This window comes from Tardiphaga sp. P9-11, from assembly GCF_008329525.1.
Classification (GTDB): Bacteria; Pseudomonadota; Alphaproteobacteria; order Rhizobiales; family Xanthobacteraceae; genus Tardiphaga.
Genome location: NZ_NPKQ01000002.1, coordinates 903,179 through 958,296, shown reverse-complemented (window position 1 = coordinate 958,296; position 55,118 = coordinate 903,179). Strand labels below are relative to the sequence as shown.

Annotated in this window: 56 protein-coding genes (2 of these 56 running past the window's edge); 26 read left to right on the top strand and 30 right to left on the bottom strand. The window is 61.9% G+C overall.

Features of this window, described 5'->3' with window-relative positions:
• Positions 1-531, bottom strand: the 5' portion of a protein-coding gene (locus tag CIW50_RS10905; RefSeq protein ID WP_149531230.1) for an SH3 domain-containing protein. Its footprint begins 444 nt before the window's first position; only the first 531 of its 975 coding nucleotides appear in the window; its start codon is at positions 529-531; its stop codon lies off the left edge, out of view.
• 398 nt (positions 532-929) lie between these two features.
• Here CIW50_RS10905 and CIW50_RS10900 point away from each other — a divergent pair, with 398 nt between their 5' ends.
• Positions 930-1,631, top strand: coding sequence for an Ig-like domain-containing protein (locus CIW50_RS10900; RefSeq protein ID WP_149531229.1), 702 nt, complete (start codon positions 930-932; stop codon positions 1,629-1,631).
• A gap of 3 nt (positions 1,632-1,634) precedes the next feature.
• Here CIW50_RS10900 and CIW50_RS10895 read toward each other — a convergent pair whose 3' ends face one another.
• The 4 genes from CIW50_RS10895 to CIW50_RS10880 all read right to left on the bottom strand — a co-directional run bounded on the left by CIW50_RS10895 (position 1,635) and on the right by CIW50_RS10880 (position 4,875).
• Positions 1,635-2,198 (bottom strand): inner membrane-spanning protein YciB, encoded by a 564-nt coding sequence (locus tag CIW50_RS10895; RefSeq protein ID WP_149531228.1) that lies wholly within the window; start codon positions 2,196-2,198, stop codon positions 1,635-1,637.
• Positions 2,199-2,254: 56 nt separating this feature from the next.
• Positions 2,255-2,830 carry a hypothetical protein gene (locus tag CIW50_RS10890; protein ID WP_149531227.1) on the bottom strand — a complete coding sequence of 192 codons (576 nt, stop codon included), beginning with the start codon at positions 2,828-2,830 and terminating at the stop codon, positions 2,255-2,257.
• A gap of 90 nt (positions 2,831-2,920) precedes the next feature.
• A complete protein-coding gene (locus tag CIW50_RS10885; RefSeq protein WP_149531226.1) occupies positions 2,921-3,244 on the bottom strand; it encodes a hypothetical protein in 324 nt (107 codons plus the stop codon).
• Between the two features lie 227 nt (positions 3,245-3,471).
• Positions 3,472-4,875 (bottom strand): carotenoid oxygenase family protein, encoded by a 1,404-nt coding sequence (locus CIW50_RS10880; protein WP_149531225.1) that lies wholly within the window; start codon positions 4,873-4,875, stop codon positions 3,472-3,474.
• A 109-nt stretch (positions 4,876-4,984) separates the two neighbouring features.
• Here CIW50_RS10880 and CIW50_RS10875 point away from each other — a divergent pair, with 109 nt between their 5' ends.
• Positions 4,985-5,719: a TetR/AcrR family transcriptional regulator gene (locus CIW50_RS10875; RefSeq protein WP_149531599.1), complete on the top strand. Its 735-nt coding sequence runs from the start codon at positions 4,985-4,987 to the stop codon at positions 5,717-5,719.
• 51 nt (positions 5,720-5,770) lie between these two features.
• Here the strand turns inward: CIW50_RS10875 and CIW50_RS10870 are convergent, their stop codons facing one another.
• The 3 genes from CIW50_RS10870 to CIW50_RS10860 form a co-directional block, all read right to left on the bottom strand.
• Positions 5,771-6,352 carry an amino acid synthesis family protein gene (locus tag CIW50_RS10870; RefSeq protein ID WP_149531224.1) on the bottom strand — a complete coding sequence of 194 codons (582 nt, stop codon included), beginning with the start codon at positions 6,350-6,352 and terminating at the stop codon, positions 5,771-5,773.
• A 50-nt stretch (positions 6,353-6,402) separates the two neighbouring features.
• On the bottom strand, positions 6,403-7,263 hold the full coding sequence (locus tag CIW50_RS10865) for a fumarylacetoacetate hydrolase family protein (protein WP_149531223.1): 861 nt from the start codon (positions 7,261-7,263) through the stop codon (positions 6,403-6,405).
• Between the two features lie 161 nt (positions 7,264-7,424).
• Positions 7,425-8,126: a GntR family transcriptional regulator gene (locus CIW50_RS10860; protein WP_149531222.1), complete on the bottom strand. Its 702-nt coding sequence runs from the start codon at positions 8,124-8,126 to the stop codon at positions 7,425-7,427.
• Between the two features lie 126 nt (positions 8,127-8,252).
• Between CIW50_RS10860 and CIW50_RS10855 the strand changes: the two genes are divergently transcribed.
• The 3 genes from CIW50_RS10855 (at position 8,253) to CIW50_RS10845 (ending at position 11,272) form a co-directional block, all read left to right on the top strand.
• Complete coding sequence (locus tag CIW50_RS10855) at positions 8,253-9,245, top strand: zinc-dependent alcohol dehydrogenase family protein (RefSeq protein ID WP_149531221.1); 993 nt, start codon at positions 8,253-8,255, stop codon at positions 9,243-9,245.
• Positions 9,246-9,285: 40 nt separating this feature from the next.
• Entirely contained in the window at positions 9,286-10,185 is a 900-nt protein-coding gene (locus CIW50_RS10850) for a VOC family protein (RefSeq protein ID WP_149531220.1), read from the top strand.
• A gap of 166 nt (positions 10,186-10,351) precedes the next feature.
• Positions 10,352-11,272, top strand: coding sequence for a tripartite tricarboxylate transporter substrate binding protein (locus tag CIW50_RS10845; RefSeq protein ID WP_246664217.1), 921 nt, complete (start codon positions 10,352-10,354; stop codon positions 11,270-11,272).
• Between the two features lie 20 nt (positions 11,273-11,292).
• Here the strand turns inward: CIW50_RS10845 and CIW50_RS10840 are convergent, their stop codons facing one another.
• Positions 11,293-11,928 (bottom strand): hypothetical protein, encoded by a 636-nt coding sequence (locus CIW50_RS10840; RefSeq protein WP_149531218.1) that lies wholly within the window; start codon positions 11,926-11,928, stop codon positions 11,293-11,295.
• Positions 11,929-12,076: 148 nt separating this feature from the next.
• Between CIW50_RS10840 and CIW50_RS10835 the strand changes: the two genes are divergently transcribed.
• Positions 12,077-12,745: an SET domain-containing protein gene (locus tag CIW50_RS10835; protein ID WP_149531217.1), complete on the top strand. Its 669-nt coding sequence runs from the start codon at positions 12,077-12,079 to the stop codon at positions 12,743-12,745.
• Here CIW50_RS10835 and CIW50_RS10830 read toward each other — a convergent pair.
• Positions 12,742-13,140, bottom strand: a complete 399-nt coding sequence (locus CIW50_RS10830; protein WP_149531216.1) for a hypothetical protein — start codon at positions 13,138-13,140, stop codon at positions 12,742-12,744. The genes CIW50_RS10835 and CIW50_RS10830 overlap by 4 nt on opposite strands.
• 116 nt (positions 13,141-13,256) lie before the next feature.
• Here CIW50_RS10830 and CIW50_RS10825 point away from each other — a divergent pair, with 116 nt between their 5' ends.
• Both CIW50_RS10825 and CIW50_RS10820 read left to right on the top strand, forming a co-directional pair.
• Entirely contained in the window at positions 13,257-14,075 is an 819-nt protein-coding gene (locus CIW50_RS10825; protein WP_149531215.1) for a helix-turn-helix domain-containing protein, read from the top strand.
• Between the two features lie 63 nt (positions 14,076-14,138).
• Positions 14,139-14,804, top strand: coding sequence for a DsbA family oxidoreductase (locus CIW50_RS10820; RefSeq protein ID WP_149531214.1), 666 nt, complete (start codon positions 14,139-14,141; stop codon positions 14,802-14,804).
• Positions 14,805-14,814: 10 nt separating this feature from the next.
• Here the strand turns inward: CIW50_RS10820 and CIW50_RS10815 are convergent, their stop codons facing one another.
• Positions 14,815-15,759, bottom strand: a complete 945-nt coding sequence (locus CIW50_RS10815; RefSeq protein ID WP_149531213.1) for a JmjC domain-containing protein — start codon at positions 15,757-15,759, stop codon at positions 14,815-14,817.
• A gap of 18 nt (positions 15,760-15,777) precedes the next feature.
• Positions 15,778-16,989 carry a GNAT family N-acetyltransferase gene (locus tag CIW50_RS10810; RefSeq protein WP_502707439.1) on the bottom strand — a complete coding sequence of 404 codons (1,212 nt, stop codon included), beginning with the start codon at positions 16,987-16,989 and terminating at the stop codon, positions 15,778-15,780.
• Positions 16,990-17,300: 311 nt separating this feature from the next.
• Here CIW50_RS10810 and CIW50_RS10805 point away from each other — a divergent pair, with 311 nt between their 5' ends.
• A complete protein-coding gene (locus tag CIW50_RS10805; RefSeq protein WP_149531212.1) occupies positions 17,301-17,537 on the top strand; it encodes a hypothetical protein in 237 nt (78 codons plus the stop codon).
• Positions 17,538-17,710: 173 nt separating this feature from the next.
• Positions 17,711-19,144, top strand: coding sequence for a caspase family protein (locus tag CIW50_RS10800; protein ID WP_149531211.1), 1,434 nt, complete (start codon positions 17,711-17,713; stop codon positions 19,142-19,144).
• 9 nt (positions 19,145-19,153) lie between these two features.
• Here CIW50_RS10800 and CIW50_RS10795 read toward each other — a convergent pair whose 3' ends face one another.
• The gene (locus CIW50_RS10795; RefSeq protein WP_149531210.1) at positions 19,154-19,393 is read right to left on the bottom strand and encodes a PilZ domain-containing protein; all 240 of its coding nucleotides are present in this window, start codon (positions 19,391-19,393) and stop codon (positions 19,154-19,156) included.
• A 259-nt stretch (positions 19,394-19,652) separates the two neighbouring features.
• On the opposite strand from CIW50_RS10795, the gene CIW50_RS10790 reads away from it, so the two are divergent.
• Positions 19,653-19,922, top strand: a complete 270-nt coding sequence (locus CIW50_RS10790; protein WP_149531209.1) for a hypothetical protein — start codon at positions 19,653-19,655, stop codon at positions 19,920-19,922.
• Here CIW50_RS10790 and CIW50_RS10785 read toward each other — a convergent pair whose 3' ends face one another.
• Both CIW50_RS10785 and CIW50_RS10780 read right to left on the bottom strand, forming a co-directional pair.
• Positions 19,923-20,237 (bottom strand): hypothetical protein, encoded by a 315-nt coding sequence (locus tag CIW50_RS10785; protein ID WP_149531208.1) that lies wholly within the window; start codon positions 20,235-20,237, stop codon positions 19,923-19,925.
• 145 nt (positions 20,238-20,382) lie between these two features.
• Entirely contained in the window at positions 20,383-20,592 is a 210-nt protein-coding gene (locus CIW50_RS10780) for a DUF6894 family protein (RefSeq protein ID WP_149531207.1), read from the bottom strand.
• Positions 20,593-20,862: 270 nt separating this feature from the next.
• Here CIW50_RS10780 and CIW50_RS10775 point away from each other — a divergent pair, with 270 nt between their 5' ends.
• From CIW50_RS10775 to CIW50_RS10765, 3 genes are all read left to right on the top strand, one after another.
• Complete coding sequence (locus tag CIW50_RS10775) at positions 20,863-21,180, top strand: hypothetical protein (protein ID WP_149531206.1); 318 nt, start codon at positions 20,863-20,865, stop codon at positions 21,178-21,180.
• Between the two features lie 103 nt (positions 21,181-21,283).
• Positions 21,284-21,721: an acyl-CoA thioesterase gene (locus tag CIW50_RS10770; protein WP_149531205.1), complete on the top strand. Its 438-nt coding sequence runs from the start codon at positions 21,284-21,286 to the stop codon at positions 21,719-21,721.
• Between the two features lie 9 nt (positions 21,722-21,730).
• Positions 21,731-22,117 (top strand): YkvA family protein, encoded by a 387-nt coding sequence (locus tag CIW50_RS10765; RefSeq protein WP_149531204.1) that lies wholly within the window; start codon positions 21,731-21,733, stop codon positions 22,115-22,117.
• A 53-nt stretch (positions 22,118-22,170) separates the two neighbouring features.
• On the opposite strand, the gene CIW50_RS10760 is transcribed toward CIW50_RS10765, so the two are convergent.
• Positions 22,171-22,398, bottom strand: a complete 228-nt coding sequence (locus tag CIW50_RS10760) for a hypothetical protein (protein WP_133246729.1) — start codon at positions 22,396-22,398, stop codon at positions 22,171-22,173.
• Between the two features lie 639 nt (positions 22,399-23,037).
• Between CIW50_RS10760 and CIW50_RS10755 the strand changes: the two genes are divergently transcribed.
• The 3 genes from CIW50_RS10755 to recA all read left to right on the top strand — a co-directional run bounded on the left by CIW50_RS10755 (position 23,038) and on the right by recA (position 25,297).
• Positions 23,038-23,226 (top strand): hypothetical protein, encoded by a 189-nt coding sequence (locus CIW50_RS10755; protein WP_149531203.1) that lies wholly within the window; start codon positions 23,038-23,040, stop codon positions 23,224-23,226.
• Positions 23,227-23,311: 85 nt separating this feature from the next.
• On the top strand, positions 23,312-23,770 hold the full coding sequence (locus CIW50_RS10750; protein WP_149531202.1) for a P63C domain-containing protein: 459 nt from the start codon (positions 23,312-23,314) through the stop codon (positions 23,768-23,770).
• A 426-nt stretch (positions 23,771-24,196) separates the two neighbouring features.
• Positions 24,197-25,297, top strand: coding sequence for a recombinase RecA (gene recA, locus CIW50_RS10745; protein WP_149531201.1), 1,101 nt, complete (start codon positions 24,197-24,199; stop codon positions 25,295-25,297).
• 169 nt (positions 25,298-25,466) lie between these two features.
• On the opposite strand, the gene CIW50_RS10740 is transcribed toward recA, so the two are convergent.
• Genes CIW50_RS10740 through CIW50_RS10720 form a run of 5 tightly spaced genes read right to left on the bottom strand, consistent with a single transcriptional unit; the run spans position 25,467 to position 31,077 of the window.
• Positions 25,467-26,480 carry an ABC transporter ATP-binding protein gene (locus CIW50_RS10740; RefSeq protein WP_149531200.1) on the bottom strand — a complete coding sequence of 338 codons (1,014 nt, stop codon included), beginning with the start codon at positions 26,478-26,480 and terminating at the stop codon, positions 25,467-25,469.
• On the bottom strand, positions 26,477-27,484 hold the full coding sequence (locus CIW50_RS10735) for an ABC transporter ATP-binding protein (RefSeq protein WP_149531199.1): 1,008 nt from the start codon (positions 27,482-27,484) through the stop codon (positions 26,477-26,479). Before CIW50_RS10735 ends, CIW50_RS10740 begins: the two co-directional genes overlap by 4 nt.
• 25 nt (positions 27,485-27,509) lie before the next feature.
• On the bottom strand, positions 27,510-28,448 hold the full coding sequence (locus tag CIW50_RS10730) for an ABC transporter permease (RefSeq protein ID WP_149531198.1): 939 nt from the start codon (positions 28,446-28,448) through the stop codon (positions 27,510-27,512).
• 9 nt (positions 28,449-28,457) lie between these two features.
• Entirely contained in the window at positions 28,458-29,438 is a 981-nt protein-coding gene (locus tag CIW50_RS10725; protein ID WP_149531197.1) for an ABC transporter permease, read from the bottom strand.
• Positions 29,439-29,469: 31 nt separating this feature from the next.
• Positions 29,470-31,077, bottom strand: coding sequence for an ABC transporter substrate-binding protein (locus tag CIW50_RS10720; protein ID WP_149531196.1), 1,608 nt, complete (start codon positions 31,075-31,077; stop codon positions 29,470-29,472).
• Positions 31,078-31,316: 239 nt separating this feature from the next.
• Here CIW50_RS10720 and CIW50_RS10715 point away from each other — a divergent pair, with 239 nt between their 5' ends.
• A complete protein-coding gene (locus CIW50_RS10715) occupies positions 31,317-32,570 on the top strand; it encodes an NAD(P)/FAD-dependent oxidoreductase (protein ID WP_149531195.1) in 1,254 nt (417 codons plus the stop codon).
• A 116-nt stretch (positions 32,571-32,686) separates the two neighbouring features.
• On the top strand, positions 32,687-32,938 hold the full coding sequence (locus CIW50_RS10710) for a DUF6489 family protein (protein WP_068735746.1): 252 nt from the start codon (positions 32,687-32,689) through the stop codon (positions 32,936-32,938).
• 8 nt (positions 32,939-32,946) lie between these two features.
• On the opposite strand, the gene CIW50_RS10705 is transcribed toward CIW50_RS10710, so the two are convergent.
• The 4 genes from CIW50_RS10705 to CIW50_RS10690 all read right to left on the bottom strand — a co-directional run bounded on the left by CIW50_RS10705 (position 32,947) and on the right by CIW50_RS10690 (position 39,899).
• Positions 32,947-33,924, bottom strand: coding sequence for an alpha/beta hydrolase (locus CIW50_RS10705; RefSeq protein WP_149531194.1), 978 nt, complete (start codon positions 33,922-33,924; stop codon positions 32,947-32,949).
• 166 nt (positions 33,925-34,090) lie between these two features.
• Positions 34,091-37,324 carry a bifunctional cytochrome P450/NADPH--P450 reductase gene (locus tag CIW50_RS10700; protein WP_149531193.1) on the bottom strand — a complete coding sequence of 1,078 codons (3,234 nt, stop codon included), beginning with the start codon at positions 37,322-37,324 and terminating at the stop codon, positions 34,091-34,093.
• A gap of 28 nt (positions 37,325-37,352) precedes the next feature.
• A complete protein-coding gene (locus CIW50_RS10695; protein WP_149531192.1) occupies positions 37,353-38,348 on the bottom strand; it encodes an alpha/beta fold hydrolase in 996 nt (331 codons plus the stop codon).
• A gap of 9 nt (positions 38,349-38,357) precedes the next feature.
• Positions 38,358-39,899: a WS/DGAT/MGAT family O-acyltransferase gene (locus CIW50_RS10690; RefSeq protein WP_149531191.1), complete on the bottom strand. Its 1,542-nt coding sequence runs from the start codon at positions 39,897-39,899 to the stop codon at positions 38,358-38,360.
• 499 nt (positions 39,900-40,398) lie between these two features.
• On the opposite strand from CIW50_RS10690, the gene CIW50_RS10685 reads away from it, so the two are divergent.
• A complete protein-coding gene (locus CIW50_RS10685) occupies positions 40,399-40,887 on the top strand; it encodes a phasin family protein (protein ID WP_149531190.1) in 489 nt (162 codons plus the stop codon).
• Between the two features lie 102 nt (positions 40,888-40,989).
• On the opposite strand, the gene CIW50_RS10680 is transcribed toward CIW50_RS10685, so the two are convergent.
• The 4 genes from CIW50_RS10680 to CIW50_RS10665 form a co-directional block, all read right to left on the bottom strand.
• Positions 40,990-41,373, bottom strand: coding sequence for a DUF4399 domain-containing protein (locus CIW50_RS10680; protein ID WP_502707438.1), 384 nt, complete (start codon positions 41,371-41,373; stop codon positions 40,990-40,992).
• A gap of 69 nt (positions 41,374-41,442) precedes the next feature.
• Entirely contained in the window at positions 41,443-42,972 is a 1,530-nt protein-coding gene (locus CIW50_RS10675) for an SUMF1/EgtB/PvdO family nonheme iron enzyme (protein ID WP_149531188.1), read from the bottom strand.
• A gap of 217 nt (positions 42,973-43,189) precedes the next feature.
• A complete protein-coding gene (locus CIW50_RS10670) occupies positions 43,190-44,767 on the bottom strand; it encodes a fatty acid--CoA ligase (RefSeq protein ID WP_149531187.1) in 1,578 nt (525 codons plus the stop codon).
• A 267-nt stretch (positions 44,768-45,034) separates the two neighbouring features.
• Positions 45,035-45,907 carry an SDR family oxidoreductase gene (locus CIW50_RS10665; protein ID WP_149531186.1) on the bottom strand — a complete coding sequence of 291 codons (873 nt, stop codon included), beginning with the start codon at positions 45,905-45,907 and terminating at the stop codon, positions 45,035-45,037.
• Between the two features lie 113 nt (positions 45,908-46,020).
• Here CIW50_RS10665 and CIW50_RS10660 point away from each other — a divergent pair, with 113 nt between their 5' ends.
• From CIW50_RS10660 to ppc, 6 genes are all read left to right on the top strand, one after another.
• Positions 46,021-46,830 (top strand): crotonase/enoyl-CoA hydratase family protein, encoded by an 810-nt coding sequence (locus CIW50_RS10660; RefSeq protein WP_149531185.1) that lies wholly within the window; start codon positions 46,021-46,023, stop codon positions 46,828-46,830.
• Between the two features lie 242 nt (positions 46,831-47,072).
• On the top strand, positions 47,073-48,617 hold the full coding sequence (locus tag CIW50_RS10655; protein WP_149531184.1) for an acyl-CoA synthetase: 1,545 nt from the start codon (positions 47,073-47,075) through the stop codon (positions 48,615-48,617).
• Between the two features lie 22 nt (positions 48,618-48,639).
• Entirely contained in the window at positions 48,640-49,434 is a 795-nt protein-coding gene (locus tag CIW50_RS10650) for a transporter substrate-binding domain-containing protein (RefSeq protein ID WP_149531597.1), read from the top strand.
• A gap of 114 nt (positions 49,435-49,548) precedes the next feature.
• On the top strand, positions 49,549-50,490 hold the full coding sequence (locus CIW50_RS10645; protein WP_349636740.1) for a tripartite tricarboxylate transporter substrate binding protein: 942 nt from the start codon (positions 49,549-49,551) through the stop codon (positions 50,488-50,490).
• A 5-nt stretch (positions 50,491-50,495) separates the two neighbouring features.
• Positions 50,496-51,419 carry an NAD(P)-dependent oxidoreductase gene (locus CIW50_RS10640; RefSeq protein ID WP_246664215.1) on the top strand — a complete coding sequence of 308 codons (924 nt, stop codon included), beginning with the start codon at positions 50,496-50,498 and terminating at the stop codon, positions 51,417-51,419.
• Positions 51,420-51,512: 93 nt separating this feature from the next.
• On the top strand, positions 51,513-54,296 hold the full coding sequence (gene ppc, locus CIW50_RS10635; RefSeq protein ID WP_149531181.1) for a phosphoenolpyruvate carboxylase: 2,784 nt from the start codon (positions 51,513-51,515) through the stop codon (positions 54,294-54,296).
• Between the two features lie 191 nt (positions 54,297-54,487).
• On the opposite strand, the gene CIW50_RS10630 is transcribed toward ppc, so the two are convergent.
• A protein-coding gene (locus CIW50_RS10630; RefSeq protein ID WP_149531180.1) for an SMP-30/gluconolactonase/LRE family protein crosses the window boundary here: on the bottom strand, positions 54,488-55,118 show its 3' portion. The gene runs 485 nt beyond the window's last position; the window shows 631 of its 1,116 coding nt (coding positions 486-1,116); the start codon falls outside the window, past its right edge — the gene reads right to left on this strand; it ends in the stop codon at positions 54,488-54,490.

Below are 55,118 nucleotides of genomic sequence, written 5' to 3'. Positions count from 1 at the left end.
GCCGAGCACCTTCGTCGTCGCCGACGGCCCGGCGCGTACATTCAGGCCGTTCGGATCGCGGTCGTTCGACCATGCGCGGACATCGCAGGGCATCGTGCCGTCCGGCAGCCTGGCGCGCGTCGCCAGTAGCTCTGTGTCAAGCGCTGCGTATTCCGCATCGCTGCGGGCAGCGCTGAGGACACGCGGGCCGGTGCTGCCAAGCGCAGGATCGCGCGGGCGCAGCTCGGCGGACAGTGTAGTCAGCTTGCCGTCGCTGCGCGCGAGTTTTGCGACCAGCATCTCACCGGCATCGAATGCGCTTGCCGCTGTCTTTGGATCGTTGGCGCCAGCTGGATAGACCGCAATATATCCGACCGGAGCCTGCGGATCGGACATGTCGACATGAAACGCCTGGCCGGCCATGCGGTCCGGCGGCACGAAGCCACGGGCGCTCGCAAACCATTCCGGTGTCTCTGGCGGCGGCGTCAGCGATTGCGCAAATACGGTGCCGGTGGTGATGAGGCCGGCGATCAGGATGGCGATTCGGGTCATGGTTTTGTGTCGCGGCATCAGCGATTTGGTTCGACAAAACGCGACTCAGGCCTGCAGCAGATCAGCCGAATTCTGGCCTTTGCGCGAGACTCGATTCTCCGGTGACCCGCAAGGATGTAGACGAAAAAGAAAAGCGGTGACGACTCAGGCGGCACTGTTCCAATAGCGATCAGACCGCAGACGAATTCGAGGCCGCACCATGCTGGATGCCCTGAAGCTGAATGTGACGGTGGTGACGTTGTTGGCCGCGGCCAGCGCAGTCAACGGGATCATGTTTTACCAGTATCTCTGACAAATTATTCGCATCGGCACGCGGCCTCTTCGCGTCCTGCTTTTGTGTTGAACCTTTTCGCCGGCCGCGCGCCTCATCCCAGGGGCTGCTAACCGGAGCGTAATAGGTGAACAATTTTCATCTGGTCGTCGTCACTGCATGTGCGCTTGCAAGTCCGGCTGCGGCCCGCGCCCAATCCATCGTCCACTCCGAATTGACCCGGACCACGCTGGCGTCATCGATCGATGCGATCGGCCGCACGACGCTCACGGCCTCCGTGACGAGCGAGCGCGGTGGCGGCGTTCCCGGCGGGATCGTCCGCTTTGTCGATGAGACTACGCTCACCGTGCTCGGCTGGGTCGACGTGTCCCATCCATCGCTGGTCGTGGAGCGACTGCCGCCCGGTCCACATCGCTTCCGCGCGAATTATATGGGCACGTCGAATTATCTGCCTGTCGTCGTGCAGCCGAGCCAGTCGGCAGTGGTGGTCGAGATCATACGGGGCACGCCAGCCGTGGCGGTGTCGTCCTCGGATAATCCCAGCGTGCCCGGAGCGGTCGTGACGCTGACCGCCGCGATTGCCAGCAGGGATGGCGTGCCGAAAGGCGCGGTAACGTTTCGCGATGGTGAGCAGGTTCTCGCGGCCCATGTCGGGCTCGACCGCGCCGGTAGGGCGTCATTCACCACCTCGGAGCTGGCGGACGGGGCGCGCTGGATCACGGCCGAGTATGAGGGCGACACGACCCATGCGCCGGTCACGTCGCCACGGCTGACGCTGGATGTCGGTGTGGCGCATCTGCGAAGTTCACAGCTACGCGTCGATGACTAGGCGTCAGGTCTGCAATGCAGCGGCCGCAGCGCGAAGCTTGCGCGTGACGATCACGCGGAACACGACATACTGGATCGCGAAAGCCAGTATCTTGGCGCCGATGGCCACGACCGACACATAGAACGCCCACAGCTTCATATCGCCTGTCATGGCCACTGCAATGACGCCTGCGCCGAGCACAAACATCAGCGCAGCCCAGGCATAGCCAGCGGCAGTCACATATTCAGGAACTGTGTCGCTGACGATGGGTGGCATGTAACGCAGCATCCAGCCCTTGCGCAGCATGATGGCGCCGATGGCAAAATGCCCGATGCTGGGCTTGGCCAGCACGAAGCGCGGATCCTTGGTGAGGAGCGTCGCGCCGCCGAGCACGACCACCAGCGCGAGGCTGGCATAGGTCATCACATCGAGCTTCTGGCCCTTGATGCGCGCATAGATGAATTGGGCCACGGCGCCCGCAATCGCTACGCAGGTTGCCAGCACGATGTCGCCGGTGACGATATAGAGCACCAGAAAGACGATGGTGGAGAAGAAATCCTGGCCGAGTTTGGCGAATACGTCCTTCATCACAGTGCTCCCTGGGCAGTCGAGATGTTCAGGCAAAAATTTGCAGGCGAAGTGAATCAGAACTTCAGCGGTTCAGCCGGTTTCGCTGTACCATATTTCGCGCGACGATATTGTGGGTACCATTTCGTGAAGGCAACGGCCGAATTGCGCGCAGCAAAGGCCACCGCGAAACCGATCCACAGCGGCAGCGACGGCATGTAGATCGTCAGCATGTCCGCGATCAGCATCAGCACGAAGGCGCCGGTCCAGGCCCAGGTGATGATGTAGTTCGCCTTCATGAAGCCCGGCAGCTTCGATGTCTCTACATCCACGTGCTCACGGGCATATTGCAGCGTGAAGGGAAAACGGAACGTCAGCGACAGCAGCGCGATGGCAAGCACGCCGCCATCGACGGCGAGGCGCACAGCGATCGGGCTCCAGTTGCCATCGACCAGTGTGATGTAGCAGCCCAGCGCACTGAAGATCAGCACAGAGCCTGCCGCCAGCATCTTCAGCGAGCCACCGCGGATGACGTCCCAGGCGACGATACCGAGCGACAGTGCCGCTGCGGCGAACAGGCTGATCGCGATCGACGTCACCATCATCAGCATGGCGAAAGCACCGAACGGAGCAATGATGAGAAAGGACGCCATGGCGTTTCCAGTTCGGGCTGTCTTGACGTTTTAAAGGTGCGTTGCGGGCCGGCTTATGAAGCCGTTGCGTCGTTGCGCATCATTCTGCGATCAAATGTCTTGTTGTGAGAGCGGGCAGTCATTGCTGACCGGCGTTAAAACGTCGTGAGAAGCCGAGGCGGCCGCACCGGATGGTTCGATGCCGACGAGCGTGGTCCCGGTCACAACCAGCACGAGAGCCAGGCTGCCCCAGCTTGCTGTCCGGGTCATCATGTCCGGTCTGCGATGTGCGGTTCGTGCGAGAACGAACTGTGTCGCAGCGCCAGCGATGGCGACGGCAGTCGCGATCAGCACGTCTCCTGCGACCGCAAAGGTCGTGAAGAAGGCAATGGTGGAAAGGAAGCCTATGGCCAGCTTGGCGAGGACGTTGATCATGGCGTGGTTCCGCGAGCTTGTTGTCGAATGAGACTTTTATCGTTGTGCTTCAGGAGGCGGTGGCAGCCGCGTTGATCATGAGAAAAGGCGCCATACTGTCTTCCGGTCGCTCCATCTTTACGATGTCAAGATATCTTCTAGGCATTGCCAACGAGCTCGTCAACAAAAATCTTTACACTGTCAAAATTGTGTGAGGGTCTGATTTTTAGCTTATTTGAAACAGAGCTTTACGAGGCATCGACCCAGTTGCCGTGAAATCCTGCCGGTACCCGGTGACTGAGCTGGACGAGAGCAATAGGCCCCGCAGCGACATTGGTGGCATTGAACACCGCCAGATCGCTGCGGTTCTGCCGGGCGCGCCAGACCACGGCGAATAGCCAGCCATCGCCTTCGGCCGCATCCTTGCCGCGCGCGACGAAGACGGGTTCGGAGATACTGTCGCCGAGCGGCAGCATATATTGGCCGAGCCTGATGCCGTCGCGCCCCACATGGGTGATTCCGGAGAAGGCCTTGCTGGCGCCCGGTGCCGGATTATCGCAGGCGTACCAGCCTTGCGTGCTGACGAGGCCGGAGTGGCGCTCGTCGATGCGCGGGAATTCGCCGGTGACGTCGTCGAGATAAGTGCGCGTGAAGCGATCAGTATTGGCTGACAGATCGAAGGTCCAGCGACAAAGTCGTGCATTGGACTTCGCAGGATCGGTCGGGGAGCCGTCGGGATGCGTGAACAGCGGCGCTTCCTCGGACTGCATGACGTCGGCGATGATGCGTTCGCCATCTTCCCATGCATTCATCACATGGAAGACGTAGCAAGCCTCGGCGTGAAACCACTTGATATCATCCGCACTGCCGCCGCGCTTCATCACGCCGACGTAAGAACCCTTGTCCGGCTCCCAAGCGTAGGGCGGGCGGCCTGATCGCGCGCGATCAATGCTGCCGGTAATGGGCAGGATCGGAAACAGCAGGTGGTTCTCCGTGACAATGAAGTCATGCACCATGCTGGCATAGGGCGCATCGAAACGTTCGAAACGCGTCACGATACCCGATGAATCGATCGCGCCGAATGAGATCGTCGGACTGAAGATTCCCCGGGCATTATAGCCGAAGAAGGTCATTTCACCGGTGACAGGATCGATCTTCGGATGCGCGGTGAACGGCCCGCCGATGCGCCCGTTATAGTTCTGATAGCCGAGCGTCTTCAGCGTGCGCGGCTCGATCTCGGTCGGTGCATGGCCTTCCTCGAGCGCGAGCAGGCGGCCGGCATGAAAGACGATGTTGGTATTGGCCGCGCCAGAGTCATTTCCGAGTGAAGCGGGGGCATCCGGCAGCTTCTGCCCGAAGCCGCGATAGAGCGCGCGGCCGGCATCGTGTTCGGCCAGGAATTTCGGCGTGCGAATCCAGCGATTGCGATAGCTCGCGCGGCCATTCTCGATATGAAAGGCATGCAGCATGCCGTCGCCGACAAACCAGTGCGAGCCTTTCGTCTCAAATTGCGGATTGGGGCCGTTGCGATAGAGCGTGCCGTTGAGCTCGCGAGGCAATTCGCCGACGACTGTCAGGAACGGCGCGTCGCACTCCATTGGGATCGGCGCCAGATTGTCATGAGCAGCCTCGATCGGGTCCAGCAGCGCCATCGTCGTCTCCCATGCTGTTATCTTTACGTTGTCTAGATTGCTAGATGCGCGCGGCCGGTCGGTCAAGCAAAATCTTTACAGTGTAAAAATGGCGACCTATAACATGACCATGACGAAGCAGACCAAGACCGCAAAACCGCGCGCCGTGCCGCAAGACCGCCGCAAGAAGGTCGCAGGAAATTCGCAAGCCAAGGCCGCGGCCAAAAAATCCGCTGGCGCCGAATCTCCCTATCATCACGGGGACTTGCATGGTGCGCTGCTGAAAGCCGCGGAAATCGTGCTGGAGCGCGATGGACTATCTGGCCTGACGCTCCGCGCCGTCGCCCGCGAAGCCGGCGTCTCGCATGCGGCTCCGACGCATCACTTCGGTGATCTCACTGGTCTCGTCAGCGAACTCGCCGCGATCGGCTTTCGCAACTTCAACGCCACGATGACTGCGGCTGGTGCGAGCGGCGCGACGCCACTCGAAAGCGCGCTCGCCCGTGCCAAGGCGTATCTCGCTTATGCGCGTGCGCAGCCCGGCATGTATCAATTGATGTTCCGCACCGAGCGGCTCGACATGAGCCGGCCGAATCTGCGCGAGGCAGCCAATGCATCCTTCGCCGGTCTTGCCAGTGTGGTCGGTGCGAACCATCCGGGCAATGTCGCCACCGATGCGCTGACTATCGAGCAGGCTGCACAGATTGCGCGGACGTGGTCGCTGGTGCATGGTTTCACCATGCTGACCCTTGATGGCCGGCTCACCGACATCCTGCGCCGTTTGCCTGATGGCACCGATGCAGAGAAACTGTTCGTCGAGATGCTGAAGATCACCGTCGCCAGGGCGATGGAAAAGCCGAACTAGCGAAACTCTTTGCGAAGCGCCGGCGTCGTGTGCAGGCGTTGTTTGAGGTCGCTATCGCTGTCCGTCATGCACCGAGATATCGGACGCGGCCAGCCCGCCAATACGTGCATGCGGTCTTCCGCCGGTGGCCATCACCAGGCCGAAGGCGATCTCGTCGCGGCGCGGGCCATCCCAGACAGTCATTTCAGCAGTGCTGAAATGACTGCGGACATAGGCCGCTTCGATATGGCCGAGCGGGACCATCAGCCGTGTGCCGATGCCGCCAACGGTCTTCGCAGCCGGCACGATGGCCTTGGGCTGGCCGAGAACCTCGCGCATCGCCCAGCCGCCGGCTTCGTGCCACACCGCCGCATGTTCGAGCTCGCCATCTTCACCGACGATCATGCCCTTACCGTAGGCTTCGATCTTGTCCTTGCCGCCAAGCGCCTGAACGAGTTCAGCCGCAAGTATGCGTCCAAGTTCGCGTAGTTCGGCCTGGAATGCCATCAGGTCCGGCTCGTAGCGACCAGCAAAAGGATTGCGGATAATCGCCAGTACCGTGCCGACGCGAAGCGGTTGTGCCAGGCGCGGCCCGCGTTCGTGCCAGATCGTCTCGACGGAAATCTGGGTCTTGCGAATGTCATAGGATGTCATGGCTGGCCCAGTCCCTATTGTGCGAGCGTTGTGAGGAAGCCGTCCACTGACTACTCGTCGATGACGGGATTGCTGAGGATGCCGAGTTTCTCGATCTCGACTTCGACGACGTCGCCGGCCTTCAGGAAGATTGGAGGCTTGCGCGTAAAGCCGACGCCGGCAGGCGTTCCCGTTGCAATGACGTCACCCGGGACGAGGTCGAAGATTTCCGACGCATAGTTGATCAGCCGGGGAATCGAGAAGATCAAAAAGGATGTGTCCGAGGATTGGACGATGTCACCATTCACGCGGGTTTCGAGCTTGAGCTTGGTGGGATCGCTGACTTCATCGGTCGTCACCAGCCAGGGCCCGAATGGGCCGGTGCCGACGAAATTCTTGCCGGCCGCGATCTGCTGCGCATGTCGCTGATAATCGCGGACGCTGACATCGTTGTAGATCGAATAGCCGGCGATGTGGTTCATCGCCTCGCTTTCGGGAATATGGCGGCCGCCTTTACCGATCACGACGGCGAGTTCACCTTCCCAGTCCAGGTGCGTGGAGACTTTCGGCCGGATCACCGGCTGGTTGTGGCCAACCTGTGAGCGCCAGACCCGCAGAAAGATCGGCGGGAATTCGGTGATCTGACGGTCCATGCCGTGGGCGACCGCCTCCTTGTGATGGTCGAGATAGTTGCGCACCGCGCAGACGATCTTTTCGGGGCGGGGGATCACCGGCAGGTAGTCGATGTCCGAGAGCTTCAGGTCCGGCTTGTGTCCGTCAACGATCTGGTCGCGCTTGGCGAAGTCGGGGCTGGCGATGAAACCGGCGAGCGTCGGATAGTGCGGGAGCGCCTTGCCGAGATCGATGATCGCGTCGTTGACGACGGCTCCCCAGCTCTCGCGCTGCTGATGGCTGAAAGACAAGAGCTTCATGATGAGGCCTTTCTGTTTAATCTCGGATATCAAAATTTCGTAAGTGGATTATATTTTCGAAAATAACGTCTGGCAATAGGGCTGGCGGGCCCTGTGGTGGCTTTCCACGTGGGTTGGTGGGCACGCCGTCTGTTTCTTCGCCGCTGGCCGGCGATCCCGTCTCAGGATTCCGTCAGCAGATGAGACGCGTATTTCACGACATTGTCGGAGGTGCTGCGGATGTGCCGGTCGATCAGGGATGTGGCCAGTGCCGTATCGCGGGCAATCGCGGCCTGCATGATGGCGCGATGCTCGCCGACCTTGTCGCGTGGTTGCGGGCGAAACATGGCGGACAGGTTTCGATAGCGTTCGGCGCGCTCGAACAGCGAAGCCCGAATGCCGAGCAACGTCGGGGAGCGCCCGCACGACACTAGCGCCTCGTGAAACTGGCGGTGAGCGATCTGCCATTCCGGATTCTCGACGTGATTACCGGGAAGCCTTTCCTCGATGCGTCCCAGCCTGTGCAGGGTCGACATAACCGCTATTTCCCAGTCATCTCCGCCATCTGTGATGGAGCGGCTGAGCAATTCGATCTCGATCAGGATCCGGGTCTGGGTGATGTCGATCAGGTCGTCGCTCGTAACGGGCGCCACGCGAAAGCCACGTTGCTCCTCGGCAATGACCAGGCCGTCTGCCGTCAGCGACGTCAGCGCCTCGCGCAAGGTCGTGAAGCTTGCGCCGAAAGCGAGCTTCAAGGCATCGAATTTCAGCGGTTCGCCAGGCTTGAGGCGGCAGGCCACGATATCCTGACGCAGCCTGTGCGTGATATCGACCGCGAGGGTCTTGCCGAATTCTTTGCGCGATTTGACGGCCGAAGCAGTCATGGAATGGACCTCGGATTCTGCCGACTGATGGCGCCGGCTGGTTGCAGAATGCCGGCGCAGGACCGCTATTGCAATAATTTTCGTAATAGGACATATTTTCGAAAATATCTTCTGCAGGGTGGATTCATGAAGGCTGTGCTGGTTCATCGTCCGGGTGGTCCCGACGCGCTCGATTATGTCGACGTCGCCATTCCGGCTCCGGGCCCGAAAGAGGTGCAGATCAAGGCTGAGGCTTTTGGCGTCGGCCAGCCGGACGCCTTGATCCGGCGCGGCGTTTACAAGTGGATGCCGCCGCTGCCGGCCAATCCGGGAAATGATGTCGCCGGGCGCATCTCTGCGATCGGTCACGGTGTTGTCGGCATCTCGGTCGGGCAGAAGGTTTTGCTGAGCGCCCGCGATCTGTCACAGCGCGGCGGCTGTTACGCCGAATATGTGGTGGCGCCGGCCGATGCCATTCATCTGTTGCCTGATGCCGTCGATTTGCAGGACGCCGTGTGCCTTGCGAACTATCAAGTCGCCTGGGCGCTGCTGCATGAATGCGGTGGGCGTAATCCCACAGGCAGTGTGCTTGTGATTGGTGCTGCTGGAGGCGTCGGCACGTCGATCGTGCAATTGGCGAAGCTGGCAGGCATGACGGTGATCGGTACGGTCAGCACCCCCGAAAAAGCCCGGTTCGCCAAATCCAATGGCGCCGACCACGTGATCTTCTATCGTGACGAGGACGTCGTCGCGCGGACGCGCGAATTGACCGCGGGGAGCGGCGTCGGCCTCGTGCTCGACCATGTTTGCGGCCCCGAATTCGTGTCCTATCTCGGCGTACTCGGCAAATGGGGAACGCTGGTTTCCTACAATGCCTTTGCGGGGCTTCCGGAAGAGAATCTGATGGGAGAGATGCGCAAGTATCTCGACGTCTGTCCGGCTGTACGCTGCTTCTCCTTTCATATCTACGATCATGACCGCGATGCGCGCCGCGCCATCATGGGGCAATTGATCTCGCTGCTCGGCCGTGGGGAGATCAAGCCCGCTATCTCCGCGCGGCTAAAATTATCCGAGGTCCGGCAGGCGCATACGCTGCTGGAGTCCGGAGGAGCGCTCGGCAAGATCATCATGACCCCGTAGGCGGACGGCTATCGGTCTGGAACGAGATACGGAGGACCACATGATCAAGGTAAAACGCATCAGGCATGTGACGTTTGTTACGCCTGATATCGACAGGCAGATCGACTACTATCAAACGGTGGTCGGGCTAGGCGTGGTGACGCGTGACGCCAGTCGCGCATGGCTGGCCACCGACTCGGACGAACTCGCCGTCGTCCTGCAGCGTGGCGATCAGGTGGCCTGTCGGCGATTGACCTTCGAAGTGGCGCCCGATCTGGATTTCGCCGACCTGGTGGCAACACTGTCGCGCGCTGGAATTGCGGCCGAGATCCAGTCCGATCCGCTTCCTGGCGTGTCCCGTTCGGTGCTGTTCCGCGACTTCGAGGAAATGGAGATCGAACTGCTTGCGGGGCCGACATTCGCTGTCGCGGAGCAGCCTGTCGGCGGCATTGCAGCCGACCGCCTCGGTCATATCGCGCTCTACACGCAATATCCGCTGAAGGCGTCGAAATTTTATGGTGACGTGCTGAATTTCCGGGTGTCGGACTGGATCGAGGACGCCTTCGTCTTCATGCGGTGTGGTTTCGATCATCACTCCGTCAATTTCGCGCGGGGCCCGGGTCGGCGATTGCATCACGCGGCCTTCGAGCTCCGTGATGCCTCGCACATGCATCGCGCCTGCGACCTGCTCGGGCGCAAGAAGATGCAGATCCTGTGGGGACCGGTGCGTCATGGCCCGGGCCACAATGTCGCGATCTATCACCGCGACCCCGATGGCCATCTCATCGAATTGTTCTTCGATCTCGATCAGATGATCGATGAAGATCTCGGCTATTTCGAACCACGCCCATGGCACCGGGATCGTCCGCAGCGCCCCAAGGTCTGGGTAGGTCTCCCCCGAGATATCTGGGGGCCGGCTCCATCGCCGGAGCTCGCGGAGTTCAAACGCAAGGCGACATGACATCGCTGCCGACAAAGTCGCCGCCATGAAGCGACAGATCGGCGCCTCGGCGACCAGTGCTGAAGAAATAAAACGGGAGGAAATAATGAGCCAGCTGTCGAAATCTATTCGGGGCAGAGTTCTCGCATGCCTCGCGGTGTCTATATTTATAATCTCGTCGATAGACGTGCCTGACGCCTCGGCGCAAGCCTACCCAAATCGTGTCATTCGGATCGTGCACGGTTTCGCATCGGGTGGAGCGGCGGACACGCTCTCCCGCGTCGTTGCCGACGGGCTGGCGAAACAGCTCAACGAGACCGTCATCGTCGAAGCGAAGCCTGGTGCAGGCGGCAATCTCGCATCGGACGCGGTCGCCAAGGCTGCGCCTGACGGATACACGCTCGGCCTTGTGACCGGGGGCCATGCGATTTCGGCGGGGCTTTACAAGTCGCTGCCCTATCAACCCGTCGATAGTTTCGAGATGATCTCCACGATCGTCTATTACGCGCTCGTCGTCGCTACCCGCAGCGACTATGAAGCAAAGACGCTGGGAGAGCTCATCGCACTCGCAAAGGCCAAACCGGGATCGTTGAGTTTCGGATCGGTCGGCTTCGGCAGCACGCATCATCTTGCTGGCGAATTGTTGAAAGCGGCAGCCGGCATCGACGTGCTGCACGTACCCTATCGCGGCGACTCCCAGGCGATCACCGCGCTGCTCGCGGGCGATGTGCCCCTGATCGTTGGCACCAGTGTGCTTGTTGCGCCGCAGATCGAGAGTGGTGCGGTGCGCGGCCTTGCCGTTACATCGTCGACCCGAAGTGCCTTGCTGCCGAACGTTCCATCGGCCGGCGAGGCAGGTCTGAAGGGGTTCGATGTCAGGACGTGGGCCGGGTTGCTGGCGCCGAAGGGCACTCCGCCGGGGATCATCGCCCAACTCAACGCGGCCGTTCTGAAGTCTCTCGCCGACCCGGGGATCAGGGCGCGACTGGAAGCAGCGATCGGTGGTGAGGTGCGGGGAAGCACGCCGCCGGAAATGCGCGAATTGGTCACGTCGGAAATCGCGCGATGGACGGCGGTGATCGACGCGGCGAAAATACCGAAGCTCTGATCGCGCGATCGATTTGAACCCTACCGGGCGAGGTCCGGGATATTGCGCGATGCCATCGCCAGTGCCGTGGCGCGGCCATCGGTGCCGATCACGCTGACCTTGGCCGTCTTGCAATCGAAGCCGCGGGCGAGTTCGTCGGCGGCCTTGCGGGCCATCTCGTTGGCCTCAGGATTGGCTGCTACGTCGATATAGGCGACGTGGCAGACGGCGCCCGGTGGCAGCCGTGTTACCACCAGCATCTGTTTGGATTTTGGCCGACCATTCTTCTCGGGATCGTCGTTGTCGGCGATGTGCCAGCGCTGGATCATCGCGAATGGCTTGCCGGCGCTGGTGCGCCATTCGATGGTGCTGGTGGTGGAATTGAACGGGCCGAAGCCTTGCGATGCCGCCGGCTCCTTGTCAGCGGCGCTGGTGCTGCGTCCGACCGTGATGGTCTCGCGCAGGTCGTTTTCGTTCTTCACCACCACGAGACCGGCGGGGCCGCGGCAGGTTCGCTCGGCGGCGTAATCATCGCCGTCGAGTTTGAGGCTGGACACTTTGCGGCAGTCCTTGTCGGCAGCCGATGTGTAGACGCTGCCGATACTGTCGGCTGCGGCGAGCGACGTCGCGCCGAGCAGGGTCGTCAGGGCGGCAGCGAGGGCAGACAGGCGGGGCATTTCAGGGCATCCAGCACAGGAAAGATGCAGCTTTGACGCTCACAAGCTGGGGAAGGTTCAACGGAAGCGGCTGACAGGGCTTATTGAATCGCGCTAGACAGCTTGGTCAGCCTTCATTTTGTCTCCAGCAGCGTCAGTTCCTCATCCCATGCCCGCCTCGACTTCCGCCAAGCCATATCGCATCGGCCGTTCCAAAACCGGTCTCGGTCTTTTCGCCACCCAGCCGATCAAGAAGGGCGTCAAGATCGTCCAATACTTCGGACCCCTGCTGGATTCGAAGAACGAGAAGCACGACGCGATCGAGAACAAGTACCTGTTCCAGATCAGCAAGCGCTGGACCGTCGACGGTTCGATCCGCAAGAACATCGCGCGCTATATCAACCACGCCTGCAAGCCGAACGCCGAGTCCGACGTCAACGCGGCGAAGAAGAAGATCATCATCCGCTCGATTAAGAAGATCGAGCCGGGCGAAGAGATCAACTACGATTACGGCACGGAGTATTTCAAGGAATACCTGAAGCCGATCGGCTGCAAGTGCGACGCCTGCGAGAAGAAGCGCAAGAGGAAGCGCGCTGAGGCCCGTGCCGAGAAACTGAAGGCCAAGGAAAAGGCCGAGCGCAAGGCGCTGAAGAAGGAAGAAAAGGCGAAAGCCAAGAGGGCCAAGGCCAAAGCGAAGAAAGCCAAGGCGTCGGGAAAAGCCAAAACGACCAAGGCCGCCGCGAAGAAGACTTCCGCAGCGACCAAGGCCAAGTCGGTTAAGTCTAAAGCCAAGTCCGGTAAAGCCAAGACCGGCAAGGCCAGGAGCAAGGCGGCTTAAGCCGCCTGCGCGGCTGCGCTTCGGCGCAGCCCGATATATTGCAGCTCCGCGAACACGCCGACTGCGATCGCCTGCGCGGCCACGAAGATCAGGCCGAGCAGGTTCGGCGTCACCGCGCCCGAGAACAGCAGGCCGATGCTGCCCAATGTCCACAGCGCATTGCCGATGATGATGACCAGCACCAGCAGCTTCGGCATGGTCGCGCGGGTGCCGAGCCAGCCGACCAGCGCCGCATAGGCAATCAGGAACAGGCCGGATTCCAGCAGCAGTGTTTCGGGCAGATGCAGCAGCGGTGCCAGCATCGCTGCGGCAAAGGTCAGCAGTAGCGCCATGGCGCCCGAGACGACAGCGTCGATCTGGATGGCGCGGCGGAGCAGGAGAGAGGGATTGATCATGGTCGATGTCCTTCGGTTGGTCGTTGTCGATGCGCCGAAGATGACCGAGGCGCAGAGCCAAATCGATTACCTCTGAGGTCATGGAAGCTACGAAATTCGCATGTTAGCTTTTCGCCATGAGCACACAGCTAGCAGCATCCTCCGCGACATCCCGGCCCGCCGGGATCGGCCATCATCTGCGTGAATGGCGGCAGCGCCGCCGCCTGAGCCAGCTCGATCTTGCCGGCGATGCCGAGATCTCCACGCGGCATCTGAGCTTCCTCGAGACCGGCCGCGCCGCGCCCTCGCGCGAGATGGTGATGCGGCTGGCGGAGCGGCTCGACGTGCCGCTGCGCGAGCGCAATGTTTTGCTGGTGGCCGCCGGTTTCGCGCCGGCCTTTCCGCAGCGGGCGCTGGATGATCCCGCGCTGGTCTCGGCGCGTCAGGCCATCGACCTCGTGCTGAAGGCCCATGAGCCCAATCCGGCGCTGGCGGTCGATCGGCACTGGAATCTGGTTGCCGCCAATCGCATGGTGATGCCGCTGCTGGAAGGTATCGCGCCTGAATTGCTCGGGCAGCCCTTCAACGTGCTGCGGCTGAGCTTTCATCCAGAGGCGCTGGCATCGCGCACGGTCAATCTTGGTGAATGGTGCGCGCATCTGCTGGAGCGACTGCACCGGCAATGCGAGGCGACGGCCGATCCGGAACTGATCAAACTGTATCAGGAATTGAAGACCTATCCGGTCCCGGCGCGGTCGGCGCCGATCGCGGCCGATAGCGTCGTGGTGCCGTTCCGGATGAGGCTGGGCGACGACGTGCTGAGCTTTATGTCGACGACCATGACCTTCGGTACGCCGCTGGATATCACTTTGTCGGAAATCGCCATCGAGACGTTCTTTCCGGCCGATGAAATCACGGCGAACAGGCTGCGGGAGATCGCCGCGAGAGGGAACTAGCGGTCTTGCCCGCGGCGCCCTCGGAGCCTATCTCTGGGCGGAACAAAGACAGGGAGCCCGCCCATGAGCACCATCAAGCCGCTTCAAATCGATATCGTCTCCGACGTCGTGTGCCCGTGGTGCTATATCGGCAAGCGCCGCATCGAGAATGCGCTGGCGCTGGCCTCCGACGTGCCGGTGCATGTCAATTGGCGGCCGTTCTTCCTCAATCCGTGGATCCCGCGCGAGGGCATCGATCGCTCGACCTATCTCGAAACCAAATTCGGTTCGGTGGAAGCCTATAAAGGCATTGCCGGCCGTGTGGTCGATGCCGCCGAGCAGGAGGGGTTGACCTACCGGCCAGACAGCGTGAAGCGCCAGCCCAACACCATCGATTGCCACCGGCTGATCCATTGGGCCGAAGCCTCCGGCAAGTCGGCCGAGGTCAAGCAGCGTCTGATGGAATTGTATTTCCGCGATGGCGGCGATCTCACCCAGAGCGAGACGCTGGTGCAGGCTGCGGCCGATGTCGGTCTCGATGCGGATGAGATCCGCAAGCGCCTCGCCACTGATGAAGACGTCGAACTGATTTCCGGTAACGCCAAGGAAGCCGCCGACAAGGGTATCTCCGGCGTACCGACTTTCGTCTTCGCCGGCAAATATGCCGTATCCGGCGCGCAGGATGCTGAGAAGCTCGCGCGTGCGATCCGTCAGGTCTCGGCGGAAGTGAACGCGGAAGCGGCGGAGTAAGGGCGCGCGCCTACGCGTCCTTCAGATAATAATTCGCCTTCTTGCCGAGTGCGATGCGGCGCAGCACTTTGCGCATCGCCAGCGAGCTGCGCAGCGGTTTGATCGCCGTGGTCACGGTACGATAGAAGGCGAGCTTCAGCGTATCCAGCACCGGCTGCCGTCCCGGCGGCTTCTGCGGGAGGCCGACGCCGCGTAGCATCGAGTTGAAGAAGTGCAGGTCGTTGAGGCGGCGTACTTCCCGGGTCTTCCAGGTAATCGCCATCGAGATCGAGAACGACCCGGCGGTGCGTACCCAGTGCGGCCACTGATAGGGCACGTAGCAGCCATCACCATCGAACATGTGAAACTCGACCGCGCGAGGCGCGAAGCTGTCGTCGAATTTGAGATTGCGATGTTTGGTCATCGAGCGCTCGATCTCGTCGTCGGACACGATGGCGCGGTCCTTGTTGTCATAGATCGTGAAGAACTTCTCGCCGTGAATCTGGACGAAGAAATTATCCTCGCTGTCGAGATGGAACGGCGTGGTCGAATTCGGTGAGGAAACGAACAGGAAGCCTTCGAGCTGTTCGAAGCCGGCATCGAGCAGGCTGTTGAAGCCGCGGGCGCGCGCCACCGACAGCAGCGTGTCTTCGAGCAACTGGCGATATTCGGGGGAGTTCTCGATCCGCTTCAGCACCATCCAGGCGCCGGCGGTCTCGATGCGCCTGACGACTTCGACCGGATCGAGGTCGACCGACGGGATCGCGTCAGGGTCCTGGCTGATCGCAACCTTGCCTGAATTGTATTCGATGAGATCGCGCGGCAGTTCGGATGCGAGCTGCGCAATGCGCGGCAGCGTCAGCAGCGGATGACCGGCGAGCTTGTGCCTAATCGCGAACGGCTTCAGCGGAAAATCGTTCTTGAGTGATTGATTGGCCGCCGAGATCACCGGCGCGACGTCAGTTGCAGCGTTCATGGTTGAACCCCTGGATATCTAGCGGAGGCGGTTGCGGATAGAGCGGGCCACGCGCCGCAACGGCTCGCGGATCGTGCGACGCAAGGTGAGTGCGCCGTGAATGAGCGAGACAAGCGGGTCGTGCTTGCGGAGCGGAATCAGGACGTTGCCGATCGCGAGGCGGCCGCGCCAGATTGGGTCGATCATCGGGTGGCCGGCATTGGCGGTGGAGTCGGCGCAGGCGATCGCCGGATCGGCACAGAGATGCCGCGTCACATCGAGCGTGAGTTGCACGCCGGGCGACAGTTTGGCGAAGCGCTCGTCGACGCCGAGCTTGAAATAGAAGGCGCGATCGAGATGCCGGAGCAGCACACCGGAGGCGACCGGCGTGTCGCCGGCACGCAAAGTGACGATCTCGCATTGGCCGCGTTCGGCGAGCGCCCTGGTGGCGCTACGGATGAAGGCACTGTCTCCGGCATCCTGCATCAGGGCCGTGCCGCGCTTGCCCTTCCATCCGCTCGCTTCCAGCGTCAGGAACGTGTCAATGGTCGCAGCGATTTCCGCCGGCGTGCGCGCGATATGGAAGGTCACATCGCCATGTTCGGCGAGACGATTGCGCTGGCGGCGCAGTTCTTTCAGCTTCTTCGCGCCGAGCGCATCGCGCAGCAGATCGTCGGCATCGCGCGTGGCATCGAGACAGGCGCGGGCGTGGGATTGCAGGATGCGCGGTGCGAGATCCTGCATGGCCAGCGATTGGCGGATCGCCTGCATCGCTGCGCCGTCGAGCGAGACGTTCTCGAGAATCAGCGCATGCGCGCCGGCCTTGCGGGCCTGCTCCATCAGGCGCGTGACGGCATCAGGGGCCATGTCGCGATCGAGCAGCGGCGTGGAGAGCGTGCCATAGGGATCGGCGCTCACCAGTGCGGGGAGAGGCAGGCGATAGGCGCGACGCGCGGTGATCACCGGCAGTAGTCCGATCAACCGAGGCGTTCCGGCGTCGCTCATCCAGGCGCTGAGTGCGGCGACATCGGTGCGGCCGCGCGCTGATGCATTTACGGCCAGTTCCCAGTCGGCGAGGTAATAGCCGTTCGGCTCGACGGCCAGCTGCGCGAGAGCACGCCATGGCTCGGGCGGGATTGCTGCGAGCGGCGCAAGCGCATCGGGCACGGACGCTGGGCGGTTCGCCGCGGTCATCCCGGCGCCCGTTGCTCTGCTGCCATACGTGCCGGCTGGGTTTGCAATGTCGACCACGTCCCCGATCCCCGTCGCAAGGAGGCGGCGCAGGCCGCTTCTCCATTGCTGTCTGTGGAGACTAGGAGAAACATTCCAAGATCCGGTTTTTCCGGACGCGAAATTTGACGGGAATGTGTAACGGATCGTTCACCAAACGGTCGCTGAAAAGCCTGTGTTTTCAGCGGATGTGGGCTGGTCGGGGTGCCGGTTCCGGAGTTTTGCGCGGTTATGCGGCGATGCTCACCTGCGGTCGATGGTCGCGGTCTGGCCATGTTGAGGCTGGAAAACTGCCCGTGCATCGGGCTATCAAGGCGCCGGAGGGACCCATAATGAGAGCATTGGTATTGGCGATCGCGGCACTGGCGCTTCTGGCTGCGCCGGCGAACGCACAGATGGGCGGGGGCAAGCGCGGCGCCGACCATGCGCCTGCGCCCGAAAAGCCCAAGATCGACGAGAAGGCCTACAAGGCCGCCCTGGAGCGGGTTCCTACGCCGAAGGAAAAATACGATCCGTGGGGCGGCGTCGCGCCAGCTCCCGCGGCTGCAACGGCCGCGAAGAAAAAGTAGTATTCCGACAGCCCGGCTCCTGCGCGGTTCCCATGAACCGCGCCTGCGTTCATCGCGACCAAATTGGGCAGCGGCAGGCCGTCGCATTGTTGGCGAGCGGCCATCCTGATGTCATTTGAATCAGGCGGGGAATGATCCGTCGCGCGAGCCGGCCTGGCCGGGGAGATTGTTCGATGGTTCGTCCGGTCATACACAACACGACTATTCGTAATGCCATCGCCGCTGCCGCCGTGATGCTCGGCTCCCAGAGCGCAGTTCTTCTCGGCTCAACAGCCGCTTTGGCCGAAAGCCGTGTGGCGCTGGTGATCGGGCAGTCTTCCTACCGCGCCGTCGCGCCGCTGCCCAATCCCGTCAATGACGCCAAGGCCATGGCGCAGATGCTCGGCGATGCTGGCTTCGAGGTACAGTCGGCCACGGACCTGTCTCAGAACGATCTGCGCGGCAGGATCGCCGCCTTTGCCGCGACGGTATCCGCCAAGGGGCCGGATACGGTGGCGCTGGTGTTCTATGCCGGCCACGGTCTGCAGATCGATGGCGAGAATTATCTGGTGCCGGTCGATATCGATCCGAAGCGCGAGGCTGACATCCCGCTGCAGGCGGTGCGGCTCAACGATATCCTGAACACGCTGACATCCGTGCCGAGCAAGAGCCGCATCATCCTGCTCGACGCCTGCCGCAACAATCCGTTCCCCGCGATCAGCAAGACCACCGGCCGCGGTCTCGCCCAGATCGACGTGAAGTTCGGCACGCCCGGCACGCTGCTGTCATTCTCCACCTCGCCCGGTGCCGAAGCCGAAGACGGCAAGGACGGCAACAGCCCCTACACGACAGCGCTCCTGAAGGCCGGTCGCGAACCGGGCCTGTCGATCGAGGATGCGTTCAAGCGCGTACGGCTGTCGGTCAATCAGGCCACCGAAGGCCGGCAGACGCCATGGGAGAGTTCATCGCTGGTCAATGACTTCCGTTTCTTTGGCGGCGATGCTGGCGCCAAGCCGGCCGTGACCAGGAAGACCGTCGATCAATGGCGCAAGGAGCTACAGGGCAAGCCGGTGCAGGACGCCAACAACCTGATCGTCTCGGATGGTTCGGTTGAAGCCTATGAGGCCTTTGTCGGCCTCTATGCCGAGCCCCCGCTGGGCCCGCAGGCGAAAGACTGGCTCGACCGTCACTACAAAATGGTGGCGTGGAACAATGCCGTCATCACCAACACTGCGCCGTCCTATCGCGACTTCCTGGCGAAATATCCCGACAGCGACCTGACCTCCACTGCGCAGAAGCTCGAAGAGCGCACGCTCAACAAGCCGGTACCGGTTGCTGCCGGCGGAACGGCAGGTGCAACCAATGTCGCGCTCGCCGCGCCGACATGCCCCTGCGGAGCGCCGCCGGCAGCAGCACCGGCCTCGAAGAAGGCGGAAAAGAGCGAGCCTGCGAAGAAGCGCGCCGACAAGCCATCACAGCGACGCAGCCGTGAGATTGTGGAAGAAGAGATCGTTATTCGCCGTGCTCCGCCACCAGTCTATTACGAGCCGGCGCCGCGCGTCTATTACGGCGGCGGGGGCTATGGCGGTTACGGCGGCGGCAACTATGGCGGCCGAGGGCGCTACTGACGGGCGCGTTTACTCGAACGCCACGCCAAGCTGGCGGTCGTTATTCCATACCGAGCGGCAGCGGCGGATGAACTGATCCGCCTCGATCACCAGCATGAAATTCTGCGGCACGCCAATCGGGCTTGCGATATCCACGCGCGCGCCCGAGGCCGAGAGGTTGCGGACGGTGCAATCAACGCCGCCGCCGCCGAAGGCCAGCGTGCCGCGCTTCAGAACCCGGTGCCGTGGAGCCGTTCGTTTCTCGATCATGGTCGTCGTCCGTATCGTCTGCACGGACCATGTCTAGCACCGCGCTCTTGCTGGCCGATGAAGCCGATCCCCGAGATTCGGACCCGCCTGTTCATCCTTCATCAATATCTGACGGGGGACGATCGGGAACAGGGCCGATATGGCACATGTCCGGACGTTTCGACCTGCCTGAGACAGGACGGGGTGCCCTGCGTCAGGTGCTTGGCGGGCCCGAACGGCCAGTGATATAACGCTCCCGAATTCACGGAGCTTTGGTGCCATGAAACTATTGAGCGTTGTTGCAGTGCTTGCGCTTCTGACCGGACCGGCCGCTGCGCAGATGATGAACCTGATGCCGGAGGTGAAGAGCAAGTCGGCTGAGGAGAAGGAGCAGGACGCGATCACCGAGAAGGCGTATCGCGAGTCGCTGCGCAAGATTCCCGATACCAAGGCGGCGTCCGATCCGTGGGGCAATGTGCGTAGCGATGCGCCGAAAGCCGCAGCGCCCGCCAAACAGCCGCGCACCAAGACCGGCAACGCCGCGAACTAATCAGGTGGAGACCGCGGTGTCGGTAGCCGGTATCGGCCGATAACGCTGCGGAAAGTCTTCGGGCCATGGCTGGAAGTGCTGGCCGGCCAAGGCCGCGAGAAACAGGCCGGCGGCGTCCGCATAGCGCGCCCCGTCGGGCAATCCCATCGGCGCGGACCAGTCCGTCGGCAGCACGTCTGGTTCATCGCGTAGCGGAAAGGCCGAGCCCCACCACCAACCGGGCGCAGGCGAGCGCTCGTTTTCGCCAATGGCGATCCAGCGCGCATATTCCTTGATCGCGCGTTCGAACTGAAATTTTGCAGCGGGATGAATCATCGGCGTCTGGCTCCCCGGCTAACTGCGTCACGTCATCCGGCAGGCTGACAACAAAAACTGCGGCGCGCAATCGACCTGGTACGCGTCTATTGCCTGCGACATTTTGGCGGGTGCTGATTGCTTGAGAGCCTCACCGCTTACGGCTCTAGTTGCTCCAGGACAGCGGTACTTCGAACAATCCGCCGCTGTCTTCGTTCTCGATGACGATCGCGCCTTTCACGACGCCGATGCTGCGCATCATCTCCACTGCAAGCTCACGTGCGTGCAGCATCGCTTCCTGATCGTCGCTGAAGCTCGTCCCTTCATCGTCGAGGAACGTGTTTTCGGCGATGATATGAAAGAAAAATCGAGGCACGGGAAACGACCACATCTGGCGCGCGCGTAAATGGCTTGCAGCACCTGAGGTTGCTTCAAGACGATAGTACCGCTAAACTAACTTATTCCGCGCGTCGACAGAAATATGCAAAATTTGCGGCAAATGAGCGGTTTTTTTGGCGCAGTCAGCTTCGTGCCAAATTCCGCTTTCGGCGCCATGGTCCACCTCGGGGTGCCATTGCCCGCGCGTCATCGAAAGCGTCGATGACATCGGGCGTCATCCGGCCGTGGTTTCATATAGGGCGCGCTCATGTTGTCAGCCGATATCGTATTTGTATGTGCTCTGGCCGTGATGATCGGGGGCAACCTCTATGGCGAGCCGCGGATCGCAGGTGAGCGCATCGCGATGCAGTGGGGCCTCGACGGCCAGCCGACATGGGATGCGCCGAAGCGGATCGCGCTGTGGGGCATGGTGATCTTCATGCTGACGGTGCGCCTGATCATCTGGACGGCGATGACATTCGCGCCGGAGAAGGTCCACGGCGCCAATCTCGGACTCATGTTGGCGTCGGTGATCATCGCAGCATCGCACATTTTCATCGTGCTGAAGGCGATCAAGCGGACCTGAGTTGCAGCATGACTCTCCACGCGGCGGCTGGCCTTGCTGCACAGGAGAGGCTAGGGGAGCACAAGGGCGGAGAACGAAGCCGCCGCAAATAAGCGAGGGGCACATGTCACGCGACCGGTTCTGGTTCTTTCACCCGTTTCGGGTGCGCTATTCCGAGATCGACGGTCAGGGCGTCGTCTTCAACGCGCACTATCTCACTTACTTCGACACCACCATCACCGAGTATTTTCGTGCGCTCGGCTATGACCAGTTTGCCGACGCCAAAGCGAGTGGCGTCGACTTTCACGTCGTCAAATCAGTGATCGAATACAAGGCGCCGATCCCGTTCGATCAGGAGCTCGACGTCGCCGCACGCGTGGCGCGGATCGGCAACTCAAGTCTGGTGTTCGAGCTCGCTATCTTTCCACGCGCGGGCGATCATCCGTTTGCGACCGGCGAGATCGTCTGGGTCAATACCGACCAGAGCACCCATCGCCCGGTGCCGGTCGCGCAAGCAATTCGCGATCTGATCGCCACGCGCGAAACGCATCTCGCAGGATAGATCGAAGCCATGTACCGCCCCGGTCAATGGAAGCAATGGGCGCGGGCGATCAAGCGTGATGCCCATGCGGTCTATCTCGCCGGGCGTGATCCGCGTGTGTCATGGTGCGCGAAAGCACTGGCGCTTGCGGTGGCCGCTTACGCGCTGTCGCCGATCGACCTGATTCCGGATTTCATTCCGCTGCTTGGTTATCTCGACGATCTCATCATCGTCCCGCTCGGCATCGCGCTGGTCCTGCGCATGATCCCGCCGGAGATCATGGCCGAGCATCGCGCGGCGGCGGAGGCCGCCATGCAGCGGCCGGTGAGTATGGCTGCGGCTGGTGTGATTGCGGTCGTCTGGGCGCTCTCGCTCGCGCTCGTGGGCTGGATCGCATACCGACACTTTGTGCGTTAGGTCGGTTGCGAGGGTGGCGCGCGACGCTCTTCTCGAACCAAAGTCGCCGGGTGCTAGGCCGTGCCTTCGTCCAGATCGTAGAACTCGGTCAGGCGCAGGCTGAGCTCCATCAGCCGGTCGCGAAACGGCGTCTGTGACGCGTCGGAATAGCTCACGATGATCCGCCAGCTGTCGTCCAGCGCATAGATGATCAGGGTCATGTTCTTGGGCCAGGGCCCGGCGTCGCGGGACGCTTCCCGAATGATCTTCTGAAGCTCGGCGGCGGTTTTCTTCGGTTTCAACGTCAGGCTTCCTATTTAGAAGCGTTCTAACATGTATGGCGGGATCGTCCATCCCTTGCCATCCCTTGCGCGCGGCGGACTATCATCCCAGACAGCAAGCGCGGCATGAGGTGTGTGCGGGTCGCAAGCCGGCGCTCAAGGAGTGCTCGACGCAGCGCATATCCACCAGATGGTGCCGGCCGAAATCGAGACGCAGCGTCAGTGGTTCCTCCGCGGACCAACGGCTCGCTGTGAGCATGGGAAACCGGATCTCGCGCAATGCGCCAAGTGCCGTGGACCGCAGTCGCCAAAGGCGTGACGCTCGCGCCGCCATCGGCTACAATAGCGGGATGACGAAAACAAAATCATGGCAGTCAAAGCTACTCGATGAACCGAGAATGGGCTTCGTCGAAGAACATGGCTTTCGACCTCAGATTGTCGCGCGCCCACGCCGGCGCCAGCCGGAGGCCCCTGTCCCGGAGCCAATCAAGTACGACCCGTTGTTGAAGATCGTGAACGAACCGCGGATCGGATTCGATACGATCCATCTGACGTCGCGAAGCCGAGTGTAAGACGAAGGAGGCGGCCCACGGAGGCGGTATAAACGCTGTGAACGAAAGAGCCGTAAGTACGATCACAAGCAAAGATGGCGAGCGTCGGATGCTCATCGTCCGTCGTGACGACGGGCTATTCCGATTTGTTGAGGAAGTGCTTTACCGCGACGACGAGTTTATCAAGGAGCCGATTTGGGGGCCTAAACGAGATAGAGCTGGTCTGTATGAGACCGCAGAGGAAGCGAAAGCCGTCGCCAAAGTAGAATGCCAGTGGTTCGCTGACGAAGTTGATTGAGCCAAACTAGGCCACTGCCATTTTCAAACTAGGCCACTAGGGTCGGAAACAGGCCAGTACCCAGGATTTCCGCCAGCGCGATGCACTGGCCAAAATTCTTGAAAGGTTCGTTGCAAAGGAATTGCGCCCATGGGTCAAAACGTTCCCTGCCGAATTCTACAAACAGATATTCCGACTTAATGGCTGGGCTTACGTCGAAAATGCCGGACGCCCCGGCGTGATCGGCCATTGGACCAATAACATCATCTACAAACGTTTGGCTCCCGGCGTTTGGGATGAGCTAAAGCGCCTCACCCCAAAAACACCGAGTGGCGCTTATAAGAACAAGCTATTTCAACGGCTCACTGAGGATGTTGGCCATCCAAAGCTGCGCGAGCATATGAGCGCAGTTTTGATGCTGATGAAATACTCTCCGCACTGGCGCGTATTCATGGATCGGCTTGATAGGGAATTTCCGCAATGGGGGACCAATTTCCTGCTGCCGTTCCCAGAAGACTATTCGCCGCCAAACCTACCGCCGCCACCGAACTTTATTGACGGCTGAAATGAAAGAGGCCGCCCACTGAGGCGGCCTTATCCCTATCAATGAAGGGTGGGGCCTGGGTCAGCCAGGGCCGTCAATATGATCCCAGTGAATACCCCGGCGGAATAGATCGCCATTACAGCCCCAACCGATTTGAAGCGCTGGCTAAAAACCCACAACAGGCATCCAGCGACGGTCGCGAACGGGCTAACAACTAAAAACAAGACAATCAGGAAATCTGTTCGGGCCATCTGTAAACGGTAAATCAGGCCACTGCCTTTTTCAAACTAGGCCACTGCGGTCGGAAACAGGCCAGTACCGAAATTCCCAAAAGAACATATTGCGAACATAGAACAGATAGGGTACATTGATTTCAGCCCGAGCAGCGCCGTCGTTTTGGCGCTTGTCTTTTGTCTCTGTCGCGAATCCCTTCATAAGGAGCTAATCATGGCTGCCACTCCGACTGCCCTGCGTATCGTTGAAGGATCCTCCATGGACAAGACCAAGGCCCTGTCGGCCGCGCTCTCCCAGATCGAGCGCCAGTTCGGCAAGGGCTCGGTGATGAAGCTGGGCAAGAATGACCGTTCGATGGATATCGAGGTCATCTCGTCGGGCTCGCTCGGGCTTGATATCGCGCTCGGCGTCGGCGGTTTGCCGAAGGGCCGGGTGATCGAGATTTACGGACCGGAATCGTCGGGCAAGACCACCCTGGCGCTGCATTGCGTGGCCGAGGCCCAGAAGAAGGGCGGCATCTGTGCTTTCATCGACGCCGAACACGCGCTCGACCCGGTCTATGCCCGCAAGCTGGGCGTCAATGTCGATGAACTCCTGATCTCGCAGCCGGATCACGGCGAACAGGCGCTGGAAATCGCCGATACGCTGGTGCGCTCCGGCGCGGTGGACGTGCTGATCGTCGACTCCGTCGCAGCTCTCGTGCCGCGTGCCGAACTCGAAGGCGAAATGGGCGATTCGCTGCCCGGCCTGCAGGCCCGTCTGATGAGCCAGGCGCTGCGCAAGCTGACCGCCTCGATCAACAAGTCCAATACGATGGTGATCTTCATCAACCAGATCCGCATGAAGATCGGTGTGATGTATGGCTCGCCGGAAACCACCACCGGCGGCAATGCGCTGAAATTCTACGCTTCGGTTCGTCTCGACATCCGCCGCATCGGTGCGATCAAGGAGCGCGACGAAGTCGTGGGTAACTCGACTCGCGTCAAGGTCGTGAAGAACAAGCTGGCGCCGCCGTTCAAGCAGGTCGAATTCGACATCATGTATGGCGAAGGCGTTTCCAAGATGGGCGAAATTCTCGATCTCGGCGTGAAAGCGGGAATCGTCGAGAAGTCCGGCGCCTGGTTCTCCTATGACAGCCAGCGCCTCGGTCAGGGTCGCGAGAATTCCAAGGCCTTCCTCAAGGCTAATCCGGACATGACCGCCAGGATCGAAGCCTCGATCCGGCAGAATTCCGGACTGATCGCCGAACAGATTCTGGCCGGTCCCGTCGAGCGCGATGAAGATCATGACGGCGAGGAGCCGGTCGAAGAATAAGACGATCCGATCCGGAGGGCGGTCGACGCTGATCCGGATCGATATCGCAGCTGACACTGTCAGCTGATGTGTTTCGCGGTGGGTGCTGTGGGGGTCTGTTGCCGATACCCTGCGGTGCCTGCCGCGTTGTCGTTTGAGTATACCCTGATCTGAGTGCGCCTGACCGCAACTACCGCCGTGCGGCCGGGACGGGCCCGGCCGGTGGTGCGATCAGTTTGTTGACCGCATGACAGGCGACGCCGTCGACCAGATCCGGCACCACCTTGCGACAGAGATCGAACACTTCCGGGCAGCGCGGATGAAACGTGCAACCGGAGGGCGGATCGATCGGATTCGGAATCTCGCCGGAGACCGCAATCCGCGCGCGGCCTGACATGGCGAGATCCGGCACGGCGCCCAGCAGCATGCGCGTATAGGGCATCCGCGGCGCGCGGAAGAGTTCGCGACCTTCCGCAATCTCCACGATGCGGCCGAGATACATCACGCCAATCCGGTCGGCCATGTGCCTGACCACAGCAAGGTTGTGGCTGATGAACAGATAGGTCAGGCCGAATTTGTCCTGCAGTTCGCGCATCAGGTTGAGAATCTGCGCCTGCACCGAGACATCCAGCGCCGAGGTCGGCTCGTCGCAGACGATGAACTCAGCCTCCGATGCGAGTGCGCGGGCAATCGCGATACGCTGGCGCTGGCCGCCGGAGAACTGATGCGGATACTTCTGCCCGTCGTCGGGATGCAGACCCACCAGCGTCAGCAATTCGCCGACGCGGGCGCGGATGTCGCGCTCGCCCTGAATGAGATCGAAAGCGCGGATCGGCTCCGCAATGATGGCATCGACGCGCAGCCGCGGATTGAGGCTCGCATAGGGGTCCTGAAAGATCATCTGGATCCGCTTGCGCAGCAGCTTTCGCGCGCCCGCCTGTCTGGGGTCGCTCATCGACACGCCGTCGATGATCACGTCGCCCGATGTCGGCGGCAGCAGCCCGACCACCATCCGCGCCACCGTGCTCTTGCCCGAGCCGGATTCGCCGACCAGCGCAAAGGTCTCGCCGCGCTTGATCTCGAAGGAGACACCGTCGACGGCTTTGAGAAACTCCATCGGGCTGCGCTCGATGACGCGGTTGAGCCAGGGCTTCGAGACATCGAAGGCGCGTTTGAGATTGCGGGCCTGCACCAGCGCCGTCATGCCACGCTCTCCGCATGGGCGTGGTCATGGGAATGGCGGGGGTCATAGAGATGACAGGCGACTTGTTGCGCGCCCACAGCGATCGGCTCCGGTCGCTCCACGCGGCACCGGTCGAACGCAAAACTGCAGCGCGGATTGAACGCGCAGCCCTGCGGGATGGCCGAGAGACGCGGCATCGATCCGGGAATCTGCACCAGCCGCTGCGAAGCGTCGCCGGTCAGTGTCGGAATCGCGCCCATCAATCCCTTAGCATAGGGATGCAGTGGGTTCTGCACCACGTCGCGCACCGGGCCGATCTCGGCGATGCGCCCGGAATACATCACGGCCACGCGGTCGGACGTCTCGGCGATCACGCCCATGTCATGGGTCACCAGCATCACGGCGGTGCCATGATCGCGGCCGAGCCGCTTGATCAGCGCGATGATCTGCGCCTGCACGGAAACATCGAGCGCGGTGGTCGGCTCGTCGGCGATGATCAGTTCGGGTTCGGCCGCGATCGCCAGCGCGATCACCACGCGCTGTCGCATGCCGCCGGAAAACTCATGCGGATAGGCGTCGATGCGCTTGTCCGGCGCGGGAATGCCGACCTCGGCGAGCAGATCCACCGCGCGCTTGCGCGCCTGCGTCTCGTTCATGTTGAGATGGGTGCGGATGGTCTCCACCAGTTGGTCGCCAATCCGATACAGCGGATTGAGGCTGGTCAGCGGATCCTGAAAGATCATGGCGATGCGCTTGCCGCGAATGCGGCGCATCTCCTCCGCCGGCAGGTTGTCGATGCGCAGGCCCGACAACAGGATCTCGCCGCCCGCGATCCGTCCGGGCGGATCGATCAGCCCAATGGCCGCAAGTCCGGTCACCGATTTGCCGGCGCCGGATTCGCCGACCACGCCCAGCACCTCGCCCTTGGCGATATCGAAGGACACGCCATCGATGGCGCGGAGCACGCCGCGCCTGCTGGCGAATTCGACGCGCAGGTCGCGCACGGAGAGAACGGGAACGCTCATGTCGGGCACTGTGTGAGGTGAGCCATCATTGCAGCTTCGGGTTCAGCGCATCGCGCAGCCAGTCGCCGAGCAGGTTGATGGACAGGATCAGCGAGGCCAGCGCGAGTCCGGGAAAGGCGATGACCCACCATTCGCCGGAGAACAGATAGTTGTTGCCGATGCGGATCAGCGTGCCCAGCGACGGCATGGTATCGGGCATGCCCGAGCCCAAAAACGACAATGTTGCCTCGGTGATGATCGCGAGCGCCAGATTGATGGTGGCTATCACCAGGATCGGCCCCATCGTGTTGGGCAGTACATGGCGGATCATGATCACGCGCGCGGGCAGGCCGATCAGCTGCGCCGCGGCGACATAGTCTTTGTTCTTCTCCACCATCACCGAGCCGCGCACGGTGCGGGCATATTGCACCCAGAAACTCAGCCCGATGGCGACCACCAGCACGATCAGCGTGGTCGAGGCATCCAGGTGATTGCCGAGCGCCGACTTCACCACGCCGTCGATCAACAGCGCGATCAGGATGGCCGGAAAGGTGAGCTGCACATCGGCGATGCGCATGATCAGGCTGTCGACGGCGCCGCCGATATAGCCTGCGATCAGGCCGAGCCCGATGCCGAGCACCGCCGCAAAACTGACGCCGAGCACGCCGACCACCAGCGAGATCCGCATGCCGTAGAGGATCGCCGAATAGATATCGCGACCCTGTTCGTCGGTGCCGAGCAGAAACGGCTTCTGGCCTTCCGCCGTCCACAGCGGCGCGATGCGCGAATTGATCAGTTCGAGCTGCGCCGGGTCGAACGGATTCTGGACCACCAGCACAGGCGCGAACAGCGCCATCATCAGCAGCAAGAACACGATCGCGGCGGCGACTATGGTGAGCCTGGAACGGCGGAACGAATAGAAGATGTCGCTGTCGATCGCGCGGGCGAGGAGGGATGGTGTGCGGGGGATGGGTGCGTCGGTCATGTCATACCCTCATGCCGGCCGGTTGATCGTCGCGCGCAGGCGCGGATCGACGATGGTGTAAAGGATGTCGACGATCAGGTTGATGGTGACGAAGATCAGCGACACCACCAGCAGATAGGCCGCCATGATCGGGATATCGACATTCTGCACCGCCTGCACGAACAAGAGCCCCATGCCCGGCCACTGGAACACCGTCTCGGTGATGATGGCGAAGGCGATGACCGAGCCGAATTGTAGCCCGGCCACGGTGATGACGGGCACCAGCGTGTTCTTCAGCGCATGGCCGAAATGGATCGCGCGGGTGGTCAGCCCGCGGGCTCGTGCGAAGCGGATATAGTCGGTGCGCAGCACTTCCAGCATCTCGGCGCGGACGAGGCGCATAATCAGCGTCATCTGGAACAGGCCGAGCGTCACCGACGGCATGATCAGCGCCTTCAGGCCGGAGATTGTCAGAAGGCCGGTGGTCCACCAGCCGAATTTCACGACATCGCCGCGCCCGAAGGAGGGCAGCCAGCCGAGCGTCACCGCGAAGAGATAGATCAAGAGAATGCCGATCAGGAAGGTCGGCAGCGAGATGCCGATCAGCGACACCGCCTGCAGCACCTTGGCGAAGAACGAATCCTTCCGCAGCGCCGAATAGATCCCCATCAGGATGCCGAACACCATGGCGATCACGGTCGCGCAGGTGGCAAGCTCCAGCGTTGCCGGCATGCGTTCCTTCAGCAGCGCCGAGACCGGCTGACGAAACTGGTAGGAGACGCCGAACTTGAACTGCACGGCATTGATGAAGTAGCGCGCGAATTGCACGGGGACGGGGTCGTCGAGGCCGAGCGATGCGCGCACCTCGGCGCGCTGCGCCGGCGTGGTGTCGATGGCTACCATCTGGTTCACCGGATCGCCGGCAAAGCGGAACATGGTGAAGGCGATGATGCCGACGGCGATCATCACACCAATGGACTGCAAGGCGCGGCGCAGAATGAAAGCGAGCATGCGTGACCTTCGCTTTCCGCTTGGGTGCCGCCTAGTCCTGCTTCACCGCCCAGTATGGCAGTACCTGATTGTCCGGGCGCTGCACGATCTTCACCTTCTTGGAGACGCCCCAGGCCAGCGCTTGCTGATGCAGCGGGATATAGGCCCAGTCCTTGGCGGCGATCTCATAGGCCTGTTTGATGAGCTGGTCGCGCTTGGCGGTGTCAGTCTCCTGCAGCACTTGATCCGTCAACGCGTCGAACTGCTTGTTGCAATAGCCGCCGAGATTGGTGGCGCCGCGCGGGCTGTTCGGATCGTCGCGGCAGCCCATGATGTCATGCATCACATTGTGCGAATCCTGCGTGCCCGGTGTCCAGCCGAGCAGATAGAATGAGGTGTTGAAGCCGCCGGTCTTGAACACCTTGGCAAAATACAGCGCCTTCGGCTGCGCGTTCAGGATCACCTTCACTCCGATACGTGCGAGCATGCCAACCACGGCCTGACAGATCGCGGCGTCGTTGACATAGCGATCATTCGGGCAATCCATGCCGACTTCGAAGCCGTCGGGATAGCCGGCATCGGCCAGCAATTTCTTGGCGCCGTCGGCGTCGTATTTCGGCCGCGTGAAGTCGCCGGAGAGCTTGAACAGCGGCGGCGCGATCATCAAAGCGGATGGTGTCGACAGGCCGCGCATGACGCGGCTCTTGATCAGTTCGATGTCGATGGCCTTGTAGAAGGCCTCGCGGACGCGGATGTCCTTGAACGGGTTCTTGCCCTTGATGTTCGAGAACAGCAGCTCGTCGCGAATCTGGTCCATGCCGAGGAAGATGGTGCGCAGCTCGGGGCCGGCCATCACGGCGGCATTGGCTGATCCATTGACGCGGGCGATGTCCTGCACCGGAACCGGCTCGATGATGTCGACTTCGCCGGACAGTAGCGCTGCGACGCGGGTGGCGTCGGAGGCGATCGGGGTGAAGATGATCTCCTTGAGATTATGCTCGGGCTTGCCCCACCAGTTCGGGTTGATCTTGAAGACGGTCTTCACGCCGGGCTGATGGCTTTCGATGGTGAAGGGGCCCGTGCCATTCGCATTCAGCGACGCGAAGCTTGGCGAGGTCGCTGCGGCAGGCGTCGGCGCGTTGGCATTGTTCGCCTCCGCCCATTTCTTGTCCATGATGTACCAGACGTCCCATTGCGACGTCAGGATGGGATTGGGCTTGGTCAGCACGAAATCGACGGTGTAGTCGTCGATCTTGAGCACCTTGGCATCGGCCGGAATGACCGTCGTGAAGTCGGAGCCCTTGGCGCGTACGCGGTCGGCGGAAAACACCACGTCGTCGGCGGTGAAGGGGTCGCCATTGTGGAATTTGGCACCCTTGCGCAGATGGAAGCGCCAGCGCGTCGGCTCCGGTGTTTCCCAGCTCTCGGCGAGCGCCGGAATGATCTGCAGATCCTTGCCGCGCCCGACGAGGCCTTCATAGACTTGGCCGTGATGGGCGATCGTCGTGGTCTCGCGCAGCGTATAGGGATCGAGCGATTTCAGGTCGCCCTGATTGGCATAGCGCAGCGTTTGTGCGGAGGCGGGCAGTATAGGGGCAGAAACTGTGGCGAAGGCGATCAACGATGCTGCGGCGGCAATGAACGTCTGGCGGATCGACATACTAGGCTTCTCCATTGCAACACGACGCGGCTGTCTGACAGTTCAGCGACCGCCACATTGTTGGCAGAGATTGCACGTCACGCAAGCAGCATTTGTCAGCTATGCGCTGCACAATGAAGTGGCTGGCGCAATCCTTGCTAGGATCGGGCATAAGCAATTCCACGCATTGCGCGCGTGCATCATTCGGTCACGACAAAGCGCTAACAGGACCGCCAGAACGGTAGACTTTCGGAGCAGAGATGGCGGAACTCAAGGCTGATGTGCTTGTGCTTGGCGCAGGTATGGTCGGTGTGTCGGCAGCGCTGCATCTGCAGGCGCGCGGCCGCAACGTGGTGCTGGTCGACCGGCATGAGAAGGCTGGCGAGGAAACGAGCTATGGCAATGCCGGGCTGATTCAGTGCTGCTCGGTTTTCCCCTATATGCTGCCGCGCGACCTCACCAAGCTGTTTAAGTATGCGCTGAACCGCGCGCCCGAGGTGCATTATCATCTCAACGCACTGCCTGGCATGCTGCCGTGGATCGTCAGATATTTCCTGAACTCGTCGCCTGAGGGAGCACTCCGCAGTGCAATGGCGGCGCTGCCGCTGATCCAGCGCAGCCTGATCGAGCACGAGGCCCTGATCGCGGAGGCCGGCGTGCCGGAGCTTCTGCGCCGGATGGGATGGATCAACGCGTTTCGCTCCGAGGCTACGCTTGAGAAAGGCATCGTGGATCTCGAACGCCATCGCGCCTATGGCGTGCCGGGCGACGTTCTGGATGCCGCCGGCATTGCGGAGCAGGAGCCGAACCTGTCCACCGATTTTGCCGGTGCCATCCACTGGACATCACCGGGCTTCGTGCCCGATCCCGGCGGCCTCGCAAAAGCCTATGCCGCACTGTTGATCCGCAAGGGCGGCCGTTTCATTGCCGCCGACGCCCGGACGCTGGAACAGAGCGACGGCAAATGGCGCGTGGCTGGGCCGAACGGGGCGCTGGTCGCGCGCGATGTCGTCGTTGCGCTCGGGCCATGGTCGGATCAGGTGTTTCGGCCGCTCGGCTACAACATCCCGCTCAAGAGCAAGCGCGGTTATCACATCCATCTGGCGCCATCCGGCAATGCGGTATTGCGCCATCCGGTTCTCGATGCCGATCGCGGCTATCTGCTGGCACCGATGAATCGCGGCATCCGGCTGACCACTGGCGCCGAATTCGCGCTCCGCGATGCGCCGCCGACGCCGGCGCAGATCGAGCGGGCGCTGCCTATCGCACGGCAGACCTTTCCGCTCGGCAATCCCGTCGAGGCAAAGCCCTGGATGGGCGCGCGGCCATGCCTGCCGGACATGCTGCCGGTGATCGGCAGCGCACCGCGCCATAAAGGCCTGTGGTTCGACTTCGGCCACCAGCATCACGGCTTCACGCTGGGGCCGGTGACCGGCCGTCTGATTGCGGACATGGTGACGGGCGTCACGCCGTTCACCGATCCCAAAGCCTTCGCGGCTGAGCGTTTCGGCTGACATCTCGCAACTGCAATGTAGATGTCACATCGCTTGCATCGGGCAGGCGTCAGCGGCGATACTGCCGTTGCGTCGCCATGTTCACGTGAGCGGCCGGTTTGCCTCAGGAGCTGATAATGAAAGTGATCGTCACCGTGGACTGCACGCCGCTCGAGGCGCGCGAATTCCTGGGGCTGCCTGATGTGCAGCCGATGCAGTCGGCGATGATGGATCAGATGCAGAAGAAGATGATGGACAACATCGACAAGTTCTCGCCGGAGTCGATCATGCAAAGCTGGTTCTCGTTCGACCCGAAGATGGGCGAGCGCTTTCAGGAAATGTTCGCCAACATGGCGGGCCTTGGTGTGAAGCCGAAGGACAAGAAGTAGGCGCGCGCTCAGCCCGCGCGGCGCGCGTTGGCCTGCAGCGGTTGCTGCAGCTTCGCCCCGTGCGCATGCCGGGAGATGGCGTCGATCACCAGGGACCACATCGAGATCGGCAGGGCGTGGCCCATCCGGTCGACCATCATCAGCTTGGCGCCGGGAATGGAGGCTGCCGTATCGCGGCCCGCGGCCGGATGCACCAGAGGATCGATCTTGCCGTGGATCACCAGCGTTGGCGCGGTGACCGTGGCAAGCCTCTCTTTACGACTGCCCGAAGCGAGGATGGCGCGGAGCTGCCGACCGACGCCGGCCGGGCTCAGGCCACGCGCATAGGTCCGCTCGGCGCGGTCGAGATCCCTGGCTTCGTCATCGGGGAAGCTGCCAACGCGCAGGAACAGCCAGGTCTGCTTGAAGCGTTCGAGGAACGCCTCATAGCCCGACGGCTGTGGCTTCAGCAGGAGCAAAGACACCGCGCGGCTCGGCTGCGGCAGGCGCGGATTGCCCGTGGTCGACATGATCGAGGTCAGCGAGCGAAGGCGCTCGGGATAGGTGATCGCCATCTCCTGCGCGATCATGCCGCCCATCGAGGCGCCGACCACATGCGCAGAGCGGATGCGCAGGACATCGAGCAGCGCCACCACGTCGGTGGCCATGTCGCTGAGCTTGTAGGGGGCCGAGACGGGCGTACCGAGGAAGCGCAGCTTGGCCAGCTCGAACAAAGTGAACGGCTTGCCGCCGGCCATCTTGGAGGACAGGCCGATGTCGCGGTTGTCGAAACGGATCACGCGAAAGCCATTGCTGGCCAATTCGCGGCAGAAGTCGTCGTCCCAGTGAATCATCTGGGCACCGAGGCCCATGATCATCACCATCGGTTCCGCGTCCGAGTAGCCGAACACATCGAAACAGATATCGATCCCGTTCGCGCGCGCCAGCTGTGGCGGCTCGTACGGGACATCAATCGTTTCGGGGGATCGGGCGGAACGTGGGCTCATGTCAAACATATGACACGGAAAGTGCCTGTGAAAAAGTGACAACCGCGTCATGCGCCAAACAAATCGTCGCAGCGATTAATGAGAGATTGCGCGCACGGCAATTGTGACAGTGCGCGCAGTCTTTTGTGACAGCGATTGTGACAATGGAACTGGTATCAACCTCTCGCTAGCTCCCGGCCCAGACGTCGAGAACATAGCGATTGCGTGTGCCGAGATCGTCGATCCAGGTCAGCGCTGCAGCCTCATCGCCGCCACTGCGCTCGCGCTGGATCGCCATCAGCGCCGCTTTCACGTCCGGCTCCATCTTGCCGCCGTCGCCGCAGACATAAGTAATGGCGCCCTGCTGGATCAGATCCCAGACGCGGTCCTTCTGCTGGGTGATGAGGTGCTGCACATAGGTCTTCGGCGCATCGCCGCGCGAGAAGGCGGTGTGTAGTTCACAGATACCATCGGCGGCGAACCCCTTCAGCTCCTCGGCATAGAGAAAGTCCTGATCGGGATGGCGGCAGCCGAAGAACAGCAGCGCAGGGCCAAGCGTAGCACCTTGCGCCTTGAGCGCGGCGCGTTCCTGCAGGAAGCCGCGGAACGGCGCGAGGCCCGTGCCCGGTCCGATCATGATGAGCGGCACAAGGGGATCGGCGGGCAGACGGAAGCCGGCCTTGGTCTCGCGTATGATCGCATGCACGGTATCGCCGGCGCGGCGGCCGCTCAGATAGTTGGAGCAGACGCCGCGATAGATCCCGCGACCGGAATGCGCGGGGCCCTGAACGACGGCTGTGGTGACGCTGCAGCGTGCCGTCTCACCCTGCGGTGACGACGAGATCGAGTAATAGCGCGGCGCGAGCAGCGACAGCATTTCCAGATAGGCATGGAACGGCAATTCGCAGGCGGGGTGTTCTTCCAGCAGGTCGAACACCGATTTGCGTTTGGCGAGGATGTCACTGCGATAGCGCTCGCTTGCGGCGGGATCGTCGCCGATATAACCGAGCAGTTTCGGCCTGGTCATCGGGCAGCGGGTGTTCTCCGCCATGATCTGGATCTGCTTGCGGGTGGCGACTGCCTGCAGCTCGACGAACTCCGTCAGCAGCCGTCCGACCGAGACAACGTCGCCGACCGGCAGTTGCGCGCGGCGGCCTGCGGCGACCTGCAGCCGGATCTGGTCGTCCGGCAGAAAGCCGAAACGCCGCGCGACGGCGTCGACCAAAGCGGGATCGTTGCGCGGCACCACACTGAGATGATCGCCGACGCGGTAGCTGGTCCCGGCAGGCAGCTCGATCTCGATATGACGCGTTGAGCGATCCGACGCACCGTTCTGCAGTTCGCGATTGCCCAGCACCTTCATCGGGACCACGCCGCCGAGTGCAACGACGGTGTTCACTGCGCTCGGCGCCACTGGCTCGATCTGATAGAGCGGCGCGTCGTCGGCGCTGCGCTCGAAACCGGTATCGAGGCCGAACTCCTTCACGGCAAGCGGACGCAGTTTCGCAAACCAGTCCTCGAACTGGCCGTCGAGATCGTCGCGCGCATCGCCTTCGCCGCGCACATAGGCGTTGGTGGCGCCATGCGCGCGCAATTGGTCGTCGATAATGCGGGGTATCGACTGATAGGTCGCCAGCCAGTCGCTGTTGCCGCAGCCGAACACGGCGTAGCGCACTTTGGCAAAGGCGTCCTTGGGTAGGTCGGTGCCCAGCCAGTTGACGAATTGCGTGGCGTTGTCGGGCGCTGCGCCGTTGTAGGAAGCACAGAAGATCAACACGCCGCCCTCGGTCGGCAGCTTGCCGACAAAGTCGTCGAGCGGCGCGAGCTTGGTTGCGAAACCGTTGACTTCGGCCAGATCCGCAACGCGGGTTGCCAGTTCTTCGGCAGTGCCGAGATTGGAACCATAGAGCACCAACAGCGGCGTGTTGTGGCTGGGCCGCGCACGGCCCGTGGCCACGGGCGCGCGTGGCGCAGCAGCCGAGGTAGCCGCGTTTGTGCGGCCTGCATACGCGCCGCGCTCGTGATCATGGCGCGGGCGCACCTTGATCTTGAAACCATCGGGCTTGATGGTCAGCGTTTCTTTCAGCACCATCTGGTAGCGCTTGTGATCGGTCATCTTGAAGCGCTGCAGGATCATGCCGAGCGCCAGCGCCGCCTCGTGCATGGCAAAGCCGCGGCCGATACAGGCGCGCTGGCCGTTACCGAACGGTTTCCAGGCGTTGATCGGCCGCGCCGCTTCGGCCTCCTTCGAGAAATTCTCGGGGTCGAACGCGTCGGGATTGGGTCCCCAGACCGAGGGATCGCGATGTAGCGCCAGCACCAGGATGGTGACGAAGGTGCCCTTGCGCAGCTTGTACTTGCCGCCGCCGATGGTTTCGTCCTGCACTGGCGCAATGCCATAGGCCGGTGCCGGCGGCCACAGCCGCAGCGACTCCTTCAGGATCTGTGTGATGTAATGAAGCTGCGTGACCTGCTGATAGGTCGGCTTGGCATCGACGTCAGGACCGAAGACGCGGTCGACTTCCTCATAGGCCTTCTTCAGCACGTCGGGGTGCTTCAGCATCGCGTAGATCGCGCATGACAGTAGGCCTGAGGTGGTCTCGTGGCCGGCGATCAGGAAGGTGTTGATCTGGTAGCGGATATTGACGTCATCGAGCTGTTCGCCGGTGGCGCGGTCGACACCCGTCATCATCGCTGCCAGCATGTCCTTCTTGCCGTCCGCTGCCTCTGCCGCCTTGCGGCGCTCGGCAATGATCTCGTCAACCATCGAATTCATGAAGGCGACGTCGCCGGCGAGATCGCGGCGGCGCTTCTGCATCCAGAGACTTTCCAGCGGCAGACCGCGGGTCATCATGATGGTTTCAAGCGAACGCACCAGCGATTCCACGAACGGGTGATAGTCGCTCCGGTAGAACGAATTGAAGCGATAGTCGAAACCGCACAGGCCGATCGTATCCAGGGTCAGCGCCGTCATGTCATGGACGACGTCGATTTCCTCGTCGGTGTTGAGGCGTTCCCATTTCTTCACCAGCTGCTCGGCGATATCCACCATGCTGGGGTGATAGGACTGCATCGCGCGGTTGCCGAACGGCTGCAGCAGGATGTTGTGTGCCTTGGTCCAGTTCGGCTCCCTGGTATCCGCCGTAAACAGTCCGTCGCCGCCGACGGCGCGCACCCGGCGCAGCGCGCCGCGCACGGCCTTGTCGAACCGTTTCTCGTCGCTGAGCTCGTCGACGAGATCATGGCCGCCGACGATCACGATGGGTGAGCCCATCATGTCCAGCCAGAAGATCGGCCCGAGCTCCTTGGCTAGCCGCGCCAGATCCTGCACTGGCGCATTGGCATCCAGCGACAGCATGTTGCCCACCACCGGTTTCTTCGGCGGATGCGGGATCGGGGCGAGTTTGTTGGTGGACGTCATTTCGAGAGTCTTTCCTGCCCGTATGTGCTTATCCGAACCGCCGGCGCCGCCAGTCGATCAGCACCTGGCTGACCTCGTCGGGCTTCTCCTGCTGGGTCCAGTGGCCACTGTCCTTCACCAGATATTTCTCCAGGTCGGAAATGATGTTTTCCATGCCGTCCGCGGAGGAGGGCGGCAGCACCGCGTCGTTCTCCGCCATGATCATTAGCGATGGCACGCGCACGGTGTGATCGAGCCCCTCGGCGCGGGCCCAGTTGCCGCTCATGTTGCGATACCAGTTGATGCCGCCGGTGAAGCCGGATTCCTTGAAGGCGTCGACGAAGATTTTCTTTTCCTCGTCGGAGAGAATCTTCTGGCGCGGGTCCTTCGCGGGATCGTAAGCAGCAACCATCTGCGGGAACGCGAGATTGGTCTTCGACGACGCGCCGATGCCGCCGACGGGCGCTTCGCCGACATTGGCGTGCTTGCGCGGCATCGGCTTGCGCATGAAGAAGTCGAAGGCCTTGTCGACATTATCGCCGAAGATGCGATCCGGCTCGTGTGCGGGATCCTGAAACTGGACGATATACATCGTCTCGCCGAAGCGCTTCTTGTAGATCAGCAAGGGATCGACCGGTGCGCGGTCGGTGTGCGGCGTATTCACGCCGACCACGCCGGCGACACGGTCGCGATGCCGCAGCGGCATCTGCCAGACGATGAAGCCGCCCCAGTCGTGACCGACGAAGATCGCCTTGTCGATCTTGAGGTGATCGAGCAGCGCGACGAGGTCGCCGGTGAGATGTTCGATGCTGTAGTCCTCGACGGCGTCGGGGCGCGACGTCGCGCCATAGCCGCGCTGGTCCGGCGCGATCACGCGGATGCCGGCGGCAGCCAGTGCCTTGATCTGATGCCGCCAGGAGAACGCCATTTCCGGCCAGCCGTGGCACAACACTATCGGTGGTGTGTCGCTCATGGGGCCGGCATCGTAGTATCCCATGCGAATGCCATTCAGCTTAGCGAACTGCAACGGGGGCATTTCAATCATGGTTATTCCCTAGCTGGCGGTCTTGAGAACGTCGGGCGGCGCAAACGCCGCCTGCAGCAGCGCGAATTCGTCCGGCATCATGTCGGCGAGCACCTGCACATGCGGGATGATGTTGGCGCCGGCAATGAAGCCGAAATCGAGCTGGTCGCGATAGCTCTGCACGGTGATGTTCAGCGCCAGACCATGGGTGGCGATGGACACCGGAAAGATGTGCAGCAGCTCGGCGCCGGCCGCATAGAGCGTCTGCCGCGGGCCCGGCACGTTGGACACGGTGATGTTCGCCGCCGGCGGCAACACGTCGGACAGGTTGGTGCGGCTGTAGAGCAGCGCCAGGATCTGCACCATGATCGGTGCGCCCAGCATGGAGATGTTGGAGACCTGCGGCATCAATGCGCGCAGCGGATGCGACATCTCCTTGGACTTGGTGGACTGCGCGATGATCGCTTCCAGCCGCTCCTTGGGATCCTCGATATTGCTGGCGATCGAGCAGATCATGCCAAACACCTGATTGTTGGAATCGGTGTTGCCTTCCTCGCGCAGCGAGATCGGCACCGCGGCAGTCAGGGACTTGGCGGGCAGGGCGCCTTTTTCCTTGAGATAGCGTCGGACAACGCCTGATGAGAGCGCCAGCACCACGTCATTGAGTTTGCCGCCCGCCTGTTTGGCCACGGCCTTGGCCGCCGACAGCGGCACCGACACGCCGGCAAAGCTGCGTTCCGAAGAGATGGTTTTGTTGAGCAGCGTCGGCGGCGACAGCATGCTGTTGAGACTGTCGCGCGATTTCGGATCGGCAATCTTCGCCATCACGTCGGACGCGCTCTTCACCATGGTCGGGATCGAGCCGGCGAATTTCACCGCGCTCTCGATCTGGAACATGGCGTTGTCGAACAGGATCGAGCCGATATCGCTCTTGCCGGAGCGCGGCAGTTCGATGCCTTTTCCTGCGCCCTCCAGCGGCTGCCGCCACAGTTGCTGATAGGAATCGATGAAAGACGCGGCGATATCGCGCGGCTCCTGCCGCAGCTTCGCACGCACTTCCGGTTTCTCGATCTCGCGGGGGATCGGCGTCACGTCATAGATCATGCTGGTGAGGGCCGCGCCGGCGCCGCCATCGATGCAGGCATGGTGCATCTTGGAATACAAGCCGATCTCGTTGTCCTTCATGCCCTCGAAAACATAGAACTCCCACAGCGGCCGGGCGCGGTTCAGCAGCTTCGCATGCATCCAGCCGACGATGCGTTCCAGCGTGGCGCGGTCATGCGGTGCTGGCAGGCTGCCGCGAAAGATGTGGCGGTCGATGTCGAACTGGTCGTCCTCGACCCAGGAGGGGTGGTCGATATCCAGCGGGGCCTTTTCCAGCCGTGCCTTGAGGATCGGCGCCACATGCAGGCGCGAGGCGATCATCGCCTTGAAGTCCTCGAAGAAGTCGCCCTTGTAGTCGTCCGGCAGGCGAAAGATCGCCATGCTGCCGACATGCATCGGCATCTCCGGCGTTTCCAGATACAGAAACGACGCGTCCATTGAGGACAGCTTCCTGCCGGCTTCCGCCATGATACGTCCCTCCCTCGAACATCACTTTAACGTCGCTTGGCGCCTTTGCGGCGCTCTACCGATGAGTGTGCCTGTTCGCGGAGCGAATATGCAATGGCAAAGAAGTGAGGGAATTAGGCGGATAGGATCGACCCGGAATCCTCCGGAGAAGGCTGACTTGCAAAGCTATGCCCGTAGATTGAGCTGACGATTTTTTGGCTGCCTGTTTAGATATCCCTACGCAGGCGAGCGGAAGACTAAATTATAAAGCTAAATAAGGGGGTATCGGGTCATTTGGATTCCCGATCGTTGCGGTAGCCCGTTAATGCATCTTCGGTTGCTCAGTAATTCACCACATCACGAATTCGTGATATTGCAATGCACCATGAATGTTGCGGTGCATTATTTACTATGTCATAGAAGTTGTACCCCGGGCCCACAACGGCGGGACGGGGTGAGCCGAGCCTGCGTACAAGCAAGAGCTTTGCAAAGGCGGCGCAACCCGAGGATGGAGACGAACATGACGATCGAAACCGAAACCAATTCCGTGCTGAACAACGTCAAGCAGGCTTTCGCGCCCGTCACCGAGGCGTTCACCAAGCTGCAGAACATGGAAGTGCCCGAAGCCACCCGTGACTTCGTCAAGCGCGCTGCTGGAACTGCCAAGGACAAGGCTGCTGAGTTTCAGGGCAATTCCGAGAAGGTGACCTCGGCCATCGAGACCGCCGTGTCGAACTCGGTCTCCGAGGCGACCAAGATCAGCCGCAACGTTCAGGACGCGTTCTATGCGGACGTCCAGTCGTTCTTCGCTGGTATCGACAAGCTCGCTTCGGCGAAATCGCTGAGCGAAGCCTTCCAGGTGCAGACCGATCTCGTCCGCGCCCACGGCGAAGTGCTGACTTCACGCGCCAAGGCTTCGACCGAATATCTCGGCAAGCTGGTGTCGGAAGGCGCCAAGACCGCGCAGGACAATATCTCGAAGGCAACGTCCTTCGCCAAGACCGCCTGATCCACGCGCGATCAAGCGACATGAATTCGAAAGGCCCGCGCAAGCGGGCCTTTTTTGTCGTTATGGCAGATCAGGCCGTGCGTCCCGGCGTCGAAGACATGCTCACTTGATTGTCACGGTAATCTTGTTCGAGACGATTGGCGGGTTGAAGGGATAGTGAGCGCCGTCTCCCAGAACGAGCTGGAGCGTATGTTTGCCTGGGGCCAATTCGATGCGTGCTTCGGTCTGGCCGGCTCCGAAATGGAGGTGCGACTTGTCCTGCGGGATCGGTTCCTTGGGATCGAGCGGATCGTTCACATCGATCAGCAAATGATGATGGCCGCTGTTCTGGAAATTATCGCCTGCATGAGTGACGCCCATATTGCGCAAACCGAAACGACACCAGAACCCGCCTTTGATCACCGCTTTGTCTTGCGGCCACACGAAATAGAGAACTGCGTCTTTCGGCGCGGGCCTTTCTTGCGCATGGATCGTAGCGGGCGCCATTGACAGCATTGCCGACAATACGATGAGCCCGGTGATCCTCATGACGCATCCTTTCCTTCGGGGGCGATCTCAGGATGAAATGGCAATCCGGAAACCGTGGGTCGGATATCGTACGTTGGTGTCGTAGCTATCGCGGCTTGCGGGCCGGACGTAACGCGTATCGTTTTTCCAGGAGCCGGATCGAATGACGTGCGAGAAGCAGTCGTTCTCGACCCAGGGCGATCCATTCTGCGGGGCTCCCTGATAATTCTTGTGCCAGCAATCCTCTGTCCATTGATGGACGCCACCACCCATATCGTAGAGTCCGAACGGATTTGGTTTCAGGCTGCCGGACTTGAGCGGCTGTTCGGCTGCGACGGCGTCCGCGCAGTTCTTGCAATTGGCTATGCCGGGCTGGAACTGGTCGCCCCACCAGTATTTCGTTTGCGTGCCGCCACGCGCGGCATACTCCCATTCAGCTTCGCTCGGGAGCCGGAAGGCTTTTTGTGTTTCCTTCGCGAGCCATGCGACAAATTGCTTGGCATCGCTCCAGCTCACATCCGTGACCGGAATGTCGTCCCGCCCTGTCACCAGGAACGCGCAGGCATTCGCGGCAGCGCACGCGTTCCACTCGCGAACCGAGACCGGATACTTGCCGATGGCGAAGGGCTTGATCGTGACCTGGTGTATCGGCTTTTCCGTTATGTCGTCATTGCTGCCCATCGCGAAGGTCCCGCCGGGGAGGGGGACCATGGCGGGCTCGATGACCGGCATTGGCTTTGGTGGTGCCGGTGGCGGCGCAGGCGTTACCGCCGGAGCAGGTTCAGGCCGGGCCTGCTTGGCGGCGGGCGCTGATCGGGGGCTTGTATTCCCTGTCTCTTGCGGAGGCGCCGCGGGAGCTGACGCCTGCTGGCCAATTTCACTGCGCGGATAAGTCCTCATGTACCAGACGCTGGCGCCTGCAATAGCCAGCAAGATCACGCAGAACGAAACGATCAGAACATGCTCACGCTGCTTCCGCGCCTTGTTGAAGGCCGCGGGATCGGGAAGCACCCGGTAAACTCTCACCGGGTCGGTAATGTTCTTGATCTTGCGGTCACCAAGCGACTGATAGCCGCAGACAAGTTTGTGCTTGATCTGTTCGTAGACGCCGCCAGAGATGTACACTTGGCCGGGGTCGGCAATTCCCTCCAGGCGCGCAGCAACATTGACGCCATCGCCGAAGACATCGTCAGGCTCGATGATCACGTCTCCCAGATTGACGCCGATGCGATATTCGATCCAGGAGTTCCTTGGCAGCGCTGCGTTGCGTCCGATCATGCTTTGCTGGATGACGATGCCGCATCGAACGGCTTCGACCGGACTATCGAATATCGCAATGAACCCGTCGCCAGTTTTTTTGACGAGTTTACCGTCGTGCTCGGTAATGCTGGGTTCGATGAGGTCGCGCTCGATGCGCCTGACGCGCGCATGCGTCCCTTCCTCGTCGAGCTCCATGAGGCGGCTATATCCGCAGATGTCTCCCACGACGATCGCCGCGAGGCGGCGCGGCGTTCCGACGCGCGGGGTGGCGGGGTCCTTGCCCCTGCCTGAACTGATGTCACGAATCTCGCCGCGCATGACTTCGCGCCTCTACAACGGACACACGAGGTTTAGTTGCCGTTCGGCTGCTGGCCTTCGTGACGCTACGCTCAACGTCTACGTCAGACAATTCCCCCAAATCGCTAATCGGACGGAGCCCGGAGGCACGCGCGGTAGCGAGATGACGAAGTCTCTCGCGTTCGCTGTATCGATATACCCGGGGGTGCCAATGGGGGATTCGGCTGCGGCAAGGTTCTCAATTCACCTGCCGCTCTTTCCCGACCCAATACGGATCGCGCAACTGCCGCCGCAGGATCTTCCCCGACGCATTTCTTGGCAGCGCCGTGATGAAGTCGATCGTCTTCGGCGCCTTGAATCCCGCGATGCGCTCGCGCGTGAACTTCATCAGGTCGGTTGCGCTGAGCTCCTTGCCTGGTTTCAGCGCCACCACGGCCTTCACTGCTTCGCCCCATGTATCATCGGGAATGCCGATGACGGCGACCTCCGCCACATCCGGATGATCGCAGATCGCACTCTCGACTTCGGCGGGATAGATGTTCTCGCCGCCGGAGATGATCATGTCCTTGATGCGGTCGTGGATGTAGAGAAAGCCGTCACTGTCGAGATAGCCGGCGTCGCCGGTGCGTAGCCAGTTGTCGCGATCGAGCGTGCGCGCAGTTGCATCCGGCAGGTTCCAGTAGCCCACCATATTGGATGCCGAGCGCGTTGCGATCTCGCCGACTTCACCTGTTGGCAGCGGCTTGCCGTCGGCATCGAGAATGGCGATCTCGATGCCCGGCAGTGCCTTGCCGGCTGAACGCATGCAGTCGCGGCCCTCGATATGATCCTCGGGCGCCAGCACCACGATGGTGCCGGTGGTTTCAGTCATGCCATACATCTGCACGAAGCCGCAGCCGAACACGCTGATGCATTCCTTGAGCAATGCAGCCGGGATCGGCGACGCGCCATACATAATGTATTTCAGGCGCGCGAAATCCATCTCCCGCGCGCGCGGCTGCCGCACGATGAACTGCATGGCTGCCGGCACCAGGAACAGTTTGCTGATGCCGTAGTCGCGGAAGAAATCCAGCACCTTGTTTGGGTCGAACTCCCTGGCGATCACGTTCTTGGCGCCGTGATAGAGGCCGAACACCGCCCAGCCGACGCCGCCGATGTGAAATACAGGCATCGCCACCAGCGAAACGTCATCGGCGGTCCAGACATTCCAGTCGGGGTTCTCGTCGGTGCCGCCGATGCGCAACAGCGACAGGAAATTCTGGTGCGACAGCATCGCGCCCTTGGGCTTGCCTGTGGTGCCCGACGTGTAAAGCTGGATCGCGACATCGTCCTTGGTGGTGGGGAGGTTCGGGGCGCGCTCGCTCTGCGCGTCGCGCCAGGCAGTAAAGTCCTGCCACTCTGGTGCACCGCCTTCCGTGGTCATGACGATGCGCACGCCCGGCATTTGCGGCTTGAGGCTGCGCACCAGATCGACGAATTCCGGTCCGACGAACAGCACCTGTGCCTTCGCGTCGTCAACGATGAACGCGATTTCCGGTCCGGCGAGCCGCCAGTTCACCGGCGCCATCACCACCTTGGCCTTCACGGCGCCGATCAGGAGTTCGATGAAGAGGTCGCTGTTCTTGCCGAGATAGGCAATGCGCTCGTTCGGCTTGACACCGAGCGCCATCAGCCCGTTGGCGACGCGATTGGCATTGCGATCGAGTGACTTGTAGCTGGTGTCGCGGCCCTCGAACACCAGCGCTATTGAATCGCCGCGCGTCTGTGCTTGGACGCGAATGACATCGGCCAGTGTGGCCGCTTCCGCAACGGACATGTGTCTCCCTCCCGCAGTTTATTAGTTGCGGAGAGTGTGCGGGCGTCCGGGAGAGCTGACAAGATGAGAAAGGTTTTGCAGTGCGGTGGGATGAGCACCTTCGTGTGGGACGTACTCGCGCGGTCGCTCACGACAAACTCCGTCACACCGGGGCTTGCCCCGGCCATCCACGCCTTTCTTCACTTTATGGCTATGGCCAAGACGTGGATGACCGGGACAAGCCCGGCCATGACGAACATTGGCAGTAGTGCTTGAGCGCGCAGCGCGTTACCCCCGCTGCGCCTTGTCCTTCTCGTTCTGCGCCTTGATGCTGTCGCGCGCCTGGATCCACTCGGCATCGGACCAATCGCGCAGCTGATAGAAGTTGCCGCCCATGGCGAGCGCCTGTGCGCCGTCCATGGCGATGGTCTCGCCACTGATCCAGTCGCAGCCGCCGGAGATCAGGAACACTGCGAGGTTCTGCAGCTCTTCCATCTTGCCGACGCGGCCCATCGGGTTCTGCGCGCGGGTGCGCGCACCGGCTTCGTCGCCGGGCTTGATGCGCTTGCTCATGCCTTCGGTCGGAATTTCACCGGGTGCAATCGTGTTGAGGCGGATGCCGTAGCGGCCCCATTCGGTGGCCAGCGACATGGTCATGGCGTGGATCGCCGATTTGCTCATGGCGGATGGCACCACATAGGGGCTGCCGTTCCGCACCCAGGTCACGGTGATCGACACGACATTGCCCGGCACCTTGTCGGCGATCCAGCGGCGACCGACGGCGTGGGTCATGTAGAACGTGCCGTGCATCACCGTATTGGCGACCGCGTCGAAACCGCGCGCCGAGAGGTCCTGTGTCCGCGAGATGAAATTTCCGGCGGCGTTGTTGATCAGGTCGGTGAGGGGGCCATCGGCCCAGATACCCTCGATCATGGCGTCGACCGCCGCGGAGTCGCGGATGTCGACGCCGTGGCTGGTGACCTTGCCGCCGAATTCCGCCATCAGCTCGGTTGCGGTCTCGTCGCATACAGCCTTGCGGCGACCGCAGATGTGCACTTCGGCGCCGAGCTCGAGAAATTTCGCCGCCATCGATTTGCCAAGACCGGTGCCACCGCCGGTGACGAGGATTTTTCGGCCTGCGAGGAGCTGCTGATTGAACATGGGAGGGTCCTGCTTTAAGAGGATGCGGACGGGTTAATTAGTTGATTGACTAAACCCGATACCGCTTGCGTGTAAAGCGGGAAGAAAAAACAAGTCTAGGAAGGAAACCTCCCATGGAAGACCGCATCTCTGTGTCCATGACGGACGGCGTTGCCGATGTTCGGCTGGTCCGCGCGGACAAGATGAATGCGCTGGATGCGGCGATGTTCGCGGCATTGGTCGATACCGCCGATCGTCTCAGCCGCGAGAAGGGGCTGCGTGCGGTCGTGCTGTCCGGCGAGGGCCGGGCGTTCTGCGCCGGCCTTGACATGGGACGATTCGCCGCGATGAACGATAATGGCGGCGACGGTATCGGCGGCGCGCAGAAGCGCGACCTCGCGCTGCGCACCCATGGTCTTTGCAATCATTCCCAGCAGGCGGTGTGGGGCTGGCGCCAATTGCCGGTGCCGGTCATCGCAGCAGTCCACGGCGTCGCCTTCGGCGGCGGCTTCCAGGTCGCGCTCGGTGCTGATATGCGCTTTCTCGCGCCGGACACGCGGATGTCGGTGATGGAAATCAAATGGGGCCTGGTGCCCGATATGGCCGGCACGCCGATCCTCGCCAGTCTCGTACGCGATGACATCCTGCGCGATCTCACTTACACCGGCCGCATCTTCTCGGCGCAGGAAGCTCTGAGCTACGGCCTTGCCACGCGGATCTGCGACGATCCGCGCGCTGCCGCGCTCGAGACCGCACGCGAGATCGCCGGCAAGAGTCCCGATGCAATCCGCGCCGCCAAGCGCATGCTCAATAATCTCGCCATCGATCCCGGTCCTGCGCTGCTCGCCGAATCCGTCGAGCAGATGAAACTGATGGGTGGACCAAACCAGACCGAAGCCGTGCGCGCGAATATCGAGAAGCGCGCGCCGAGATTTGTGGACTGAAAAACTTCGTCCTCATCCTGAGAGTCTGACCGAAAATGCGGTTCGTAGAGTCAGCCACACAGTACATCGTCATGCTCGGCGAATGCCGGGTATCCACGTCTTGGCCAGGTTCTAAGACGTGGACGGCCGGGACAAGCCCGGCCATGACGGAGCTTTGATTGCTTCGTCGCCGAGAGGCTCCTTGTAATGACGGCTGAGAGGCCTCGTTAAAACTAAAAACAACAACACCCGGAAACGTATCCATGTCGATAAGCTCTCTCTCCCAAGGCGTCATGTCAGGCGATCGCCGCCGCGGCTTTGCCGAACTGACCGAACGTGCCAGCCGCATCGCCGGCGGTCTGTCGCGGCTCGGCGTCAAGCAGGGCGACAGCGTCAGCATCCTGATGCGCAACGACATCGCATTTATCGAAGCCGCCTATGCGGTGGCGCAGCTCGGCGCCTACGGCGTGCCGGTGAACTGGCACTTCAAACCGGAGGAGATCACCTATGTCATCAAGGACTCCGGCAGCAACATTCTGATCGCCCATGCCGATATGCTGCATCAACTGCGCGATGCGATCCCGCAAGGTATCGTGTCGCTGAGCGTGCCGACGCCGCCGGAGATTGTTGCCAATTACAAGATCGATCCCGCACGGCTCGGCACCCCCGATAGTGCCATCGATCTGGAATCCTGGCTGACGGAACAGGCGCCCTATGACGGCCCCGCGCTGCCGCAGCCGCACAACATGATCTACACATCGGGCACCACCGGCCATCCGAAGGGAGTGCGCCGCTTCGCGCCGACGGCAGAGCAGGCCGCGTCCGCAGACCAGATGCGCGCGCGCGTCTATGGTCTCAAGCCCGGTGCCCGCGCTCTGCTGCCTGGACCGCTTTATCACTCGGCGCCGAATGCCTTCGCGCTGCGCGCCGGGCGTCTCGGCGGCACGCTGGTGCTGATGCCGCGCTTCGATCCCGAAGAGTTTCTGCGTGTCGTTCAGGACGAGAAGATTGACACCATCTTCATGGTGCCGACCATGTTCATCCGCCTGATGAAGTTGCCGGAGGATGTCCGCAAGAAATACGACATGTCGTCGCTGCGCCATATTATCCACGCCGCTGCGCCGTGCCCGGCCGATGTGAAGACCGCGATGATCGACTGGTGGGGCCCGGTGATCTACGAATTCTACGGCTCGACGGAATCCGGCGCGGTGACCTTCGCCAATTCCGAGGACGCGCTGAAGAAGCCCGGCACCGTCGGCAAGATCGCGCCCGGCGCTGAATTGCGTTTCCTGGGTGACGACGGCCAGATCCTGCCACAAGGTGAGATCGGCGAGATCTATTCGCGCATATCAGGCAATCCGGATTTCACCTATCACAACAAGCCCGAGAAGCGCGCCGAGATCGACCGCGACGGTTTCATCACCTCGGGCGATGTCGGCTATCTCGATGCCGACGGTTATGTCTTCATTTGCGATCGCAAGCGCGACATGGTGATCTCCGGCGGCGTCAACATCTATCCCGCCGAAATCGAATCCGCGCTGCATGCGCTCCCCGGTGTGCATGATTGCGCGGTGTTCGGCATTCCCGACGAGGAATTCGGCGAGTCGCTGATGGCGGTGATCGAGCCGCAGCCTGGCGTGGTGCTCGACCTTGCGACGGTGCGCGCGGACCTCAAGAAGGCGCTGGCAGATTACAAGGTACCGAAGCAGATGGAGATCCAGAGCAATCTGCCGCGGGAAGACTCCGGCAAGATCTTCAAGCGGAGACTGCGTGATCCCTATTGGGCCAAGGCTGGGCGGACGATCTAGGAGGACGATGATGCGCGTGGCAATGATTGGAAACAAACTTGCCGCGCAGATCGCGGTGATCGCTCTTCTGGCTGCAGCGTTTGCCAGTCCTGCAGTTGCCGTCGATCTCGAGCCGAGGCAGATCCTTGCGCCAACAGGCAAGTTGCGCGTTGGTCTCTATCCGGGAACACCGACGTCTATTCTCGTATCGCAAACCGAAGGCCCGCGTGGCGTCGGCTACGATCTCGGCAAGGAGCTGGCGCGGCAATTGGGCGTGCCCTATGAGCCGGTGGTGTTTTCGAAGAACGCCGAGGTTCTCGAAGCGGTGAAGACGGGCGCCGTCGATGCCGCCTTCACCAATGCGTCGGCCGCACGCGCCAAGGACATGGATTTCGGTCCGGCCTATCTCGAAAGCGACCTCGGCTATCTCGTTAATAAGGATTCCAAGGTAGTCCGGCCGGAGGACGTCGATGTCAAAGGTGTCCATGTCGGCGTCACCGCCGGTAGTTCATCCGATGCGGTGCTATCGCGCGACCTGAAGAATGCCGAGGTCGTCCGCGTGCCCGCCATCAGGCTCGCGCCCGGGATGCTGGCAGCCGGCAGCATTGATGTGTTTGCCACCAACAAGGCGACTCTGTTCGAACTCGCAGAGCAGGCGCCGGGCGCGAAGGTGCTGGATGGTCGCTGGGGCGTCGAACGGCATGCCGTCGCGATCCCCAAGGGGCGCGATCAGGGGATGGCATTTGTCCGCAAATTCACCGAGGATGTGAAGGCGCAGGGACTGGTCGATGCGGCCATCGCACGTTCCGGATTGCGCGCTGCGACCGCAGCCAAGTAGCACTATCAAGTAGCAACGACACGAGATTGTTGCGCGATATTACAAGAGGGACGACCATCCATGCCCGTGTCTTTGCCTGTTTCCTTGCGTGGGCCCATGAAACTGGCCGTCGCCATGGCGGCTGCGCTGTCTTTCACCAGCCCGTCGCTGCACGCCCAGACGTTTCCCAGCAAACAGGTGACGATCCTCGTACCTTATGCGGCCGGTGGCGCCGTTGATGTGCTGGCGCGCACCTTTGCGCAGTCGCTGTCGAAGACCTGGGGCCAGCAGCCCGTGGTGGACAACCGTCCAGGCGCCGGTGGCATCATCGCCTCGCAGGCCCTCGCGAAGTCGCCGCCCGATGGCTATACGCTGATCCTCGTGGCGTCGGGTCATCCGCTGAACCAGTTCTTCTACCCGAAGCTGCCCTACGACACGTTCAAGGATTTCACCGCGATCAGCGAAGTCGCCTATTCGCCGCTGGCCATCGTGGTGTCGAAAGACAATCCGGCGAAGAACCTACAGGAGCTGCTGGCGCAGGCGAAAGCCAAGCCGGACTCGCTGTCCTACGGCATGTCGGGCAACGGCACGTCCGCGCATCTCGCCGGTGAATTGCTGAATCATATGGCCAGCACGAAGATCGTTTCGATCCCCTACAAGGGCGGTGCGCCGGCGCTCACGGCCGTCATTGCCGGCGACATTCCCATGAGCATCAATCCGCTGCCCGAGATCGTCGGTCAGCTCGAAGGCGGTGCAGTTCGCGCCATGGCCGTGACGACGGCGACGCGGTCTGCGGCGCTGCCCAATGTGCCGACGGTCGCCGAATCCGGTGTCGCCGGTTATGATACGGCGGTGTGGTGGGGCTTCCTCGGACCCGCCGGCATGCCGGCCGATGTCGTGGCGAAGATCCATGCGGATTTGGTGACGGCCTTGAAGGATCCGGTGGTGCTGGCGGCGCTGAAGAAAATCGATGCCACGCCGGTCGGTTCGTCGCCGGCCGAGTTCGACAAATTCATGCATGCCGAAGCGGACAAATGGGGGCCGGTGCTGAAGGCGGCAAACATCAAGGTCCAGTAAAAAGCATGATTGAACGTTCGAACCAGTGGCATGTCGGGCTGATCGGCTATGGCGAAGTCGGGCGCATTCTCGCGGAAGACCTACGCAAGCAGGATATCCGTGTCAGCGCCTATGATCTCAAACTCGATGGCCAATATGCCGGGCCACTGCGCGACCATGCCGAGACCCATGGCGTCACGCTCGCATCCTCGCATGCCGATCTCGCGTCACGCGCCGATTTCATCGTCTGCGCGGTGACTGCGAGCCAGACTGTGCCGGCGGCGCAGGCCTGCGTGCCCGGTCTGAAGCCGCAGGCATGGTTTCTCGATTTCAACTCGGCATCGCCCGGCGCGAAGCAGCGCGCGGCTGCACTAATCGACGGCGCCGGCGGGCGCTACGTCGAGGGCGCGGTCATGACCTCGATCCCGCCATACCGTATCAAGGTGCCCCTGTTGCTCGGCGGCACCGGCGCGCGCGATCTCGCGCCGCTGCTCAATGCCATCGGCTTCGATGCGAAAGTCGCCAGCGACAGACTCGGCGTCGCCTCGGCCACCAAGATGTGCCGCAGCATCATGATCAAGGGGCTCGAAGCGATGGTGATCGAGAGCTTCACCACCGCGCGCGCCTATGGCGTCGAGGATGCTGTGATTGCCTCGCTGGTCGAGACGTTTCCGTCGATCGACTGGGAAAAGCAGGGCGCTTACTTTTTCCAGCGTGTCATCGAACACGGCCGCCGCCGCAGCGAAGAAGTTCGCGAGGTCGCGGAGACCGTGCGCGAGATTGGCCTGACGCCATGGTCGGCGGAAGGCACCGCCGAGCGTCAGGGCTGGATCGCCGATCTCGCCGATGACGGGCTGTTCGGCACCAAGGGCGAGGCGTGCTTCGCGCGGAGCGCCGACTGGCGCTCGGAGGCGGATCGCATCCTCGACAAGGTCAAGCCCAAGGCCTGAGTTCCGCGGCTGGTGCTGGATCCTGCAACTTCGTCTTGCATCGCAGCATGACTTGCGACCAAATGGGGTGCCGGCAACTTCCTGGAGCGTCCTTTGTCCTTGACCCTGTCCACCGAAGAACCCGCACTCCATCGCGGCGACGACATTGCGGCCCAGGAGGCTGATACCCGGCTGCGCGAGGATATCCGGCTGCTCGGCCGCATTCTCGGCGATACCGTTCGCGACCAGGAAGGCGAGGCGGTGTTCGCCCTCGTCGAGAACATCCGCCAGACCTCGGTTCGCTTCCACCGCGACGAAGACAAGCTGGCGCGGCGCGAACTTGAAGCCATTCTCGACGGCATGTCGACCGCAGAGACCGTGCGCATCGTTCGCGCCTACAGCTATTTCTCCCATCTCGCCAATATTGCCGAAGACCAGAACAACATTCGCCGCATGCGGGCGCAGCGCGTCGACGCGGCGAACGCATCCGGCACGCTGGCCCATGCGGTGAAGCGCGCCCGCGAGGCCGGTATCGATGCAGCGCTGCTGAGCAAGTTTTTCGGTCAGGCGCTGATCTCGCCGGTGCTGACCGCGCATCCCACCGAAGTCCGCCGCAAGAGCACTATCGATCGCGAAATGGAAATCGCGGCACTGCTGGACCGGCGCGAGCGCATGCAGCTCACCGCCGAGGAAATCGAGGCGTCGGAAGAACAGTTGCGTCGTGCCGTCGTGACACTGTGGCAGACCAACCTGCTGCGCCGGAGCAAGCTGACCGTGCTCGACGAGGTCGCCAACGGACTGTCGTTCTACGATTACACGTTTTTGCGCGAAGTGCCGCGGCTGCATTGCGCGCTGGAAGACAGCCTGCGCGCGCAGGGCGGCGGCAACGAACTTGGCTCGTTCCTGCGCATGGGCAGCTGGATCGGCGGCGACCGCGACGGCAATCCGTTCGTCACCGCGGATGTGATGCGCGGCACCATGCTGCTGCAGAGCAGGCGCGCTTTCAGTTTCTATCTCGACGAACTCCACGCGCTGGGCGCCGAACTGTCGATGGCGGCGCATCTCGCCGATGTTTCCGATGAGCTGCGCGCATTGGCCGAACGTTCGCCCGATCCGTCGCCGCACCGCGCTGGCGAGCCTTATCGTCTGGCGATCTCCGGCGTCTATGCCCGGATGGCGGCGACGGCCCACGCGCTCGAATTGCCGAACCGCCGCGCAGCCGTGGGCGATGCCCCGGCCTACGCCTCGGCGGCCGAATTCAAGGCCGATCTCGACGTGCTCGATCGTTCGCTGATCGCCGACAATTCCGGCGTCATCGCCCGCGGCCGGCTGCGGCAGCTACGTCGTGCCGTGGATTGTTTCGGCTTCTATCTCGCCAGCCTCGACATCCGACAGAACTCGGCCGTGCATGAGCGCACCGTTGCCGAACTGATCGACGCGGCGATGCCCGGCACGTCCTATCTCGCGCTCGGCGAGGAAGCGCGCATCGCGCTGCTGACGAATGAATTGAAGAATGCGCGGCCGCTGGGCTCGCTGTTCGTCAAATACAGCGATGAGACGCTGGGCGAACTGGGACTGTTCCGCATGGCCGCGCAGGTTCATGCGAAATTCGGCGCAGCGGCGATTCCCCAATGCATCATCTCGATGTGCAAGGGCGTCTCCGACATGCTCGAAGTCGCGGTGCTGCTGAAGGAGGTCGGGCTGGTGGATTGCTCCGGCCGCAGCGCCATCAATATCGTGCCGCTGTTCGAAACCATCGAGGACCTGCAGGCCTCTGCAGCCATCATGGACCGCATGTTCTCGCTGCATGATTACCGCAAGCTGGTCGACAGCCGCGGCGCAGTGCAGGAAGTCATGCTCGGCTATTCCGACAGCAACAAGGATGGCGGCTTCGTCACTTCCGGCTGGGAACTGTACAAGGCCGAGATCGAGCTCATCGAAGTGTTTGAGCGGCATCACATCCGGCTGCGGCTGTTCCATGGCCGCGGCGGCTCTGTGGGCCGCGGCGGTGGCCCGAGCCACGATGCGATCCTCGCGCAGCCCGGCGGCGCGGTGGATGGGCAGATCCGCATCACCGAACAGGGCGAGATCATCTCCAGCAAATATTCCAACGCCGAGGTCGGCCGCAACAATCTGGAAATCCTCGCCGCTGCAACGCTGGAAGCAAGCCTGCTGGCGCCGAAGCACAGCGCGCCGCGCCGCGAATATCTCGAAGCCATGGAGGAGATTTCCGAACTGGCCTTCAAGGCCTATCGCGGGCTGGTCTATGAGACCGAAGGCTTTGTCGATTACTTCTGGGAATCCACCGTCATCAACGAGATCTCGACGCTGAACATCGGCAGCCGTCCGGCCTCGCGCAAAAAGACCCGCGCCATCGAGGACCTGCGCGCCATTCCCTGGGTGTTCTCATGGGCGCAGTGCCGCTTGATGCTGCCTGGCTGGTACGGTTTCGGCAGCGCCATCGAGGCGTGGCTCGCCAATCATCCCGACAAGGGCATGGCGTTCCTGCAGGAGATGCACCGCGAATGGCCGTTCTTCCGCACGCTGCTGTCCAACATGGACATGGTGCTGGCCAAAAGCTCCATCGCCATCGCCTCGCGCTATGCTGAGCTCGTCGCCGACCAGAAGCTGCGCGAGACCATCTTCGGCCGCATCCGCGGCGAATGGCATCTGTGCATCGAGACGCTGCTGGATATCATGGAGCAGGAGCGCCTGCTGCAAAACAACCCGCTGCTCGACCGGTCGATCCGCAATCGGTTTCCGTATCTCGATCCGCTCAACCATGTGCAGGTCGAGCTGCTGAAAGAGCACCGCGCGAACAATCCGGACGAGCAGGTGCTGCGCGGGATCCAATTGACGATCAACGGCATCTCGGCGGGATTGCGGAATAGCGGGTAGGTCTTTCACTCCCTCCCTCCAGCACAGCGAAGCTGTGCGCCGTGGGGAGGGTGGATCGACCGCGCAGCGGTCGAGACGGGTGGGGTGCCTCCGCAAGCGCCGTCGCTTGGGAGGCACCCCACCCGTCTGGCCTTCGGCCAGCCACCCTCCCCACTGCGCGGCTTCGCCGCTTGAGGGAGGGAAAGCACCCCTCAACAGAAATGCGCGCCCTGCGTTTCCACATAGACCGCATAGAGTGACTGGCTTGCCGTCATGAACAGCCGGTTGCGCTTCTTGCCGCCGAAACAGACATTGGCGCAGGTTTCCGGCAGCTTGATCTGGCCGATGCGCTGGCCGTCCGGCGCAAAGATCTGCACGCCGTCATAGCCCTCGCCGACCCATCCGGCGCCGACCCAGATATTGCCTTCGGTGTCGACGCGCAGTCCGTCAGGGAAGCCGGACTTGCCGTCCAGCGTCATGTCGATCAGCGGCTTGCCATTCAAGAGCTTGCCGCCGTCGACGTCGTATTGCCAGACGACATTCTTGGCATTGGGATAATGCGTGATGCCGGTGTCGCAGACATAGAGCTTCTTGTAATCCGGACTGAACGCCAAGCCGTTCGGCTTGAACGGATCGTCCGCGACCTTGCTGATCTGGCCGCTCGTGGGATCGATGCGATACACCGCTTCCTTCTGGTGCGGTTGCGTGACGCCTGCCGCCGCGCGTTGTCCTTCATAGAGATTGATGGCGCCGTAGCCGGGATCGGTGAACCAGATCGCCTTGTCGATCGGATTGACCACCATATCGTTCGGCCCGTTCAGCGGCTTGCCGTTTGCTTGTTCA

What these genes read in the sequence shown, in the direction of transcription:
- CIW50_RS10825 (WP_149531215.1), top strand. Translation starts at nt 13,257, where the DNA reads ATGAGCACACAGCTAGCAGCATCCTCCGCGACATCCCGGCCCGCCGGG.
- CIW50_RS10705 (WP_149531194.1), bottom strand. Translation starts at nt 33,924, where the DNA reads ATGAGCCCACGTTCCGCCCGATCCCCCGAAACGATTGATGTCCCGTAC.
- recA (WP_149531201.1), top strand. Translation starts at nt 24,197, where the DNA reads ATGGCTGCCACTCCGACTGCCCTGCGTATCGTTGAAGGATCCTCCATG.
- CIW50_RS10840 (WP_149531218.1), bottom strand. Translation starts at nt 11,928, where the DNA reads ATGCCCCGCCTGTCTGCCCTCGCTGCCGCCCTGACGACCCTGCTCGGC.
- CIW50_RS10655 (WP_149531184.1), top strand. Translation starts at nt 47,073, where the DNA reads ATGTCGATAAGCTCTCTCTCCCAAGGCGTCATGTCAGGCGATCGCCGC.
- CIW50_RS10765 (WP_149531204.1), top strand. Translation starts at nt 21,731, where the DNA reads ATGTACCGCCCCGGTCAATGGAAGCAATGGGCGCGGGCGATCAAGCGT.
- CIW50_RS10880 (WP_149531225.1), bottom strand. Translation starts at nt 4,875, where the DNA reads ATGGCGCTGCTGGACCCGATCGAGGCTGCTCATGACAATCTGGCGCCG.
- CIW50_RS10645 (WP_349636740.1), top strand. Translation starts at nt 49,549, where the DNA reads ATGGCGGCTGCGCTGTCTTTCACCAGCCCGTCGCTGCACGCCCAGACG.
- CIW50_RS10830 (WP_149531216.1), bottom strand. Translation starts at nt 13,140, where the DNA reads ATGATCAATCCCTCTCTCCTGCTCCGCCGCGCCATCCAGATCGACGCT.
- CIW50_RS10720 (WP_149531196.1), bottom strand. Translation starts at nt 31,077, where the DNA reads ATGTCGATCCGCCAGACGTTCATTGCCGCCGCAGCATCGTTGATCGCC.
- CIW50_RS10820 (WP_149531214.1), top strand. Translation starts at nt 14,139, where the DNA reads ATGAGCACCATCAAGCCGCTTCAAATCGATATCGTCTCCGACGTCGTG.
- CIW50_RS10860 (WP_149531222.1), bottom strand. Translation starts at nt 8,126, where the DNA reads ATGACTGCTTCGGCCGTCAAATCGCGCAAAGAATTCGGCAAGACCCTC.
- CIW50_RS10695 (WP_149531192.1), bottom strand. Translation starts at nt 38,348, where the DNA reads ATGATTGAAATGCCCCCGTTGCAGTTCGCTAAGCTGAATGGCATTCGC.
- CIW50_RS10770 (WP_149531205.1), top strand. Translation starts at nt 21,284, where the DNA reads ATGTCACGCGACCGGTTCTGGTTCTTTCACCCGTTTCGGGTGCGCTAT.
- CIW50_RS10795 (WP_149531210.1), bottom strand. Translation starts at nt 19,393, where the DNA reads ATGATCGAGAAACGAACGGCTCCACGGCACCGGGTTCTGAAGCGCGGC.
- CIW50_RS10640 (WP_246664215.1), top strand. Translation starts at nt 50,496, where the DNA reads ATGATTGAACGTTCGAACCAGTGGCATGTCGGGCTGATCGGCTATGGC.
- CIW50_RS10875 (WP_149531599.1), top strand. Translation starts at nt 4,985, where the DNA reads ATGACGAAGCAGACCAAGACCGCAAAACCGCGCGCCGTGCCGCAAGAC.
- CIW50_RS10865 (WP_149531223.1), bottom strand. Translation starts at nt 7,263, where the DNA reads ATGAAGCTCTTGTCTTTCAGCCATCAGCAGCGCGAGAGCTGGGGAGCC.
- CIW50_RS10895 (WP_149531228.1), bottom strand. Translation starts at nt 2,198, where the DNA reads ATGAAGGACGTATTCGCCAAACTCGGCCAGGATTTCTTCTCCACCATC.
- CIW50_RS10870 (WP_149531224.1), bottom strand. Translation starts at nt 6,352, where the DNA reads ATGACATCCTATGACATTCGCAAGACCCAGATTTCCGTCGAGACGATC.
- CIW50_RS10675 (WP_149531188.1), bottom strand. Translation starts at nt 42,972, where the DNA reads ATGCGCGGCGAGATTCGTGACATCAGTTCAGGCAGGGGCAAGGACCCC.
- CIW50_RS10790 (WP_149531209.1), top strand. Translation starts at nt 19,653, where the DNA reads ATGAAACTATTGAGCGTTGTTGCAGTGCTTGCGCTTCTGACCGGACCG.
- CIW50_RS10690 (WP_149531191.1), bottom strand. Translation starts at nt 39,899, where the DNA reads ATGGCGGAAGCCGGCAGGAAGCTGTCCTCAATGGACGCGTCGTTTCTG.
- CIW50_RS10815 (WP_149531213.1), bottom strand. Translation starts at nt 15,759, where the DNA reads ATGAACGCTGCAACTGACGTCGCGCCGGTGATCTCGGCGGCCAATCAA.
- CIW50_RS10730 (WP_149531198.1), bottom strand. Translation starts at nt 28,448, where the DNA reads ATGACCGACGCACCCATCCCCCGCACACCATCCCTCCTCGCCCGCGCG.
- CIW50_RS10850 (WP_149531220.1), top strand. Translation starts at nt 9,286, where the DNA reads ATGATCAAGGTAAAACGCATCAGGCATGTGACGTTTGTTACGCCTGAT.
- CIW50_RS10660 (WP_149531185.1), top strand. Translation starts at nt 46,021, where the DNA reads ATGGAAGACCGCATCTCTGTGTCCATGACGGACGGCGTTGCCGATGTT.
- CIW50_RS10710 (WP_068735746.1), top strand. Translation starts at nt 32,687, where the DNA reads ATGAAAGTGATCGTCACCGTGGACTGCACGCCGCTCGAGGCGCGCGAA.
- CIW50_RS10680 (WP_502707438.1), bottom strand. Translation starts at nt 41,373, where the DNA reads ATGGCGCCCGCTACGATCCATGCGCAAGAAAGGCCCGCGCCGAAAGAC.
- CIW50_RS10890 (WP_149531227.1), bottom strand. Translation starts at nt 2,830, where the DNA reads ATGGCGTCCTTTCTCATCATTGCTCCGTTCGGTGCTTTCGCCATGCTG.
- CIW50_RS10800 (WP_149531211.1), top strand. Translation starts at nt 17,711, where the DNA reads ATGGTTCGTCCGGTCATACACAACACGACTATTCGTAATGCCATCGCC.
- CIW50_RS10855 (WP_149531221.1), top strand. Translation starts at nt 8,253, where the DNA reads ATGAAGGCTGTGCTGGTTCATCGTCCGGGTGGTCCCGACGCGCTCGAT.
- CIW50_RS10755 (WP_149531203.1), top strand. Translation starts at nt 23,038, where the DNA reads ATGCTCATCGTCCGTCGTGACGACGGGCTATTCCGATTTGTTGAGGAA.
- CIW50_RS10650 (WP_149531597.1), top strand. Translation starts at nt 48,640, where the DNA reads ATGATTGGAAACAAACTTGCCGCGCAGATCGCGGTGATCGCTCTTCTG.
- CIW50_RS10805 (WP_149531212.1), top strand. Translation starts at nt 17,301, where the DNA reads ATGAGAGCATTGGTATTGGCGATCGCGGCACTGGCGCTTCTGGCTGCG.
- CIW50_RS10665 (WP_149531186.1), bottom strand. Translation starts at nt 45,907, where the DNA reads ATGTTCAATCAGCAGCTCCTCGCAGGCCGAAAAATCCTCGTCACCGGC.
- CIW50_RS10725 (WP_149531197.1), bottom strand. Translation starts at nt 29,438, where the DNA reads ATGCTCGCTTTCATTCTGCGCCGCGCCTTGCAGTCCATTGGTGTGATG.
- CIW50_RS10885 (WP_149531226.1), bottom strand. Translation starts at nt 3,244, where the DNA reads ATGATCAACGTCCTCGCCAAGCTGGCCATAGGCTTCCTTTCCACCATT.
- CIW50_RS10670 (WP_149531187.1), bottom strand. Translation starts at nt 44,767, where the DNA reads ATGTCCGTTGCGGAAGCGGCCACACTGGCCGATGTCATTCGCGTCCAA.
- CIW50_RS10735 (WP_149531199.1), bottom strand. Translation starts at nt 27,484, where the DNA reads ATGAGCGTTCCCGTTCTCTCCGTGCGCGACCTGCGCGTCGAATTCGCC.
- CIW50_RS10715 (WP_149531195.1), top strand. Translation starts at nt 31,317, where the DNA reads ATGGCGGAACTCAAGGCTGATGTGCTTGTGCTTGGCGCAGGTATGGTC.
- CIW50_RS10785 (WP_149531208.1), bottom strand. Translation starts at nt 20,237, where the DNA reads ATGATTCATCCCGCTGCAAAATTTCAGTTCGAACGCGCGATCAAGGAA.
- CIW50_RS10835 (WP_149531217.1), top strand. Translation starts at nt 12,077, where the DNA reads ATGCCCGCCTCGACTTCCGCCAAGCCATATCGCATCGGCCGTTCCAAA.
- CIW50_RS10740 (WP_149531200.1), bottom strand. Translation starts at nt 26,480, where the DNA reads ATGACGGCGCTGGTGCAGGCCCGCAATCTCAAACGCGCCTTCGATGTC.
- CIW50_RS10700 (WP_149531193.1), bottom strand. Translation starts at nt 37,324, where the DNA reads ATGACGTCCACCAACAAACTCGCCCCGATCCCGCATCCGCCGAAGAAA.
- CIW50_RS10685 (WP_149531190.1), top strand. Translation starts at nt 40,399, where the DNA reads ATGACGATCGAAACCGAAACCAATTCCGTGCTGAACAACGTCAAGCAG.
- CIW50_RS10775 (WP_149531206.1), top strand. Translation starts at nt 20,863, where the DNA reads ATGTTGTCAGCCGATATCGTATTTGTATGTGCTCTGGCCGTGATGATC.